Source organism: Limisphaera ngatamarikiensis, from assembly GCF_011044775.1.
Lineage (GTDB): Bacteria > Verrucomicrobiota > Verrucomicrobiia > Limisphaerales > Limisphaeraceae > Limisphaera > Limisphaera ngatamarikiensis.
In genome coordinates this window covers 1-48,743 of sequence record NZ_JAAKYA010000076.1, presented here as the reverse complement: position 1 = coordinate 48,743, position 48,743 = coordinate 1, and the positions used below count along the sequence as shown (strand labels likewise).

Here is a 48,743-nt window from a genome sequence, read left to right as displayed (position 1 = left end):
CGCGGGTCGTGCGCCACAAAGGCGTAACGCCAGAACATCTCGTCGTCCTTCTTCCACCGCGCCACGGCCAGCGGGAAAGTGAAGTCGCTGCCGGCCACGGTGTGCCGGATGCCGGCGTACTGCCCGGTCACTTCCACCCCGTCGCGCCAGCGCCTCTGCGTGGCCGGACTCCAGGCGCTCCGGGGCAGTGCGGCGGCGGTGCGCTCCGGCCCGGTGGTCCATTGGTTGTAGCTGACGCTCCAATGCGTGAAGCCGGCCTGCTCGATGGCTTGCAGAGGCTCGGCACTGCTGGAGCCGCTGTCGGCCAGGAAATCGCAGGCGCGATCCCGCCAGAGCGGCCGGAGCGTTTGCAGCATCGCCGGCAACGCGCGGCTCACGTCGCCCGGCGAACCCAGTTCACCGCCGACCAGGAACGGGCCGAACCAGAACGTCTGCCAGCAGAGCGCCAGTTGGCCCTCGTAGTTGATCTTCGCCCCCTCGAAGCTCGGGCCGAAGACTTCGATCTGTGTCTCGTCGAAAAACGCTTCCGCGCGTCCGGCGTAGGTCCAGCGGGCGGGGTCGGCCCGGTCGATGACCCACTGCACAAACTGCGCGTTGAGGTTCCAGAGCGCGGCGATCGAGGTGTCGGATTGTTGGCGCAGCCATTGCCCCAACTGGGTCTGGTCGGCGAACTTTTTGACGCGGGCCAACTGGCGCACCAGCGGCTCGTCGTTGAGCCGTTCGGCGTCGGCCAGGCTGGCCCCGCCCGAGCAGAAGGAGTAGATCAGTTGGGCCACGATCAGTTCGGGACTATAGCCGTGGGAGGTGCGGGTGCGCGGGTCCAGTCCGGGCAGGGCGCGGATTTTTTGCCAGAGGTCAAACTGCTGGGCCAGGGCTTCCAGGGCGGGCAGGCCGCCCGGGGTGGACTGCTTTTGAGCGGCAACAAACTCGAAGCGGATCCTGGGCGAGCGTTTGGTGACGGTCGGCATGCTTCATTGAGGCACGGCGCGCGAGGATATTCAACGCCGAACCCAAAAAATCTTCACCCGCCGGTGCAATGCTTCAGGCGATGGCTAAGGTTTGGGGTGAACAGCACGGGCCGACCAAGGGCCTCTGGATTCGGACTGCACCCCCGCCGGAAGATCCGGACAAGCCCGCGCCGACGAACAGGACCAGAAGTCTCGGCAGCAAACCTGCCCACCGACTGCCAGCAGGCGGCCCGCAAACCTTCGTAAAATCCCCTCAACCGCCAAACTGCAAGCGCGCGTCCTCGTTCAAGAGGCGCGTGAGGTTCTCCCAGTTGACCTCGTTCATTTCATTGAACGCGTGCAGGTAAACGGTCACCACCTCGGCCGGGTACTTGCTCAGCAGTGTTCCCACCGCCTTCTGCAGCTTTTCGTCCTCCACCTTTTCGGGCAGGGTTTCGACCACTCCGTCCTGATGGGGAATGCCAAGTGCGTCCAGGAAATCCGCCAGCATGGCCTTGTGCTTTTTGAGCAACCAGGAGCGGATCAAAGTGGCGGCCGCCGCGTCCAGGGACGGACGGGTCAGCGTGTTCAATATCAGCGGGTCCCGCCGCGCCCGGGGTTGCTGCAGCAAAAAGACGGGCCGAACCCGCCGGGCCTCGGCCACCGCGGCCAATGTGGCCTTGTACGTCGGTTTGTCCTCGGCAAAGGCAAAATTCAAAATGTCCGCCGCCAGCGACGGCGACATGAACCCGATTAATTCGTGCGACTTCAGCATGAACCTTCCACCCGCTTGACAATCGGGCCCGGACCTGTGCCGGAGCCTCAGGCCGGGCCAACCGTCAGGAAGCTAATCTTGTGCCGCCGGGCCAGTTCGCCGCAAGTCTGCTCTTCAAGCACCAGACTCCGACCCGCCTCAAATGCGAACACAGCCACCCCGGCCCGCGCGCAGCTTTCCAAGGTTCCCGGCCCCACGCAGGGTATGTCAAATCGCATGTCGTGGCCTTCCTTGGCCACCTTGACCGCCACCGCACCCCCGCCGGGCCCCGCCAGTTCACCCCCTCGCAACAAACACCGATCCGTCCCCTCGAACGCCTCCACCGCCAGCACGGTGCCCTGCTTGACCACCACCAACTGCCCAATCTCCAGCCGGGCAACCTCGCGGGCCACGCGATAACCAAACCGCACATCCTCCATCTGCTCCGGCGTCGGGTCCGGCCCCAACCGGTACCCGGGCCCCTTCATCAGCGGTCGCAGCCATGGCGTGGCCTCCAAAACCTCGATCCCCTCCCGGCGCAACTCCTCAATGACCGCACCGAAAATTGTGTGCGCATTTCTCTCCTTCAACCGCATCAAGAGGCCCAGGGCACGCAGATCCGGTCGAACCTCATAGAGCCGTTTGGGGGCGATCTGCCCCGCCATCACGCAGTACCGTACCCCGCGTTCCCGCAGAACCCGGATCAGCCGCTCCAACTGACCCACTCGCACCCAGGCCAGGTCGTCCACCCACCGGGCCAGGGACGGGTCGGTCTCCCCCTCAAACCCCACCGCCACCAGCCGACCCACCCCGGCCGACTTCACCTGCTGCGCCAAAAGAATCGGGAGCGACCGGTTCCCGGCAATCAACCCCAATACGTCCAGGCGGGGCGGTGCCCCGGACGCGGCAACCCCGGCCATGGCCGGTCCTGCTTTACAAGCACCCTCCGGTTGCCCGACCCCGGTCGCGCCTGTCTCCACCCGCCGATGCCGCCAAAACCACCCCATCCTGCAGACCGGTTTCAGGTTCCAAACAAGCGGTCGCCCGCATCCCCAAGGCCGGGCAAAATGAACCCACGCTCATTGAGCCCGCGATCAATCGCTGCCGTAAAGACGGGCACCCGCGGATACCGCGATCGGACGGCTCGTATCCCCTCCGGCGCGGCCACCAGGTGAATCATCCGCAACCGGCGCGCGCCGGCCTGCGTCAAACGATCCAGTGCTTTCAAGGCACTGCCACCCGTCGCCAGCATCGGGTCCATCACCAACACCTCAAACCGCTCCAATCCCGCCGGCAGGCTTTCATGGTAAAACGCCGCCTCCAGCGTGGATTCCTCGCGGCGCAACCCAAGAAACCCCACCCGCGCGTGTGGAATCAATCGCAGGATCCCGTCCAGCATTCCCAGGCCCGCCCGCAAAACCGGCACCAGCAGCACCTCCCTCTCCAGCTCGCATCCCACCGTCCGTTCCAATGGCGTTTCCACCTCGCAGCGCCGAACCCGCAACGACCGCGTGGCCTCGTACACCATCAGCCCGGCCACCTCGGCCAGCAACCGCCGGAACTCCTGCGGCGGCGTCCGGCGGTCGCGCAACCGCGTCAAATTGTGCCGGATCAACGGATGTCGGATGACGATTACCCCGGTCACAACACCTGCTCCTCAGGGTACCAGCGCGGGGGGTAGGAAATACAGGTGCCCGGCCCGCAGATGCGGCAGTTCCAGCCCGAAATCCACCTTCACCGTGTGCGCCCGGCCTTCACCGCCAAAGAACGGGAACAGATCGGCAAAGGTGAGCCGCCTCTGGTACCGCACCACGTTGGCCTCCTCGACTCCGGCCAGGGCCATGGCCCGCTCTTTGGCCGTCTCAAAGTTCCCCAACTCATCCACAAACCCCAGCCGGTACGCCTCCGCACCGGAAAACACGCGCCCATCGGCAAATTCCTCCCAGTTTTCCACCAACTGCCGGCCCTCCGACTGGTTCGCCTCCGCCGCAGCCTTGCGCCCCTCGGCCACCACTTGCTTGAACCGCGCAAACACCTCGTCTATCAGCGCCTGGAGCATCTCGCGTTCTTCCGGCGGAATCTCCGAGGGATCCCGCGATCCGCTCAACATGTCCTTGAACCGGCCGCTCTTGTACGTGTACGGCCGAATCCCCACCTTGTCCATCAAGCCGCGATAATTCCACGTCGAAAGGATGACGCCGATGCTGCCGGTGAGCGTCATTTCGTTGGCCACAATCCAGCGGCTCGCCACCGCCACGTAATAGCCCCCGGACGCCGCCACATTCTCCATCAGCGCCACCACCGGCTTTTCGTACTCCTGCTGAAATCGGCGCACCGCCCGATACAACTCATCCGACGCAAGCACCTCGCCCCCCGGCGAATTGATCCTCAGAATCACCGCTCGCACCCGCGAGTCCTGCCCCGCCCGCTTCAGCTGCGCCCGGATCACATCCACCAAGTCAAACCCCAGCGGATCGACCAGCTCGCTGGTGATGATCCCTTGCAAGTCCACCACCGCTACCTTCTCGCGGACACCGTGGTCCTCCAACACCACCTCTTCCAGCCGCGGCCCCCCTCCCCGGCCCGCCGCCACCGTCACACCTTCCAAACGCACAAGCCCCGACACCACCGTCCATGTGACCCACAAACCCAAACCCACAAAACCCAGCACAAGCAGCCACACCCAACCGCGAGGGCGCCGACGCCCCGCCGCCGCACCACCGGTGGGTCGGATCACTGGAGGTACCGAGGAGGGCGGGGGTGGCCCACCCGCACCCCACGAACCCGACGCACCAGGCCCGGATTGACTGGAAGGGTCGTATGTCATGCCTCCGACGCTAGTCAAACCTCACCCCGCCCGCAAGAGCTCCACGGCCCTGCCCCTCCCATCCCGTCTGTTGTCCCCAGAAATGGGGATACCGGGACAGATTCACCTGTGCCAAAATGCCCCTGGCTGAAGCGAGAAGAAGGCAGTTCGAACACCGTGTGCAATTGGAACTTCGGAACTGCCGCGCCGCATCAGGCGAGACAATTTGGTGCTTTGCGTCTCGGGTAGGGGGTCGAACAATGATTCGGCCCCTTTTCCTTCCCAGGCAACCGCCTGATCCGAGCGGGCCCAATATCCGCAACCCCTCCATGGTCCGCCCTTTTCCTCAACCACGGCCCGATGAACGCCCGCCCGGCCAACGAACCGGACCCTCGGGGCTGGCACGCGGTCTTCTGCCCGGCCCATACCACGCCCCTTCTGCACATCACCCCCAGCGTTCAACCCGGTCCCGGCTCATGCCCGTCCGCCGGGAGCCGCATCCCGGCCAGTCCCCCAGCCCCATCCACAGCCCCTGATCGGGGCCCCGGCTCAAGCCCCGGTCGAGGACACTCCCGGCAAGCCGCCTGAAAATGCGCAAAGCTTCACCGAAAACGGGCTCGGAACAGCCCCGTGCCGCCCATAGCGAAACCTCTCGCCCCAGCCACGCCCACCGAGCCACGTCGACCACAGTCACAGCGCGCTGCCGATCCATACCCCATCTGGCACCCGGCCCGCGTCTCCGGGCCCCCCTGCCGCTACGGCGGAGCCCCGGCTACGCGACTCCTCCACATCTTGTCGCATCCTCCCGATCCGGCTGAATTGGCTCCCCTCACCGTACACATCGCGTACATTCTGCGCCCGGCCTTGCTTACCCACACCCTGGCCATCGGTGCGCCCTTCAGTTTTGCACCTGTGCGCCAGTCCGCCCTTTCATCCCATGGACGGCGGCCGTTTGCGAAGCAGCCGCTGCAGCAAACCTCCACATCCGAACCTGAACCAATTCCACAGGGCCGGTTCTCGGTGTCGGACCCCGGCCCGGTAACCTCCGCTGGGCGGCGGTTCACAAGGCCGAATCCCAGCAACCAGGAAGTTGCCCGCAAAAGGTCCCACCCTACAATCGGCTTTTCCTGCGAACCGCTTTGCCGTAATCATTAGGTGTTTAACGCACGGCCATGATGAAACGGTCAGTCGAGATATACGACACCACACTGCGTGACGGCAGCCAGGGCGAAGGCATTAACTTTTCCGTGCACGACAAGCTGCGCATCGCCGAGCGCCTGGACGCCTTCGGTGTCCATTACATCGAGGGCGGTTGGCCCGGCAGCAACCCGAAAGACATCGAGTTCTTCGCCCAGGCACGGCGTCGCCGGTGGCGCAACGCGCGTCTGGCAGCCTTCGGCTCCACCCGCCGCAAGGGCATCCCCGTGGACCGGGACGAACAGGTGCGCCTGCTGCTGGAGGCCGAGACGCCCGTGGTGACCATTTATGGCAAAACCTCCCTCCTGCACGTCCGGGAAGTCCTCCGCTGCAAGCCGGAGGAAAACCTGGCCATGATCCGCGAGACTGTGCGGTACTTGAAAGATCACGGCCGGACGGTGATCTACGACGCGGAACATTGCATCGACGGGTACAAGCTGGACCCCGACTACGCCATGGCCACCTTGAAGGCCGCCGCCGAGGCGGGCGCAGACCTTGTGGTAATCTGCGATACCAACGGAGGCTCGCTCATGCGGGAGGTGGCCGAGGTCACCGCGCTCGCCGTCCGCACCCTCCCCTGCCCGGTTGGCATCCATACCCATGACGACATCGGCCTCGGGGTGGCCAACGCCCTCGCAGCGGTCGAAGCCGGCGCCGTCCACGTGCAGGGCACCATCAACGGCTATGGCGAGCGCACCGGCAACTGCAACCTCACCAGTGTCATCCCCTGCCTCACCTTCAAAATGGGCCTGAAAACCGTGCCGCGCCGGTCCCTGAGGAAACTCAAGGAACTCTCCCAGTTCGTTGACGAAATCGCCAACCTGCGGCCCAACCCGCGCCAGCCCTGGGTTGGCTCGGCCGCCTTCGCCCACAAGGGCGGGACCCATGTCAACGCCGTCCAAAAGATCACCGCCAGCTACGAACACATCGACCCCGCCCTGGTGGGCAATTCCCGCACCGTGCTGGTGAGCGACCTGGCCGGGCGCAGCAACATCCTCATGAAAGCCCGTGAACTCGGTTTCCGCCTCCACCCCGACATGCCGGAGGTCAAGGAGATCCTCCGCTTGGTGAAGGAACGTGAGCACCAGGGCTACGAGTACGAGGCCGCGCCCGCCTCGCTGGCCCTGCTCATCCGTGGCGTGCTGGAGCACAATCCCGAACTGCTCTTCACCGTCGAAACCTACCACGTCTCCATGCGACGGGACGCCCAGGAATCCATCTGCGAGGCAACCGTCAAGGTGCGGGTCGGAGACCAGGTCCATCATACCGTCGCCGAGGGTGACGGCCCGGTCAATGCCCTCGACGGTGCCCTGCGCGCCGCCCTGGTGCGCTCCTTCCCCGAACTGCGAAAGGTGCGCCTCACCGACTACAAGGTTCGCATCCTCGACAGCGCCGCGGGCACTGCTGCGAAAACGCGCGTGTTGATTGAATCCACCGACGGTCACGAGGAATGGGGCACCGTGGGCGTCAGCGAAAACATCGTCGAGGCCAGTCTCCAGGCCCTGGCGGACAGCCTCGAATACGCCCTGCTCCGCAAAAACCGGTTGCGCCGGCGGCACGCAAAAGGCTCATGAACCGACTCCTTCCGACGCTGTTGATCCTGGCAACCCTGCACGCCCCGGCCGCGCAACCATGGCTGACCTTTGAACCGGCTGACGGGTCCGCCTCGCCACACCCCTACATTCTCCTCCTCGCAGGAGACGAGGAGTACAGGTCCGAAGAGGGCCTGCCCATGCTCGCCCGACTGCTGGCCCATCGGCACGGATTCCGTTGCACCGTCCTCTTCTCCCAGAACCCCGACGACGGCACCATCGACCCCAACAACCAAACCAACGTGCCCGGCATGCACCTCCTCGGTCAGGCAGACCTTGTCATTCTCCAGTTCCGGTTTCGTGAACTGCCCGACCCCGAGATGCGCCATTTCGTCGACTACCTGCAGGCCGGCAAACCCCTCATCGCCCTCCGGACCGCCACACACGCCTTCCAGTACACCCGCAACCCCAACAGCCCCTACGCCCACTTCGACTGGCGCAGCCGCACCTGGCCCGGCGGATTCGGTCAACAGGTCCTGGGTGAAACCTGGATCGCCCATCACGGGGAACACGGCAGGGAAAGCACACGCGGGCTGGTGGACGGTCGATTCGCAGACCACCCGGTCCTGCGAGGCGTTCGCACCGTCTGGGGTCCAACCGATGTCTACGCCATCCGCAATCTTCGTCCCACCGACATCGTTCTCATGCACGGCCTGGTCCTGCACGGCATGCAGCCCGACGCCCCGCCCAACTATGACAAGCCGCTCATGCCCCTGGTCTGGATCCGCGACCACACCTGGCCCAACGGCGCCACCACCCGGGCACTCACCTCCACCATCGGCGCCGCAGTGGATTTGCAGGACGAAGACCTTCGTCGCCTCCTCGTCAACGCCTGCTATTGGCTGACCGGCCGCCCGGTACCGCCCCGCGCCGACGTCACCCCCGTGGGCGACTATCGGCCCTCCATGTTTGGCTTCAACCAGTTCATCCGTGGCCGCAAGCCGGCCGATTACCTCAGCCCGTGACATCCACTCGTCAACCCCGCCCCCGATCACACCATCGAACCCTTCGCCCCGCCCCAGTTGGGAGGTTCCGACCGTCCTGCACCCATGGCACCCACCAAAACCGCGCCGCCCCGCCCCATGTCCGCCACGAAACCCTCCCGGCGAATCCCGGGCGCAACTTTCGGTCGCCTCGGGTGTTTGCCCTTAGCGAGCAGGTAAGCCAGCCATGGGCTATCTGGGTCTGAAAAACGTGCTCGGCACGGCGCTGGAGGTTCCACCGGAAACGGTGGATGACCTCATCCGCAGCTGGCGCATTGCCGTCGAAAACGGCTCCGGCGAGTCATTCCCGGCCTTCGTCGCCCGGGAACGGGGACTCAGCGAGGAGGCCCTGTTGCGCCGTCTGGCTCAAACCCTCGAATGGCCCTTCCTCGAACTCAGTCGCGCCAACATCCCGCCCGAAGCCCGCAAGGGCCTCTCCACCAAGGTGGCCTTCCAATACACGGTCATGCCCGTCCAGCTCAGTGACGGCCTCCTCCAGGTCGCGGTCAGCAACCCGTTCGACACCTCCATGCTCAACGCCGTTCAGTTCGACGCGCGCCAGCCCGTTCAGTTCGCCCTCGCCACCCGTAACGACATCGAAAAAACCCTCAAGAAATACTACGGCGTGGGCGCCGAAACCCTCGACGAAATGGCCGAAGACGAGCCCATCGAACTCCTCGTCAGCGAGGACAAGGAAATCACCGAGGGCGACCAGGAAGCCAGCGTCATCAAGTTCGTCAACCAGGTCATCTGGGAGGCCTACAAAAACCGGGCCACCGACATCCATTTCGAACCCGCCGAGGACGAACTGCGCATCCGCAACCGCATCGACGGCATCCTCCACCAAATCCCCATGCCGCCCCAGCTCAAGCGGTTCCAGTCCGCCATCATCTCCCGCATCAAGGTCATGAGCGGCATGAACATCGCCGAAAAACGCCTCCCCCAGGACGGCCGCATCAACGTCCGCATCCAGGGCGAAGAAATCGACATCCGCGTCTCCACCGTACCCACCGTCTACGGCGAAAGCGTCAGCCTCCGACTCCTCACCCGCGGCAAGATCTTCCTGAGCCTGGACAAACTCGGATTCTCACCCCGCGACGAAGCGCTCATCCGCGAGCTCATCGTCAAACCCCACGGAATCTTTCTGGTCACCGGGCCCACCGGCTCGGGTAAATCCACCTCCCTCTATGCCTTCCTCAGCACCATCAACTCGGTCCACAAACGCATCATCACCATCGAGGAACCGGTCGAGTACGAACTCAAGGGCATCAACCAGATCGCTGTGCGACCCGAAATCGGCCTGACCTTCGCCGTCGGACTCCGCCACATCCTCCGCCAGGACCCCAACGTCATCATGGTCGGCGAAATCCGTGACCTGGAGACCGCCGAGATCGCCATTCGCGCCGCCCTCACCGGCCACCTGGTCTTTTCCACCCTGCACACCAACGACGCGCCCAGCGCGTTCACCCGGCTCATCGACATGGGCATCGAGCCGTTCCTCGTCGCCTCCTCGGTCGAAGCTGTCATGGCCCAACGACTCGTCCGAACCATCTGCCCCCTGTGCAAGACCGAACAAAAGGTGGACAAGGAATACCTCAAACGAATCGGTTTCCCGGCTGCAGACATCGAAACCGCCAAGTTTTACCACGGCACCGGTTGCGAGGAATGCCGCCAACTCGGATACCAGGGCCGGACCGGAATCTACGAATTGCTCGTGGTTAGTGAACCCATCCGCTCCCTCGTCATGAGCCGTGCCCCGGCATCCACCATCGCCCAAAAAGCCATCGAGCTGGGCATGCGCACCCTCCGGGCTGACGGTTGGAACAAGGTCAAGGAAGGCATCACCACCATCGAAGAGGTCCTCCGGGTCACCCAGATCGAACAACACCTGGATACCCTGGCCGAGAACCCGAAACACGCCGCATGGGCGCACGCCTGACCCAGCCCCGTCACCACGCATGTCATGTCCTGGCCGCCCGCCAGACCGGACGCCGCGTCTGGCGGTTCGAGGTCAAGGGCAGCACCCTCCAACTGGATCGGGCCGAGCAGTTCAACACCGACCAACCCCTGCCCCGCCACTGGGGAACCAAAGACTGGCGCACCCTCGGCCGCCCCCGTCTGCACATCGCCTGGTTGCATCCCGACCGGGTCTTCCTCCGCGTGGTACATCTGCCGGCCGCCACACCGGACGAAACCCGGGCCATGATCGAGCTCCAGCTCGAACGACTCTCCCCTCTGCCGGTGGCGCAGGCCATCTGGAGTTACCATCCCATGCCGGGTGCACCCCAGGGGCAGCAAACCTTGGTGGTGGTCATCGTCGCCCGTGAAACCGTGGAATCCTTCCTGGGCCAGCTCGAATCAGCCGGTTATCAGCCGGACCGACTCGAACTCGGTGCCCTCGACCAATTGGCCGCCGTGCCCGTCACCGGCGACGGCGCATGGATCCATGCCGGTGTCCTCGGACGACCCGACCTGGCCTTGGTGGCATGGTGGTACAGCGGAATCCTCCAAAACCTCAGCTTCCTCCAACTCCCACCCCCGGAGAACCGCCCCGCCCTCATCCGCAGTCAGCTCCACCAGGCTGCATGGGCCGGTGAACTCGATGGTTGGTTGACCCGGCCGCCCGAATGGCACTTGGTCGCCGATCCGGTCACGGCCGCCGAGTGGGAACCCGCACTCAGCGAAGGCCTCCAAACGACCGTGCACGTCCAGCCCCCGCCCGCACCGGACGAACTGGCCCGCCGCACCGCTGAACGAGCCCTCCAGGCCAACGGCCTGCCCTCTCTTTTGCCCGCCGATCACGCCACACGCTACCGCCAATCCTTCGTAGACCGACTCTGGATGACCGGTCTGGGCGCAGTGGTCGGACTCTACCTCCTGGGCGTGATCGGTTACTTCGCCGCACTCGGCGTGCTCCAATTCCAACTGCGTCGGGTCGAGGCCCGCATCGAAGAGATCACACCCGAATACAACCGGGCCTCGCAGCTCAAGGCCCGCGCCCAGGTCCTCCAGGACCGTCAGGATCTCCGGTTCGCCGCACTGGACTGCTACAAACTGGTGGCCGAACTCCTCCCCGAAGGCGCCACCCTGCAGTCCTTTGACTTTGCCGACGGCCGCCGCCTCACGCTCAACGGTACCTGCCCGGAGGACCGTGTCATGGCCGTCATCGAATTCAGCAGCGCCCTCCGCAAGGCACAGGTCCGCGGCCAGCCCATGTTCGACCCGCAAAAGGGCGAGCCCTTTACGCAGCGCCGTACCCCCAACGCCAACGTGGTCTCCTGGAACTTCAGCCTGGAACTCAGCCGACCCGAGGAATGACCATGCGCAAGTCCCTTGGCCAACTGAACCTCCGCCCCGGCGAACGCCGCCTGGTCATCGGCGTCGGCCTGCTCGTCTTCCTGGTCCTCAACATGTTCCTGGTCTGGCCCCACTTCAGCGACTGGCAGGACGTGCGCCAGGAACTCCACGACGCCCGCCTCAAACTCCGGCGTTACGAGGCCGCCATCGCCGAAACCCCCAAATGGGAGGCGCGCATCCGCGTGCTCGAATCCGCCCAGGAACCAATCCCCGAGGAAGATCAGGGCACCGAGTTCCTCAGCGCCATCCAACGCCAGGCCTCCCTCAGCGGCGTCACCATCACCGGCAGCTCCCGCATGACCACCCGCACCAACAACCCCTTCTTCATCGAACGTTCGCAAACCATCAGTGTCCTTGCCGAAGAACGCGCCCTGCTGGATTTCCTCTACCGGATCGGCTCCGCCGGCTCCATGACGCGCATCCGCGGGCTGTCCCTCCGGCCCGATCCGCCGCGCAACCGGCTCGTCGGCAATATCACCCTCGTCGCCAGTTACCAGAAAAAATCCGGTCCCGCCCCAACCCACGCCACCAACCAGCCCGTCGCAACCGTCCAAACCGGAGCGCCACCCGCCGTACCAGCCCGAGCCGCGCGGACCGCGAGTCCCCCGGCATCTCCACGAAACCCGGGAACAGGCGTCGTCGCACCTGCGAACCAACCTCCCAACCGATGAACCGAGCTATGGCTGTGAACCGATTCCTTCAAACGTGGCTGGTTGCCCTGGCAGCATCAACTGCCCTGGCTCAACCAACGCCGCCACCAGCAACACCACCGGTGCTGCCCTCGCCTTCACCCATCGGCACCAACCGACCCGCAACGGTCCGCGCCGGTTCCGCGCCCGTTCAGCCCGCAGGCGTTCCGACCCTGCCCACGCCAACCCCTGCGCCAACCCCGTCAGCGCCCGGGACCCCACCCCAACCGGGCCCAAACCTGCCGCCCCCGGCCGCCACCACCGTCACCGCCAATCCAGCCACCAACCCTCAAGACCCCACCATACCCGCCGGTACCATCGACTGGGTCGGAGCCGGCGGCGCCGATCTCGAACAGGTCTTTGAGTATTACTCCAAACTCACCGGCCGCACCATCCTTCGACCCGCCAACCTGGCCGCACCACCCATCAAACTCCGGACCGAGTCCGACCTGACCCGCAGCGAGTTCATCCAAGCCCTGGACAGCGTCCTGGCCATGAACGGAATCGCCATGATCCCCGTCGGCGAAAAATTCGTCAAAGCCGTGCCCATCGCCCAGGCCAACCAGGAAGGGGCACCCATCCAGCGATTGCAACCCGAGCAACTGCCCGAGCTCGGGTCCTACGTCACCCACATCGTCCAACTGAAGTACGCCAAACCCAGCGAACTGGTCCAGGTCCTCACCCCCTTTGCCAAGGTCCCCAACGGCATCCTGCCCATCGACAGCAACCAGATCCTGGTCCTGCGCGACAACGCCGAAAACGTCAAACGCATGCTCGAACTCATCCAGGAAATCGACGTGGCCGTCCCCTCGGAGTACGTCTCCGAAGTCATCCCGATCAAGTACGCCATGGCCTCCGACATCGCTGCAGCCCTCAACAGCCTCAGCTCCGGCGGCGGCACCACCAGCGTCGGCACCCGCACCTCAGGCACCCGAACCACCGGAGCCACCGGCCTCCCACGGCCGGGAACCACCGGCCTCCCCGGCCAGCCGCTCGGCACCGTGGGCGCCCAGCCGGGTCAGCCCGCCAATCCCCAGGCCAGTTTCAGCGAGCGCCTGCAGCAAATCGTCCGTCGGGCCTCCGCCCTGGCCAGCGGCGAAATCCAGATCCTCGGCCAGACCAAAATCATCGCCGATGAACGCGCCAACGCCCTGCTGGTCTACGCCACCAGGGAGGACATGGCCACCATCAAGGACATCATCGCCAAACTCGACGTCATCCTCCCACAGGTCCTCATCGAAACCACCATCCTCGACGTCTCCCTCAACAACAAATGGAACCTCGGCCTCTCCGGTGTCCAAACCACCCGCCAGCTCGGCGGTAATAACATCCTCGGCGCCGGCGGCATCAACGCCAACCAGATCTTCAACTTCTCCGGCACGGGCACCAACCTCACCGCCGATCTCCTCGGCACCGGCCTGCGCTACTTCACCCGCATCGACGACAGCTTTTACCTGACCCTCCAGGCCGCCGCCAGCGACGGCACCGCCCGCGTGATCCAAAAACCGCGCATCCTCACCTCCCACGCCAAACCGGCCTCCTTCTTCGTGGGCGAAACCGTCCCGTACATCACCAGCACCTACTACGGCGGCTTCGGCACCGGCCCGGCCGCCAGCTACCAGCAACTCCGCGTCGGCATCCAGCTCTCGGTCACTCCGTTCATCAACGCCGACGGCCTCGTCCTCATGCAAATCGACCAGGCCATCGACGAACTGGGCGACGAAGTCGAAATCGCCGGCGGCGGCAAGGTCCCCAAAACCCGGAGCCGTACCCTCTCGGCCGAGGTCGCCGTCCGGAACGGCGAAAGCATCCTCCTGGGCGGTTACATCCGTTCCTCCGGCACCGAATCCCACGCCGGCGTCCCCATCCTCAAGGATATCCCGCTGCTCGGATACCTCTTCCGCAGCAACGACCGATCCCGCGACCGCAGCGAACTGATGGTCCTGATGCGACCTATCGTACTCATGGACCCCGAAGAAGCCGCCCGACTCTCCGCCGAGGAACGCCAGCGCCTCCCCGGCGTGCACCGCGCCGAACGCGAGTTCAACGAAGAGGAACGCATCTATCGCGACAAACAGGAACGTCGCACCCGCGCCCCACGCACCGAGCCGGCGGCAGGCCCAACACCCGCCGCCACCACTACAACCCAGCCCACCCAACCGTGAGCCGCCCCACCCAGGCACTTCCATCCCCGGCCACAACCCCGGCACCACCGCCACCCCGGCCCAAAACCACCGCAAGCCCCCACCGGGATTGCAACCCAACCTGACCCCATGCCCGACACCCCAGAGCCAACTCTCACCCCGGGCACCCTCTACCTCGTCGCCACCCCCATCGGCAACCTCGAGGACATCACCCTCCGCGCCCTGCGCGTCCTCCGCCAGTGCGACCTCATCGCCGCTGAAGACACCCGGCGAACCCTCCAACTCCTGCGCCATCACCAGATCCAGAAACCACTCCTGAGCTGCCACGCCCACAACGAGGCCGCTCGCGCCCAACAACTGGTCCAACGCCTCCGCCAGGGGGCAACCGTCGCCCTCGTAACCGACGCCGGTTCACCTGGGATCAGCGACCCCGGCGAACGTGTCGTCCGAGCCGTCCTGGATGCCGGATTGCGAGTCGAACCGGTGCCCGGCCCCTGCGCCCTCATCGCCGCCCTCACCGCCAGCGGCCTGCCCACCGCCGAGTTTCATTTCCTCGGCTTCCTCCCCCACAAACCCGGCGCACGACGACGCGAGCTCGAACGCCTCCGGTCCATCCCCGGCACATGGGTCCTCTACGAATCCCCGCACCGAATCCAACGGTTGCTCGAGGAATTGGCAGAGCTCTATCCCGACCGTTCGGTGGTCGTGGCCCGCGAACTCACCAAAAAATTCGAGCAGTTCCTGCACGGCACAGCCGCCGAGATCCTTGCCCGCACCCGTAACGCACCCCTGCGCGGCGAATGCGTCGTGCTTGTCGGCCCCCAAACAGCGTCTCCACCCCGGGTGCCGGAAGCCGCCTCATAAGCAGCGCGGCAAGTGCCCGACAGCGCCCGGATCCCGCCCCCTGCAGCAAAAAGTCTGCTGTCACAAGCCCACCACGCCCCACCCCACCCACTGCCGACACCGCCCCGGAGTCCATTCCATTCACCGGCTCCACCCGCACAATGACGTTGCACCCGGCCCCCCGGGTTCCATCCTTTCTTCCATGAACGCAACGCCCCACACCGCCCGTCCCACGAGCCGGCTCTCACCCGTCCCCACCCTCCTCGTTGCCATTCTTCTTCCATTGTCCGACCCCGCTGCGGGGTCCGAAGGGGTTTGGACGCTGACCGATCCTTCTCAAACCGTCAGGTTCCACCTCAGCACGAATTCACAGGGATGGTTGACCTGGTCGGTCGAGGCTCATCAACGGCAGGTCTTGCTCCCCGCAACCCTGGGACTTCAAATCGACGGCACAAATCTGGCCTGCGGGATCGTCACAGGGCCGGTCCACCAAAGCCGTCACTACGAGGAATTCGATTGGTTGGGCGCCAGAAACCGGGTCACCAATGACTGTTACGGGTACGAAATCCCCATTCGGTCCGGCCCCGCATTGACCTGGACCCTCGAGGTCCGTGTCTTCCGCGACGCCATCGCCTTTCGATACCTCGTGCCCGCAGGAGCCGGCACGCGCCATGTTCAGGGCGAATTCACCACGTTCCAACTGCCACCCGACGCCCGGCTCTGGTTGCAAACCAACCTGGCCAACCACGAGGGCATCTTCCACAGCCTATCCGCCTCCGGGTTGCCATCCCAACCCGGGCTCCGCATGGGTCTGCCCGTCACCGCCGAGTTGACGCAAAACACCACACTCCTCATCTCCGAAGCGCGCCTCCTCGACTACAGTGGCATGGCCCTGGAAAGCGCAGGGCCCGGCCGGCTCCGCGCCGTGTTCCCTCACGACCCTGAAGGCTGGCGGTGGCAGGGAGCCATCGTCTCGCCCTGGCGCGTCGTCATCATCGCCACCAACCTCGATCAACTCGTCAACTCCGACGTCCTCCCCGCCCTGTGCGACCCGCCCGACCCCGAACTCTTCCCCCAGGGCGCCCGCACCCCATGGCTCCGACCGGGTCGCGCCCCCTGCACCTGGATGGTCTTCGGCAACGGCGGCGCGCGCTGGGACCGACAAAAATGGTTCGTCGATACCGCAGCCGCCCTCGGATGCGAGTACCTCCTCGTAGACGCAGGCTGGCAAACCGACCGTTGGGGCTGGATCGAACCCGGCACTGACCTCTGGACCCGCGTGGCCGAGCTCTGCCGATACGCCGCCGAACGTAACGTCGGTATCCTCCTCTGGCACGCGTACCCCGAAGGCCGCGACGACGGTCCCGGACTCACCCGGCCCGAAAACCGCGAAACCTTCTTCCGCCGCTGCGCCGAAGCCGGGGTCAAAGGTGTCAAAATCGATTTCTTCGATTCCGAAAGCCTGGACACCGTCACCGCCGTGGAGGACCTCCGACGGCGCGCCGCTCAACACCGGCTCCTGATCAATTTCCACGGCATCCCCAAACCCACCGGATTGAACCGCACCTGGCCCAACGAGCTCACCCGCGAAGCCGTCCGCGAACAGGAATACCAGCTCTGGTCCAGCCTGCCCCTCACCCACTACGGCGCCCTCCCTTTCACACGCCTCGTCGTGGGCCCCGCCGACTTCCTTCCCGGGTACGTGCAACCCCACCTCCGCAAGGAAACCACCCTCGGATTCCAAATTGCCGCCACCGTGGTCTTCAGCTCCCCACTCCTCTGCTGGCCAGACCATCCCGAGGCCTACCTGAACAGCCCCGCCCTGCCCTTCTTCCGCCAGGTGCCCACCACCTGGGATGAAACCCGCGTACTGCCCGAGTCGCGGATCGGCCAGCTGGTATCCATGGCCCGACGCCGCGGCTCGGAATGGTTCGTCGCCATGCTGAACTGCTCACACCATCCCATAACCCTGTCTCTCGACCCCCGCCGCTGGAGCTCTCCCAACATGCAGTGCACCGTCTACCGCGATACGCCCGACCGATCCCGCATCCAGATCGAATCCGGACCCGCCCCGGCGCAACCTTTCCAGGTGGACCTTGTTGAGGGCGGCGGCGCCCTGTTTCATTTTCATCCGCCCCGGCATTGGCCCGGCTGGATGTGAACCGCCGTAAAAACACAGGCACCGGCCCAATCCCGCCAATGACCTCCCTCCCGGTTCCTCCCGCCCGCCCATCGCAGAGCCCCGGAAACCGCAGGGAATCCCACTTTCCGTCCCTCAACGCCCGGACTATTGTTCTTCCAGCCCGTCCGCATGCCGGTGTGGCGGAATGGCAGACGCACAGGACTTAAAATCCTGGGACTGTAAAAGGTCGTGTGGGTTCGAGTCCCACCACCGGCACCAGCTTTTGTCCCGGCGGCGCGACACTCCTCAGGACCGGGGCCAAAACCGAAACCAAAACCGCTGGGGCGACTCGATCAGAATCTCCCGCAGCAGGGCCTCCATGCTCACCGCTCGCGGCTCAATCAACCGGCGCGTCAACAACACCAACACCACAAAAGCCACACCCACCGCCGCATAAAACAGACTGAACCGGTTCCATTCCACACCCAGCCACCGCCAGGTCCGCCCACCGACCGCATCAATCCACAACCCCCAACCAATCGGTGCCAGGCCCAATGTCACGTTGTTGGCCACCGAATACAGCGCAAAGAAATGGTTCCGGCCCATCACCGGAATCACCGCCATCGCCAGCCGCGTGTGCGCCATCTGCACCAGCGCCGCCAACAGGCCCATCAGAAACTGCAGCCCCAATACCACACCCATCGACGGATTCTTCACACCGCCGGCCAACAACAGCCACCCGGCCACCACACCGAGCCAACCCAGCCCGCAAAATTGAATCACGGGACGACTCCCCAAATGGTCCAGCCGCGACCCCAAAAACCACAAACTGCTCAGCCCCCCCACAAACGATAGCGACGTCACCCACAACACGTCCCCCTCGGTAAATCCAAGGCTCGACTTGAGAAACGCCACCGTAAACGCCGTCATCCCGCCGTAGGCCACCGACCATGCCACCACCACCTGCAGCAGCCGCCCAAAGGGCGGATGCCGCAACATCGCCATCCAGGGAACCGGCCCCGCTCCGCCGCGAGGCTCCACCCCCACGGGCACGTCGGGGATCCGCTTCAAAAACACCAGGCTCAACCCACCCATCACCGCACTAAAGGCAAACAACAACCCAAACCGCCACGCCTGCCCCGCTCCCCCCAGAAGCAACGCCGCAATCCAAAACGTCAACATCCCGGCCAGATTCTGAATCGCCGCGTCCCGGGCCAGGTATCGCCCTCGCAAACCCGCCGGAACCAGCGCCGTGATCCATGGCAACCACGCACAACTCGAAATCCCGCGCGACAAGTTGAACCCGAACAACAAAAACAACAGCAGCGCCAGCTGATTGCGCGCGTCCAGCACACCCCCCAGCAGCGGCAACCACGCCATCCCCAGGATGAACATCACCCGAATGCTCCACCCGCTCAGTACAAAACGCCGGTAGCCAATCCGCGGGATGTGCGCCGCCGCCGGAATCTGCAGAATCACCAGCAACGGCATCATTCCGGCAATCACACCCAAGACCGTCGCACTCGCCCCCAACGACTTCGCATACAAAATCATCGGGCTGCCCAGCACCACCTGATAGGAAAGGGCATTGAACCAGGCAAACAGGTACGCGTAACGCAGCCCGGCCGGGAACGCCTCGACACCCGCTCCTCCTTCCGAGGGTTTGTCCCCGGCGGCGCTCACCCCTTCAGCCCTGCCAACCGCGTCGCCGGCCACAGCCACCCCCTGCACCGGCCCCGCCTGTCCCTTCCGAACAGAGTCTGAATCCCGAGCGCTTGCCATCCCCCAATCCAGTTCCCCTACACGGAATCGGCCGACGGCACGTCGCCCCACCGACCCGTCTCCATCAGCAATCGACGCAGCCGCGCCCCATGCGCCACCGCGACCGGATCCCGCCCCAGCGCCTCCACCGTCCAGGGTAACCGCGCCGTCCAGTTCTCCTCCGATCGTGTTCCCGGACGGTTGTACCGGGTCGTCAATGCCAGCACGTCATCCAATAACACCACCGCCAAATACGACCCGGCCCGAAACACCGCGCGCAACAGACCCTCCTGAACCGCCGGCGTATACGCCCGGGGCGGCGGAACTCCCGGCATGCCGGCAAATTCCATCAAATGATGCAGCTCCTTCAGAGCACCGCCGTCCCCCGCATCCGCCGCCCGCCAAAGCTCAATCCATCGCGCCGCCAGGGGCGGGTGATCGTGGGTCGCCGGCTGCACCAACGACAACCGGGGATAGCCCCGCGGATCCGCGTACCGCCCATCCGCTTCCCGGCAAAACATCGGAATCCGAAACCCCGGAATGCCCAGCCGCTGCAGTGTCTCCGGCACGTACTCCGGCACCCAACCCAGGTCCTCCGCCACTATCGCGGCCTCGCCCGAGGCCTCCTGCAGCATCCGCAGCAGCCGTTCCCCGTGCGCCTGATTTGCCGCCCGATGCTCCGGCGTGTCATCCGCATGGGGCAGAAACCCCGGTAGCCGCCCGCCGGTCCGACGCGCCACCTCCTCCGGCGAAAGGTCCACAAACTCATCGTTCCGGTCCGGCTTCCACGGAAACGAATAGATCCGAAAAAAACCCAGCACGTGATCAATCCGGTAGGCGTGAAAAAACCGCGTCAAATGCCGAACACGATCGCGCCACCAGGCAAAGCCTTCCCTCTGGTGCTCCTCCCAGCGGTAGTTCGGAATGCCCCAGTTCTGCCCCCACTTCTCCACAAACGGGTCCCCCCGAAACGTGTACTCCGGCGGTGCCCCGCCCGACCATTCCAGGTCAAACAAGTGTTGCCGGGCCCACACGTCCACACTGGCCCGCGATACCCCGTAGGGCATGTCCCCCATCAACGCCACGCCCCGAGCCTCCGCCGTCTCCCGTACCCGTCCCCATTGCTCATGCGCCAGCCATTGCACGTAAGCATGAAACTGCCGCCGCTCCTCCAACGCCTGCCGCCGCGGACCACCCAAACTCTCCCACCACCGCCGGGCCCGCTCCGGACTGCGGTGCTCCGCCGGCCAATCCTCCCACGCCGGTGAACCCCCATTCTCCTCCATCAACACGCGGAATAACGTGTAATCCTCCAGCCAATCCGACTCCCGCTCCACAAACGCCCGAAACGCAAGTGCCCGGTCCGTCTCCGCCCCAACCTCCCGCGCTTCGAAACTCCGAAAGGCTTCCTCCAGCAAACGAGCCTTCAACGCACGAACCCCCTCATAGTCCACGGAACCCGCACGCAACGAGTCCACGTCCTCCTCGGCCAGGACCGCCGCATACACGCCCGGGTCCAGGTCCGGCAGCGATTCCGGCCGTACATCCAACAGGCCAAACTCCAGTGCCCGCGCGCTGACGGCATTGTAGGGACTGTAATCCGGGCCCAGTTCCTGGATCGGCAAGGTCTGCAGGATCCGTACCCCGTGCGCCGCGCACCAGTCCAGAAGCGCACAAACCCCGGCCGTGTCACCAATGCCAAGGTCCGCCGAAGTTCGAATGGCAAACACAGGGATGAGAATCCCTCCGTAACGATGTTCCACAACCAACCTCATCCGCGCCCCAACATGGCAGATCCCGGCCCCCGTTCAATCCCGCGACGGCGACCTCCCACGACACAAACGCCGCTCCACCTCCCCCAGGGTGGCGGTGCCGGTCGTGCCCAGTTTCCGGATCACCACCGCGGCCGCAGCATTCGCCATCTGCAGCGCCTCCCACGGCAGCGCCCCCGCCGCCAGCGCGGCCACCAAATGCGCACTCACCGCGTCACCCGCCCCCACCACGTCAATCGGTCCGTCCACCGGAAGCGCAGGAACGGTCCAGGCCTCGCCCGTGGGCCACGCACCCAAAAGACCTTCTTCCCCCAGTGTCACCACCACCGGCTGACCATTCCGGCCGGCCAACCGCTGCGCCTCCACCAGAGCCCTGCCACCCGACAATCGCCGCTGCCTCCCCAGCGTCAGCCCCAGTTCGCGCAGGTTCATCTTCCACATCACCCGCGGAAAGCCGCGCATGCCGGTCCGACTATCCGCCAACACCAACAACTCCGGCTCCTGCAACACCGCCGCCTCCACCGCCCGCAACACCTCCGACCCCACCACACCCGTCCCGGGCCGGTCCACCTGATGCAGCACAATCACCGCGTCCATCTGCGGCGCCAACTCCCGCACCCGCCCCGCCAGCGCCTCCCGCACCCGCCGTGGCGTCGGCGTCCAATTCTTCATGTCCAACCGGTTCAACTCCCGCGGCGGCCGACCCGCCTCCACCACCAGGGGCTTCGTGTAGGTAAACGTCCTGCGGTCCGCCGTCTCCAAAAACCCGTCCAACCGAACGCCGGGCAGCGCCGCCAGGGCCCGCCGCAACTCATACCCTTCCCCATCTGCACCGCAAAACCCCACCGGAAACACCGACCCCACACCCGCAGCCACCAGATTGTTCACCACCGTGCCCGCCGCCCCGGGCTGCGCCCGCACACGAACCACATTGTAAACCGGCAGACCGGTCTCCAACGAACGCTCCCGCAACCCTGGGTCAATCTCCAGGTACCGGTCCAGCGCAAAATCCCCCACCACCGCCACCCGCAGCTTCCCATACCGCCGACCCAGTTCGCGAATCCGATCCGGCGAAAGTGCCTCCCTCATGCACACGCCTCCTTTCCACCCACTCCAGCGGAACCCGAATGCCCGGCGCCATCCGACCATGCCCGCAGCCGCCGCCACAAGGACAACAAAAACACACGGTTGTCGCACTGCACATACCGCATCGTGCCCCCCATCCGGACGTAACTCTTGCAAAAACGCAGGTAATAGGCCGGATGCTCCTTCGGCGGCTCACCCTTCGACCAATCCCAGCCGCCGCCATCCTGCAGATCCACCACAAAAATCGTGTGCCCCTCCACCCGCGGACGCCCCGACTGCCGGCGCAAATTGTTCACACAACTCAGGCTCTTTTCAAACACCTGCGGACCCATGATCGCAGAACCCACCGACAGCACCACCCCGCCGTCCAACCGGTCCACCGAAGCCCCGAACGCCGCAAAATCCCACCCCCCGGCCCGACCCAGCACCGCCCCGTTGAACCACGGATGCGTCGCAATAATGTCATACCCGATCCCCGGATGCACCGTAAACGGTACCCCCGACAAAAACGCACGCGCCAACAACGAATGCTCCTTGTACTGATGCCGCACCTCCACACGGCCCCCGCCCAAACCATGCCGCACCATCGCCTGCAACAACTCCGCCCGCGCACCCGCCAAGGGATGCCGCGGCTCCCGCCGAATCGCCGCCTCCAACTCCCCCACCGGCGGAAGCTCCACACCATCCTCCACGATAAACCGGCCCAGGCTCCGACCCCACCCCTCGCCCCGCACCGCCCCCGCCATCAACGCAAGATGCAAATAGCGGCCCGTCTCATCCCACGTCCCAAAACACCCCTCCACCACGTGCGCCCGCACACTCTCCTCCGTCCGGCCCAGGTACGCCAGTTCCCAGTCATGAATCGTCCCCGCCCCGTTCGTCGCCAGATGCGTCACCCACCCGCCCTCCAACAGCCGAATCACCACGTCCATCAGGCCGTTCTTGATCAGGTGCGCCCCGTAAATCAACATCACCGAAGCCCCGCGAGATCGTGCCGCCCGGATCTTCTCCGCCGCCTCGTCCAACGCCGACTCCAACACCGGTGCCACAGGTCCCACGTCCGCATCCGGCGAAATCAAAATGTCGGTCAACCGGCTCAAACTGCGGCGCTCCGCCAACGGCCACACCCGCACGCTCTCCAACGGCAGGCGACGCTCCGCCGCCAGCACGCCCCCACAACTGGACGCTTCCGTGTTCATGCCTTCTTCCCGGGTCCCCAAACCAGTCTGCCGGTTTCTCACCTCCCCCTCAAGCCATCGCACAGCAAACCCGGCACCTCGCATGCACTCAAGGCTCCCACTCAAAGTCGCCCTGCCCGGCCGCCCGCGCAGGGTAACACGCAAAACCCGCGATCTCCCGCCAGCACGGGAAGCGTACGGGGCCCGGGCGCACGCTCAATCCTTCGAACAAGAGAGGGGATAAACCACAAGGCCGCACAGGGCCCGGGGAGGGCTCGCAAGAGCAGCCGCCTCCGCCCCTGCGCCTGATCGTCTGCTGCGTTCGCCGATGCCGAAATCGCAGGACCCAAGCTCCATGGACCCATCTCCGCCACGCGCAACTCATCCAACCGCCACACAAAAAGTCGAGGCGGCGTCCGAATCACCCGCCCGAGCAACTGCAGACCAACTCCCTCGACACCACCAACCTCTTCCAGTCCGGGCAGGTACCCCCGGTCGCGGATCAAGCCGGTTCACCGGAGCCATCACCGTAAACTCCAGCCCGGCAAATCCCCGCCTGTGCCCCTACGGCCGTTCTCACGCGCCGACGGTCCGCAGGTCCAAGCCGGGCACAAAAAAACCGGGCCAAGCGGCCAGGGGGTGGCCGAGAGGCCCGGGGAGTAACGAACAGTACACAGAGGGATCAGGGAGAACTCGGCCGGAGCCTGTACCAAGCGCCGGCCGAAATCCGTTTTCCACACACATCCCGATCACCGATCGCTCAAAGAACATCCGCACTGGTGTGGCGGTGACGCGCAACAGATAACCACGTCGGCAATGCTTTGTCAAACACCCGGCGCAAAGTATTAGGCGGACTGTGACCGCCGATAAGACGACAAACCGCGAGCACAAAAGCCGGCGTGGGGCCAACCCGGCTGTGCGCCCCAAAAAACTGAAAGGGCATGAGCCGGCAGTGCAGCCTGTGCCCGTCCGGGCGAGACTCCCCTTGGAGCCGCAAAGGGATCACGCATCTAAAGGCCGCGCTCACGAAGCCGGGCCAGGGCCCATCGCGCATGTTCGGCCACCAGCGGATCCGCATCTTGCGCCGCCCTTTCCAATGCCGGACGGCATTCGGGTCCGCCCACGTTGCCCAGCGCCACACAAACGTTCCTCCGGAATCCTGAATACCTCGCGCGTGCGATGGGCGTCTGCCCAAAAAGCCTCCGAAACCCCGGTTCATCCAGTTCCAGCAACGAGGTCAAGTCCATGCTCCCGAGCTCCGGTCGCCCGTACTGCCGCATCAGCCGACCCTCACGGGCGAACCGGTTCCACGGACAAACCGCAAGGCAATCGTCACATCCGAAAATCCGGTTCCCAATCGCAGGCCGCAACTCCACGGGGATCGGTCCCCGCAGTTCGATCGTCAGATAGGAAATGCAAAGACGCGCATCGAGTTGAAAGGGAGCCACAATGGCGCCCGTGGGACAGGCCTCCATACAGCGCGTGCATCGGCCACAACGGTTGTGCTCGGGCTGGTCCGGCGGCAGGGCCCAGGTGGTCAACACCTCGCCCAGCAGCAACCAGTTGCCCCACCGACGACTGATCAGGTTCGTGTGCTTGCCCACAAACCCCACACCCGCCCGCTCGGCCAGTTCACGTTCCAAAATCGGACCGGTGTCCACGTACCACAGGGTGCGCGTGCCGGCGGGTCCGATTTCTTCCACAAACGCCGCCAGCGCACGCAGCCGTTCGCCCATCCAATCGTGATAATCCAGCGCACGGGCGTATCGGGCCACCACTCCTACGGAGCCCTGCGCGCCGTGCTCGAAACCTTCCGGCTGACCGTAGCTGACCGCGACCATAACGAGCGTTGACGCCCCCGGCAGCACCTTGCGCGGGTCGGTGCGGCGTTCCACCCGACGGGCCAGCCACTGCATCCGGCCGTGCCGCCCCTCGGCCAGCCAGCGCTCCAAAAACGGGCCCCGGGCCGGCGGATCCGCCGTGGTAAACCGGCATTCGTCAAAACCCAGCTCGAGCGCACGGGACCGAATCCGCTCCCGCGCCGCGTGCCCTTCCGGGTCCACCGGGAGGACCGCCGCTCCCGACTGCACCTCCGTCCGGAGCCGCTGCGCCAACGGCTCAGGCCCGGGCCCGGGTATGGAGTCGAAAGGCATGTATCACCTGCGCGGCAACCTCGCGAATGGACCGTTGCTCCGTCCCGATCATCACATCCGCCCGGCGGTACCACGGCTCTCGCCGCGCCAACAGCTCGCGGATCCTCTGCAGCGGATCCTCCGTCTGCAGCAACGGCCGGTGCGTGTGATGCCGAACCCGCTCAAACAACACTTCGGGCGACGCCCATAAACACACCACCAACGAATGCTCCTTCAGCCGCTCCAAATGATCGTCATAGGTCGGCAAACCCCCGCCGGTCGCAATCACCGTGTTCCGCAGCCCCGCCAGGGACCGCACGATCCGGCGTTCCCATTCGCGAAACCCGGCCTCGCCCAGGGACCGGAAAATCTCGGGGATGCTCATCCCGGCCGCCTGCTCGATTTTCTCGTCCGTGTCGAGGAAGTCGAATCCGAGCTCGGCCGCCACCAGTTTACCGACGGCACTTTTCCCGGATCCCATGAACCCGATCAACGCCACATTTCGAATGTCCCGTTCCACCGCCACACCCCATCCATAGCCGGCCCGGGCGCATCCCGCACGCATAAACCGCCCTTGCCACCAGCATCAGCGGGTGGACCGGCTGCGTCCTGTCACCGCCCCCGAAGCCCCCGGCAATCCTGAATGCCCCATCAATCCATCAGACCTGGTTCCTCCGCAGAAAACCCTACGCATGCACAGGCACTACCCCCTTCCAACGCTCCACCGTGTCACGGCGCCCATCGCCCGGATGCCTCGCACACCGGCCCCGGGCTCGCGCCAATCGACGGGATGTCCTATGCTTGATCGAAAGGGCCAACGGACCGGCTCCGAAGGCCCGAAGGCCGAACCGGAAGGCACAGCAAACCGGCGGGTTGGAGCCAATACGACACATCTGCAAATGAACACGGCACCGGTGAGTCGATCGCGTCGGGTTCTCAAGGCGCTGCTGATCGCCGCGGGAGGTCTCATCGTCCTGTTGGGCCTTGCGTGGTGGATCGGCACCAGCAATTTCTTCTTCCAACGCTTCATTCTGCCGCGCCTGTCGCGGCAGCTCGGGGTCCACATCGAGGTGGCGCGCGCGGAAATTCACCCCCTGAGCCGCGTCGTCCTGCACGAGATTCGCATCCAAACCGCCACCGGACAGCCCATCCTGCAAGCCGCACAGCTCCGGGTCCGCCATCACCTGATGCGACTTCTGGGCGGGCAGCTCGACCTCGAAGAGCTCCTGCTGGATAACCCCAGCCTCCAGGTGCTCCTCGATGCCCGGGGCCACAGTAACCTCGATCCCCTGCTCCAGGCACTCCAACCTCCGGACTCACGACCAACTTCCGCCGCCAAACCGGCTTCACCACCCCCCGCCCTCCGAATCGGACGTCTGGAAATCCGCAACGGCGCGGTCCTCCTCCGGGTCACCAACAACGCCTCAGAGGTCCTGCAAATTTCGGCAGGCTCGATCCGCCTGCAGATCGAGAACGTTGCCAACGATCAAAAGGCCACGCTTTCCGCAGGATGCGCGATTCAGGCCGATCACGGGCCGGCTTCTGCCCCGCCCACGCGACATCTCGAGGCAACTTTTGAAACCCGGGCCGGGTTCGCCCTGGACCCCGCACTTCAACCAAGAGAGCTCACACTCGAAAGCACCGCCAGCGTTACCAGGGCCGGCGGCTCATGGCAGCCATGGGCCAACCTCAGGGCCACCCTGACGGCCCAACTCGATCCCGCCCGGCTCCGCGAGCTCGCGCTCCGATTCTTCCAAGGCGATCAACCCCTGGCCTCACTTGAGATCCAGGGCCCACTCAACTGGCAGATTGGACAAGCCGAGCTTCACCTCGCACTGACCGACCTCGACGCGCGTCTCCTCAACCTCATCGGCTCCATCTACGGGTTCGATTTCGGCCCAACCAGGGGAGCCCTTCACGCCGATTTGGTCGCCTCCCCGCAACGCCAACAAATCACCCTGGCAGCGAAAGCCGACCTCACCCCGCTCCAAATCCGGAAAACCGACATCGTCACACCCGCCACGGACCTGCAGGTTCGTTTCCGAGCCACTTGGGATCGCACCGCAGAAGCTGTCACCCTCCAGGAACTCCGGTGCGACGGCCGCCACGGCCCGAGTCCATGGCTGGAAGCCGCGCTCTCCGCCCCGATCACCTGGCATCCAACCCGGGGCCTCTCCGCCGCCACCAACGCCGCGCTCCACATCCAAATCCGCGACCTCGACCTCGCAGACTGGAAAGCCGTCATCGGCGATACCGTCCGTTCCGGACGGGTCAACCTGAGCCTTCACATGGACGCCGATCCCAACGCCACGGAAGCCCGCATCCTGGCCCGCGCCGACCTTCAAAACCTCGCTGCTGTCGTGGCCGACCGGCCCTGGGAAAACCTCGCCATCGCCTGTGAGCTACCCATCCTCATCACCCGGCACGGTGCGTGGTCGCTGACCAACGGCCTCCTGCGCGTGGCTCACGGGCCGAGTCCCCTATTGCACGCCGCCCTGGCCGGCACCGGCCGATTCCCCGAACCCGACGACGAAATCAACCTCGACCTCACCGCCTACCCGGCCACCGGCCTCGCCCTCCTCCAACCCGCCGCCAAAGCCGGTCTCCAAGCCGGCGAACTCCACACCCGGCTCCGCGTCCGGCGCCAATCGGGGCGGGTCGAAACCCGGGGCAGCCTGCAACTCCGACAACTCGCAGGCGCATGGATCCCAACCAACCAACCCGCCCCGGAGCTCAACGCCACCCTTGAAATCCGCACAGGACCGGACGGCTGGGAATTGGCACCCTTCGACGCGCTCTTGACCGCTCAGGGGCGGCCGGCCGGCCGCATCTGGCTTTCCGCCATCTACCACCCAACCAATGGCGCCTGCACCTTCACCGCCCGGGTGGACCGGCTCCTCCATGCCGCAGTGGCACCCTGGTTGGCAACCTTCCTCACCAACGGGCCGTGGATCGAATCGCTGGAATGCAACGCCTCCGCGGCAGGCTCATGGAACCCCACCGCGCCCTCCCGCATTCAGGCCAGCATGAGCCTCACCAACCTCGTGCTCCGACCGCGGCCCACCGCCACACCGGCAGCACCGCTCGCCCTGGACCTCCAAACCGACCTGGGCCTCTCCCCGCGAGAAATCCGGATCCACGACTTTCGTACACGCCTGGACCCGCAGCCCGGCCTCCCCAACGAACTCAAACTGCTCGGCACCCTCCAACGGGAGACAGACGCATCACCCTGGAGCGGCGCAATCGAGCTCCTGGCCGATTCGCTCGATCTGACCCGGCTCTGGTCGGTCTGGCAGTCCCTGGCCCCGACCGAAACGACCGGACCCGCTCCCGCTCCGGTACCACCCTCCGAACCAACACCCGTCCTCCTTCCCATTGAGAACGGCCGCCTGGACGTGAAGCTGGGACGAGTCCGACTTCTCGAACTCGAACTCACCCAAACCTCCGTGCGGGCACTCCTGCACACCAACCATATCCGGATCCAATCCCTCGACGCCCTCGTCAACGGCGCGCCGCTCCGGGGCTCGGCCGAGGTGGACCTCTCCGTCCCCGGCTACAGGTACCGCGTCGCTCTTTCGGCCAGTACAGTCCCCCTGCCACCCCTGATCTCCGTCTTCGCCCCCGAGCGCCGCGACCAGCTGGCGGGGACAGCTTCCCTCGAACTGGACCTGATCGGTCAGGGCTTCACAGGAACCAACCTGCAGCAGCACCTGCAGGGTCGTGCAGGGCTCCTGGCCACCAACCTCAACCTCTCCATCGCACAGGTGCGCAGCCCCCTCCTCCAAACCGTCCTGAACGTCGTCCTGGGCCTGCCCGACCTGATCCGAAATCCCGCTGCCGGGGTCGGCCGGCTGCTCGGCCAACTCCTGGGCGCGCCCGGTGCCCGCAGCGGTTGGACAGATCGCCTCCTGAACGCGCCCGTGGACGTCTTGGCCGTCCAGGCCGAAGCCGGCCAGGGCCAAATCCGCCTCACCTCGGCACAGCTCCGCAGCGCCGCCTTCGATGCCCGTGCCAGCGGGACCATCCGGGTGGCACCGGACCTGACCCGATCCGAACTCCACCTGCCCATCCACCTCGCCCTCGAGCGCTCCCTCGCCGCCCAGATCGGCAGAACCGGACAGCCCGACCAGGCCTACGTGCCCCTGCCTGATTTCGTGACCCTGCGCGGGACGCTGAATGAACCGAAAGCAGAATTCGACAAGCTGGCCCTCCTGGGATTGGCAACCTCCGGCAGCGCCTCCGTTCTCCGCAACGTCGGCGGCGCAGCCGCCCAGCAGGCCGGAAACGTGCTCGGCACCCTCGGGCAACTCCTGACCCCAACCACCGTCCCCACCCAAACCAACACCCCCGCCGCAACCAACACCCCGCCCGCCACCAACAGCCCGGTGGTACCGCCGAACCCCGTGCAAGGTCTCCTCGACCTCTTGAAACCGCACTCCCGCTAACGAGCCACCACCCCACCGCCAACCCCGGCCGCCCAACCCGTCACCAATCCTTGCGCGAACGCGATCGAGCGCCGCGTGTTGTCGTCTTCTCCGGTGGTAACCTCCGCTCGTCCCCACGCAGTGTGTCCAACAATCGTTCCGCTTCCTCGGGTGTCATCCGATCGGGTCTGCCGGACCGCTCCTCCGCGCCACGATTCCCCTCCGATTCCTCCCTTCCTGAAGGTCCGCGCTCCCTCGCCTCCGGCGGCTGCATCGCCTGCTGCTCCGATCCCTGCGGTTCCCCGGAACGCGCCGCTTCCTCACGCTCCTCGTGCTGACCCGAATTCGCGTTCGCCGACGGCTCCGACCGGGATTGCGCACCTTGTTCCTGTTGCCCGGAAGGCCGGTCCCGGCGCTGCGATTGCTGATTCTGCTGGTCGCCCGAAGACGATTGCTGCTGTTGGGACGGGGGCGGCAATTCCTCCAGCCGTTTCCGAACAAATTCGAGATTGTACTGCGCGTCGGCGTTGTTCGTGTTCAAACGCAAGGCGTTCATGTACTGACGCAGCGCCTCCTCCCACAAGGCCCTGCGCCGGTTCAGATCCGTCTCCGCCTCCCCCAGCCGGTAGAGACTGTTGCCACGGTTGTAATACGACCACTCCTGCAGACGCAGATCCTGACTCCGGCTCGCCTCCTCAAAGTAGGTGGCCGCTTCATCGAACCGTCCCTGACGATAGGCGCTGGCACCCGCGTTGAAGCGCAAACGCTCATCCGCCGGCCGTTTCTCGAGCAGTGCCTCAAACTCGCGCCGCGCTGCGTCATAATGGCCCTTCTCGTACTCCCGCAAACCCCGAGCCGCCGAGGCCGCCCACGCCGGTGTCAACCCCGAGATCCCCAACAACCAGAACACCATCACGCTCGCCAGAACGCCTCGCCGCCCGCCACGACGATGACGCTCCGGCCACAACCACTCCACAGCCGTCAGCACCAGCGCCATCGCAAGCGGCCAGTGGTACCGGTCCCGTAGCCGCCGCACAAACCTCTCCGTCCCCTCCCTGCGCGGTAAATCGGCCAATCCCCGCTCATACAGCGTCTCCATCACCCGGGGGCCCTGCAGGGGCAGATAAAATCCACCGGGCGTTGCCTCGGCCATCTGCCGCAACAACCCCTCCACCAGGCGCGACTTGACCACCTGCCCGGCCTCGTCCCGCACGTAATCCTCGCGACCCCGCGCATCCCGGACGCGGATCAAATCCCCCTCCGGCGTGCCCACGCCCACCGTAATGAGTCGGATCCCCTGACCACCCAGCCGCCGCGCCGCCTCCAACGCGCCACCCTCGTGATCCTCACCATCCGTCAGCAGCACCACCACCCGATAATTGTCTTCACGGGCCGAAAAAGCCCTCTCCGCCGCCTGCAAGGCTGCTGCCAGGCTCGTGCCCGTGTCGGACACCGTGCCCACCTCCAGCGCATCCAGACTCTGCAAAAACGCCGCATCGTCCCACGTCAGCGGACACAACAGCACCGCCGAGCCGGCAAACGCCACCAACGCAAACCGATCCGTCCTGGCCACCCGTAACAGGTCCTGGACCGCCAGCTTGGCCCGCGTCAGCCGGTTGGGCGGCACGTCCGCCGCCAGCATGCTCCGCGAAACGTCCACCGCCACCACAATGTCCAACCCGCGCTGCCGCACCTCCTCCACTGTGTAGCCCCACTGCGGCCGGGCCAGCGCCAGCAACAAACACGCGCAGGCAGCCGTCAAAAGCAGCAGCCGACCCCGCTCCCGGGCCGCCGACCACCCCACCAGCAAGACCTCCAGCAGCCGCGGGGGCACAAATTGCGCGCGCAATCGACGTCGCACCCGCGCGCCCCACCACAGCAGCGCCGCCAGCAGGACCGGCACAACCACCGCCAAACTCAGAAATTGTGGTTCCGCAAAATGCATCCCAGCCTCTCGGTCCCATGCGGAGAGCGCCAAGCCGCCCCGATCCGGCTCCACCCCGTTCAGGGCAACCTGCGCCAAACCGTCTCCGCCAGCACCACCTCGATCACCAGCAAAACCAGGGCCATCGCAACCCACCAACCAAACAATTCCCTGTGCCGCGCATAGCTCTTCACCTCAACCTCCGTCTTTTCCAAACGGTCAATCTCCCGGTAAATCTCCTCGAACCGCCCGGCATCGTCCGCCCGATAGTACCGGCCCCCCGTGCGATCCGCGATCGATCGTAACGTCTCCTCGTCAATGTCCACGTCCACCCAACGGTAAAATTTCCGGCCAAACACATCCTGTACCGGCGTGGGGGCCCGCCCGCGCGTCCCCACGCCAATGGTGTAGACCCGAACCCCCATCGCTTGCGCAGCCTCCGCCGCCGTGAGCGGATCAATCTTGCCGGCGTTGTTCTGGCCGTCGGTCATGAGAATCACCACGCGGCTTTTTCCCGGCACCTCCCGCAACCGGTTCAGTGCGCTGGCCAGCCCCATTCCGATCGCCGTCTGGTCCCCCGGAATGTCGCCCAGCTCCAACCGTTCCAGCGTCCGCAGCAGGTAATCATGATCCAGCGTCGGCGGCACCGCCACATAAGCATCCGTGGCAAACACCACCAGTCCGATCCGGTCGTTCGGCCTCCGCTCAATAAACCCCCGCAACACCCGCCGCGACATCTCCATCCGGTTGATTCGGCGCCCCTCCACGATGAAATCCTCCGCCGCCATGCTGCCCGACATGTCAAACACCACCACAATGTCCACCCCGCTCGCAGTGATCCGTGTCTCACTGTGGCTCCAACGCGGCTGTGCCAACGCCACAATGCCACACGCCAGGCCCAGACCCCGCAGCATCTGCAACCACCACGACGGCCCGCGCCGACGCAACGGGACCAAACCCCGCATCAATCGCGCCGACGAATACAAAAACGCCGCCGGCACCGCCCGGCGTCGCCGCACCCATGCCAGCCACGCCAGACACGGAAGCAACAGCAACACCCACGGATGGGCAAACGTGATCATCCCATCCCCTCCCGCACCCCCACGGGCCGGGCACCGCCACGGCCGGGCACCGCTTCCGAAACAGGCGCCTCCGGTTCCGTCTCCTCCACCAGCCGCACCGCCATCCCGTGCAGCTCCAGCAACTCCGACCGATCCGGCTCGTACCGGGCAAACTTCACCAGATCACAGCGCCGGAGAAAATCACCCAGCACCTCCTTTTGATCCGGCAACAGCCGATCCGTCTGCCGCAATTCTTCCAGGAACTCCTCCGTCGTCCGCTCCGGAGCCCGGAATTCGAACCGCTCCTCCAAATACCAGCGCAGAGCATCAGAAACCGCCACACAAAAGGCCCGCGGATCCGCCAGCAGCCCCAGCGCCGCCTCAAGTCGGCGCCGCGCCCGCACATGCGGCGGCTCCGGCGGAGGGGCCGCCGGCGCAGGTCGCGGTCGCCGCCACCACCATGTCAACAGCGCCACCCCGGCAGCTACAACCAGCACCAGCAAAACCCAGCCCAGCCAGTCCCAAACCGACGGGATCCGAACCGGGGGCACAATGTCACGCAGGTCCTCCCCGGACACGGATCCGGGGGACACAACCCTGGCCACCGTTTGTGTCGCCCGCATCATCGGTCATCCATCGCCACACGCGGAACCCCACACCGCCGGTCGCTCCGGCACGCACACGACCCCCTCAGCCGCCATGGCGCCTCCGATGTTCCCGCATCTCAAAAAACCGCGCCAGTTCACCCTCATACGGCCGGTCCGTCCGCAGCAAAATGGCATCCACACCCGCCATTCGAAACGTGCGCGCCAGCTCCGCCTGACGCCGGGCCTGTTGCTCGGAAAACTGTTCCCGCCGGCGCGCGTCCCCGGTGTCAATCTCCAACAGCTCGCCCGTTTCCACGTCCTCCAACATCAATCGCCCCAACGCCGGCAGCTCCGCCTCGTAGCGATCCAGCACCTGCACCGCCACAAGATCATGACGCCGGTTCACCTGCCGCAACAAACTCACCGTGTCCGGACCCAGGGGCGCCAGTTGAAACATCGGACCCATCGTCCGCGGCTGCAGCACTGCAGCCGGACCCGCCCCCGACGGCTCGGTCGCCAAAAAGTCCGAAATCAACACCACAATCGCCCGACGCCGCATCACCCGTAACACAAACTCCAACGCCGCCGGCAGATCCGTCCCCCGCCGGCGCGGTTCGTAAAACAGGATCTCCCGGATCACCCGCAGCACATGCCGTCGCCCCTTTCGCGGCGGCACAAAAGCCTCCACCCCCTCCGAAAACAACACCAGCCCCACCTTGTCATTGTTCCGCAGCGCCGAAAACGCCAGCACACTCGCCACCTCCGCCGCCAGCTCCCGCTTCGAAGGCTCCACCGAACCGAACCATCCCGACCCGCTCACATCCACCACCAACAACACCGTCAACTCCCGCTCCTCCACAAACCGCTTGACGAACGGATGGTTCATCCGCGCCGTCACATTCCAGTCAATCGCCCGAACCTCGTCCCCCGGCTGGTACTCCCGCACCTCCTCAAAGTTCATCCCCTGACCCCGAAACACGCTGTGGTACTGCCCCGCCAGCGTCTCGGTCACCAGCCGGTTCGTGCGAATCTCGATCTGCCGGATCTTTTTGAGAATCTCGCGCGGAATCATCTCCCCTACCCCATGGGCCGGCCGTGCCCCGCCTCACGGCACCGGCAACTCGTCAAAAATCTTCTGGATGATCGTCTCCGGAGTCTTTTCCTCCGCCTCGGCCTCGTAGGTGATCATGACCCGGTGCCGCAGCACGTCCATCCCCACCGTCTTCACGTCCTGCGGCGTCACATACCCGCGACCCCGCAAAAACGCATGCGCCTTGGCGGCCAGCGTCAAACTGATCGTCGCCCGCGGCGACGCCCCCAACTGAATGTACTCGCGCACCGGAATCTTGTACTCCTCCGGATTCCGCGTCGCGCACACCACATCCACAATGTAGTCCTTCACCTTGTCGTCCACGTAGATGTCGTTCAGCACCTCCCGCGCCCGCAAAATCTGCTCCGGTTCCACCACGGGTCGGACCTGCGGCAGACCCGACGTCCGCGCCATCAAATCCAAAATCTGCCGCTCCTCCGCCCGCGAGGGGTACCCGATCCGCAGCTTCATCATGAACCGATCCACCTGCGCCTCCGGTAACGGATAGGTCCCCTCCTGCTCGATCGGATTCTGCGTCGCCAACACGAGAAACGGTTCCTCCAGCCGGAAACTCTGATCCCCGATGGTCACCTGCCGCTCCTGCATCGCCTCCAGTAGCGCGCTCTGCACCTTGGCGGGCGCCCGGTTGATCTCATCCGCCAGCACCAAATGCGCAAAAATCGGCCCCTTCCGCGTGCTGAACGTCCCCGTGTGCGGATTGTAAATCTGCGTGCCGATCACGTCCGCCGGCAACATATCCGGCGTGAACTGCAGTCGCGAAAACTTCACCTGCAGGCACTGCGCCAGCGTCTTCACCGCCAACGTCTTCGCCAGGCCCGGCACACCCTCCAGCAATACATGACCGTTGGCCAGGAGCCCCATCACCAGCCGTTCGGTCAGATAGGTCTGGCCCACGATCACTTTCCCCAACTCCTGAAACAAGGGCCGCACAAACGCGCCGGCCTCCTGCACCGCCGACTGAATCGCAGCAATATTCACACTCATCTCAGCTTCCTTTCACCCTGACGTTGACCAACCCGTTCCCGGATGCGTTCAAAACACCCGGCTGAAGCCCCCAACATGAAGTCCCACCACCCCGCCCTGCAAGACGGTCCTGCCTCAACCCGAACCCAAACCGCAACGCCGCCGAAGCCCCCGTCCCCGTACCACCCCAACCCCATTCACCGTCCCCAACGTCCCAAACCCTCATACACCTCCACCCAGGACGGAATCCGCCGCTGCCCCATCGGCAAATCCAAACCATGGTCCGCCACGTAACCCGCACCCCACACCACCGCCGCCCAAAAAACCGGTGCCAGATCCATCCGAGCCACACGCAGCGGCAGCCACCCCAGCCAGCCCATCCAGCGCCGCCCCACCCGCGCCAGAAAATCCCAAATCGAATGCCGCCCGAAATACACGTACAAATTCACCCAGTACAGCACCAGCAACCCCGTCACCAACGGGACCCATAAACGCCAACAACCCAGCCCCAGCACCAACGCCTGATACCCGCGCCAGGGCCACGCCGCCGGCCGCGGCAGCAGCCCCAACCCGGCCAGGACCGGCTCCAATACCAACCAAACCCCACCCACCCATACAACCGGGAAAACCAACCGAACCCCGCACGGCCACCGCGCCACCGGTCCCGCAAACCTTCGCACCAGCACGTACACCGGGTTACCCTCGCACACCCGCTGCCCCGCACAGCTCAGCAACACCATCCATGCCCAGAACACCGTCACCCACACCCCGAGACTCAGCACCGCGTACAGTTCCATCAACCCCAAACCCCTCCAACCCGGCAACACGGGAAATGAAACACTCAGCACCCCCAAATTCAGCCGCGGCGTCCAATCCGACCCACCCCCCACCAGCCAGCCCAGCAACCCGCGCACCAAACACACACCCAAAACTCCGACCCACAGCCACCCCACCCGGTCCGTTGCGGTCGCCGCCGGACGGAGCGTCCCCGCCAACGTCGCAGCCGGAAGACGCCGACCCCGGTCATTGTGCCCGGCCCACGCTGCCAGCGCCAGCAACAACCCCGCCAGGTTCAGCAGGTTGTCCACCCATGCCATGCCGTTCGTCCTCCGCCCCGCCTCCCGCCCGCTCGAGCCGCCCGCACGGCCCTCACAACAGCCGGATCAACGTGTCGGCAATCTCCGCCGGCGTCGGCGCCACCGCCACCCCCGCCGCACGCAGGGCCTCAATCTTCGCCGCTGCCGTTCCTTTGCCGCCGCTGATGATCGCCCCGGCATGACCCATCCGCCGACCCGGCGGGGCCGTGGCCCCCGCAATGAACGCCGCCACCGGTTTGCGACAGTGCTCCTTGATCCAGGCCGCGGCCTCTTCCTCCGCGCTCCCGCCAATCTCGCCAATCATGATGATCGCGTGCGTGTCCGGGTCCTCCACGAACATCTTCACCACATCCAAGTGCGACATCCCGGGCACCGGATCCCCGCCAATGCCCACGCACGTGCTCTGACCCACGCCCCGCTGCGTCAGTTGCCAAACCGCTTCATAAGTCAGGGTGCCGCTCCGTGATACCACCCCCACATGACCCTTCCGGTGAATGTACCCCGGCGCAATCCCCATCCGACAACCCCCGCGCGATTCCGGGCCGTCCCCCGGCGTCACTATCCCCGGACAGTTCGGACCAATCAGCCGGGTCCGACGCCCCGCCAACGCCCGTTTCACACGCAACATGTCCGCCACCGGAATCCCCTCCGTGATGCACACCACCACCTCCACACCCGCATCCGCAGCCTCCAAAATCGCGTCCGCCGCAAACGGCGCCGGCACAAAAATCACTGATGCCGTCGCACCCGTCTCCCGCACCGCCTCCGCGACCGTGTCAAACACCGGCACCTCGTGTTCCTTGTGGCGGAATACCTGCCCGCCCTTGCCCGGGGTCACACCCGCCACCACCCGCGTGCCGTAGTCCAACGACAACTGCGCGTGCCGGGCGCCAAAACTGCCCGTAATCCCCTGAATCAATACCTTCGTTTCCGGTCCGACTAGAATCGCCATGGTACAATCAACAGCCTCTCTCTGCCCAAACCCCCGCTCCACCCGGCCGGTTGCCCGGGTCCCTCGGCAGGGCAATGATCCACAACCCCTGCATCACGCCCCAACCCCCGTGCCCCGGGCCGCCGCCACCACCTTCCGCGCCGCATCCGCCATCGAATCGGCGCTGATCAACGACAGCCCGGCCTCCGCCAACGTGCGCCGGCCCGCCTCCACATTGTTCCCCTCCAACCGCACCACCAGCGGAATCCGCAACCCCGTCTCCCGCACCGCCGCCACAATCCCACGCGCAATCACGTCGCAATCCATGATCCCGCCAAAAATGTTCACCAGAATCGCCCTCACGTTCGGATCCTGCATGATGATCCGAAACGCAGCGGTCACCTGCTCCACGCTCGCGCCACCCCCCACGTCCAGAAAGTTGGCCGGTTCACCCCCGTAATGCTTGATGATGTCCATGGTGGCCATGGCCAGGCCGGCCCCGTTGACCAGGCACGCAATGTCCCCGTCCAACTTGATGTAATTCAAATGGTGTCGGCCGGCCTCCACCTCCAGGGGCGACTCCTCACCTTCATCCCGCAACGCCGCAAGGTCCGGATGCCGGAACAACGCATTGTCCTCCAGCGCCATCTTGGCGTCCACGGCCATCAGCCGCTCCCCCTGCGGACCCGCCACCACGCAAAACGGGTTGATCTCCACCAGGGACGCCTCACACTCCCACCAGGTCCGGTAAATCGCCTCGAAACAACGCACCGCCGCACCCAGAAACGCACCCGTCAACCCCAGCGCCACCGCCAGCTTTCGACCCTGATACGCCTGCCACCCCAGCAGCGGGTCCACCGGCTCGCTCACGATCTTCTCCGGAGCGCGCGCCGCCACCTCCTCGATCTCCACACCCCCTTCGGTGCTGGCCATGACCACCGGACATCCACGCGCCCGATCCAGCAGCACCGCCACGTACAATTCCCGCCGAATCTCCGGCGCTTCCGCCACCAGGACCTTGCGGACCCTGCGACCGGCCGGGCCGGTCTGCCGCGTGATCAGCACGTTGCCCAGCATCGCCCGCGCAGCCGCCTCCGCTTCCCCGGGTGTTGAGACCAGCTTCACCCCACCCCGATACCCGTCCACAAAAACCCCTTTGCCCCGACCGCCGGCGTGAATCTGGGCCTTCACCACCAACTGCGTCGCGCCCGCAGCCCGCAACCGCTCCGCCTCGGCCCGCGCCTGCTCGGCCGTTTCACACACACCCCCCGCAGGCACCGGAACACCCCGGGCCGCCAACAATTGCTTTGCCTGGTACTCGTGAAGATTCATGCCTTGTGCAAAACGCCCCGCGATTCAACGAACCTCGCGGGCCAAACGCAATCCCAAAACCCCGCCGCTGCCCCAACCCGTCGGCTGTGGGGAAAGCCACCTATAAGTCGGACGCACCCCGCGACTCCGGCCCTCCGATCATCACCGCATGCGTGCGCCCGCCGAACCGTTCTCCATTCACTCAACCGCGCTGATCAATCGGCACGTAATGTTGCAGCGGCGGCCCCACATACACCTGACGCGGCCGGTAAATCCGCCGGGTCGGCGACTCCACCACCTCCCGGTAGTGCGCAATCCAACCGGGCATCCGACCAATCGCAAAAATCACCGGAAACATGTTCACCGGAATGTCCAGCGCCCGCATGATGATGCCACTGTAAAAGTCCACATTGGGATACAGCTTGCGTTCCACGAAGTATTCGTCCTGCAACGCCGCCTCTTCCAATCGCTTGGCTATGTCCAGCAGCGGATCGGTCCGATTCAGCCTGGCCAGCAACTCGTCGCAGTGCCGCTTGATGATGCGTGCCCGGGGGTCGTAGTTCTTGTACACCCGATGCCCGAACCCCATCAGTCGTCGACCGCTCTTCCGGCTCTTCACCTCCTCCAGAAACTTCCGACCGTCATCCCCGCTCCGGTGGATCTCCTCCAGCATCTCAATCACCGCCTGGTTCGCCCCGCCATGTAACGGCCCCCACAACGCGCAAACCCCCGCCGCCGCACACGCAAAAAGGTTCGCCCCGCTCGACGCCACCATCCGAACCGTCGAGGTCGAGCAATTCTGCTCGTGATCCGCATGCAGCAGAAACAGCAGGTCCAGCGCCCGGACGGCCTCCGGCTTCAGCTCCACGTCCTCCGTGGGATGCGAAAACATCATGTGCAGAAAATTGGCCGCATACTTGTACTGCGGCTTCGGATACACGAAGGGCAAACCGCGCGACTTGCGATAGGCAAACGCCGCAATGGTCCGCACCTGCGACAACAACCGCGCCGCCTGTTCCTCGAAGTGATTCGGCACCTCCGGCCGCAACAGCTCCGGGTAATAACAACCCGCCGCATTGATCATCGCCGAAAGAATCGCCATTGGATGCGCATGAGGCGGAAAACCCTCAAAGTGAAACTTCATGTCCTCATGCAGCATCTGGTTCCGCGTCAGGGCATTCGAGAACGCCTGCAACTCCGCCCGTGTCGGAAGTTTCCCCATGATCAGCAGGTACGCCACCTCCACAAACGACGACTGCTCCACCAGCTCCTCGATCGGAATCCCCCGGTAACGCAGAATCCCCTTCTCACCGTCAATGAACGTGATCGCGCTGCAACACGATCCCGTGTTCGCGTAACCCTCGTCCAACGTGATGTAACCGGTCTGGTTTCGCAGTTCCCGGATATCAATCGCCTTCTCCCGCTCCGTGCCCACCACGACCGGGAACGTGTAAACCTTACCCCCAACATTGATCTCGACTTGCTCGCTCATAACCCTTGAACCCCGGTACCACAAGCTGCCGTGAACCTACACATCACGCAGCCGCCAAGCCAAGCCCAAAGCCCGTAACCCGCAAAGCGTTCACCCCAATGCCCCCACTCTGGCCACCAAACCACCCGGTGCAGGGCGGGGCAACCAACCTTCCAGGACACGCCCTCCGGCCGGCCCGCCGCCCGGCTCCCGCCCGCGTCACCCACCATCCCCTCCGCACCTCAACCCCTCGGGCAGCCCGTCCAACCCCAGCGCTCAACCGTCCCCCACCCGACCCACACCCGCGCGCCAGGCCCGAAACACCGAGGGCGCCACCCCGAACACACGCTTGAACACGCGCGAAAAGTGGAAAGGGTCGCTGAAACCAGCCTCCAACGCCACCTCCTTGACCAGGGCACCCGGCTCGGACAACCGCGCCGCCGCAGCCTCCAGCTTCCGCCGCAGCAGGTACTCATACGGCGTTTGACCGGAAAACCTGCGGAACAACCGGCACAAATAAGCGGCGTCCACATGACACGCCCGGGCCACGTCAGCCACACTGCGCAGCCGGGCATGCTCCTCCTGGATCAGGGCACAACACCGCTGCCAGGTCAGAAACGCCCGTGGCGAGGAGGACGCAGGCACAGTGGACATCACCCCGAGCTTCCAGCTCAAACATTCCAGCAGAAGACGCGCCATCACCCCGCCAGCCCGCCCCGAGGTCAAACCCGCCTCAATCAGCTCCTCAAACAACCCCTGCAAAGCCGTCGGCGGATGCACGCGCACCAGCCGCGGCGGCCACAGGCCGCACCGCCGCAACAACCCTCGCGCGCCGCGCCCCGCAAAATCCACAAAATACTTCACCAGCGGCGTCTCCGCCGAGGTTTCGATCTCATGAGCCACGCCCGGTCCGTAGGAGAACACATCCCCCGGCTCCAACCCCGTCCGCACACCCTGCAATGCCAGCTGGCCCCGACCCGCCACCACGTACTCCAGCGAGTAGAAAGGAAAATCCGTCCGATGAATCCGATAGGTCGGCATGCACTCCTCCCGCCCACCACAAACCACCACCAGCCCCGCCCGCCGGTTGGGAGCCAAATCCCCGTAAAACCGCCGCGCCCCCCTCACCTGGGTCGAAAAGAATGCGGGCGGCCCCGCCACCCCATGCCTCGCCTGGGCCGGATCCTGCACCATCCGTCTCGTGGTCAAACATGGGCATGCACCGGTCAAAGATCAACATTCCCTTGCCCGGCCCTCTCACCTAGACTTGCACCCGACAACCGTGGCAGAAGCAACCAGGGCCGGCGCACCAAACCCGGGCCCGGCCGGAGACTGACCAAGAGCAAAAATGATCATCGATACCAAACGCGTCGTGGAACCGGATCCGCCCCTGCAACCGGATGACCTTCTCGTCATCACCGGTGCCGGCGGCTTCATCGGCGGCAACCTCGTCCGTTACTTCCGCAAAAAGGGATTTCGCCGAATCCGTGCGGTGGACAAGAAGCCCCTGCCCCAGTGGTATATCCGGGAGCCGGGTGTCGAAAACCTCTGCCTCGACCTCAGCATCGAGGAAAATTGCCGTCGCGCCGTCGAAGGGGCCGTTGAGGTGTACAACCTGGCCGCCGACATGGGCGGCATGGGCTTCATCGAACGCTACCGCGTCGAGTGTCTCCGCTCCATCCTCATCAACACCCACCTCATCGAGTCGGCCTGGCGCGCCGGCGTCCGCCGCTACTTCTTCTCCAGCTCCGCCTGCGCCTATAACATCCAGCTCCAGCAGGATCCCAACGCCCGCGCCCTCAAGGAGTCCGATGCCTACCCCGCCTGGCCCGAACGCGGCTACGGATGGGAAAAGCTCATGAGCGAAATCTTCTGCCAGGAATACTGGGCCGAACGGGGCCTCAAAACCTTCATCGCCCGGTTCCACAACGTCTACGGCCCCTACGGCACCTGGGACGGCGGCCGCGAAAAGGCCCCCGCCGCCATCTGCCGGAAGGTCATCGAAGCCATCGACCGCGGCGACCTGCGCATCACCATCTGGGGCGACGGCCGGCAAACCCGCAGTTTCATGTACATCGACGACTGCGTTTACGGCATCGACCGCATCATGCACTGCGACGAGCTCATCGCCACGCCCATCAACCTCGGCTCCAGTGAACTCGTCTCCATCAACGATCTGGTCTCCCTCGTCGAAAAAATCGCCGGCGTCACCCTCAAACGCGAATACGACCTGAACGCTCCCCGCGGCGTCGCCGGCCGCAACTCCGACAACACCTTCATCAAGAAGGTCCTCGGCTGGGAACCCAGCACGCCACTCGAACAGGGCCTGCGCGTTACCTACCACTGGATCAAGGAACAATACGAGGCCCGGAAACAGGGACGCCACGTCGTCGAATAACCCTCACCGTCACCCACCCGGCAACCGGACTCATGACCGATCCCGTCCAGAAGTTCCTGGGTCGGATCCCGCTCCGCATCGCCCTGGCCGGCGGTTGGATTGACCAGCCGTTCGTCTCCCGCCACAACCCCGATCCCCCGGGCTCCATGGTGGTCGTCTCCCTCGTCCCCAACTTCCGGCCCATGGACCGCGCCGGATTCGCCACCGGCACCCGCGCCGTTGCCCACCGCATCTGGAAAGGGCGCCTGCCCCGCCGACCACCCCACCAGCTGGTCCGCGAACTCTACAAGGCCGAAAACGAAGGCCGCGCCGACCCCAGCGGTTCCCAGGACATGATCGGCATCGTCTACCCCGGAATCAGCCGGCTCGACTATGACGCACGCATCGAGGGCGGGATCTTCCCCGCCCACATCGAAACGCTCACCGACCCGCAAATCGTCGCCTGGCTCGAACGAGTCCTTCACATCCTCCCGGTCGAGCCCAGACCGGAGGGTTACTACCCCTTGGGCCGTCAAAACCTCGACCCGCGCTGGATCGCGCGGCTCGGCCGGTCCGGCCGCGCCTGCTTCGAAGCCATCCGTACACGCGACCTGACCGCCCTCGGCCGCTCCTTCAACGAATGCATGGCCTGCTGGGAGGCCATCCTGCCGGACACCGTCCAGCACCCCACCCTGCGCGTCGACCTCAAAGCCATGCTCCGCGCCTACCAGCGCCGGTACCCGGGAGCCATGTTCTCCGGCTGCGGCGGCGGCTACCTGTTCGTCGCTGCCGACGAGCCCGTGCCCGGGTCCTTCCCAATCCAGATCCGAACCTCATGAACGCCCCCGCACCATCCCGCCAACCACCACCAACCCGCACCGCCTCAACCCACGCGGCAGCCGTCCTCGTCTCGGGGCCCTTCGATGACCTCCGCTCCCATCACGTCCGCTTCCTCCAGGAAGCCGCCCGACGCGGCCCCGTAACCGTCCTGCTCTGGACTGACGACGCCATCGTCCGATTCCACGGACAACCACCCAGGTTCCCCTTCCCCGAACGACTCTACCTCCTGAAAGCCCTGCGATTCGTGCACAACGTCGTCCCCGTCGCCAACCCTGACCACCCGGATCCTTCCCTGCTCCCAACAGGTCCGCTCCTCTGGATCGAGCCCCCCTTCCCCGAACACCAGCCTCCGCCACCCAAACACCCGAACCTTGAGACCTTCCGCCTCGCGGAAGCCGACCTGGCCGGGTTCCCCCTCCCCGAACCGCTGCCCGCCGACCCCCGGCGCAAAAAGGTCGTCGTCACCGGTTGTTACGACTGGCTCCACTCGGGGCACGTCCGGTTTTTCGAAGAGGTCAGTGCCCTGGGCAACCTCTACGTCGTTGTCGGCAACGACGCCAACGTCCGCGCCCTCAAAGGCCCGGGCCACCCGCTCCAATCCCAGGACGAACGTCGCTACATGGTCGCTGCCATCCGATACGTCACCGAGACCTTCATCTCGTCAGGCCAGGGCTGGCTGGATGCCGACCCCGAGATCCGCCGCCTCCGTCCCGAGATCTACGCCGTCAATGAGGACGGCGACAAGGGAGGCAAACGCGAGTACTGCGCTCAAATGGGCATCCAATACGTCGTCCTCAAACGGACCCCCGCCCCCGGGTTGCCAGCCCGATCCAGCACCCAGCTCCGCGGATTCTGACAACCTCACCCAAACCATGGTCAACCAAACCATCGAGAACCCAAAAACCAACATGAAAACCCCGATCACCTGCACAACCCGCTCACAGCCACGAACACCCCAGGTTCTCACCTGGATCCCCTTGTTGGGCATGGCCCTCCTCACAAAGCTCACCGCCGAAGAACCCGTTCAACTCCAGATCGCCGGCGGCCCGTTCCTCCCCACAGCCGAGTCACTCAGCCAGTACACATGCCCGGACTGGTTCCGTGACGCCAAATTCGGCATCTGGGCCCATTGGGGCCCGCAATCAGTCCCCATGGCCGGTGACTGGTACGCACGAAACCTCTACGTCCAGGGCCATCGGCAATACCAGCATCACTTGGAAAACTACGGCCACCCCTCCACCAACGGCTGGAAGGACATCATCCCCCTCTGGCGTGCCGAGAAATTCGATCCCGATCGCCTCATGGCCCTCTACCGCCGCGCCGGCGCTCGTTACTTCGTCTCCATGGGCGTCCATCACGACAACTTCGACCTCTGGAACTCCAAACACCATCGCTGGAACGCCGTCCAAATGGGACCCCACCGCGACATCGTCGGCGCCTGGCAACAGGCCGCACGCAAATACGGCCTCCGATTCGGCGTATCCGAACACCTCGGCGCCAGCTTCACCTGGTTCCAAACCGCCAAGGGCAGCGACAAAACCGGTCCCCTCGCAGGCATCCCCTACGACGGCAACCTCAGGGAATTCTGGGACCTCTACCATCCGCCCGCCGACCCCCACGACCGCGGCTGGTATTCCACCAACCGACAATGGCACCTGACCTGGTTCCGACGCATCAAAGACCTCGTGGACACCTACCAACCCGATCTCCTCTACACCGATGGCGGTATCCCCTTCGACGGCGTCGGCCGCAGCCTCGTCGCCCATTTCTACAACACCAGCATTCGGCAGCGCGGCCGCCTCGACGTCGTTTACACCTGCAAGAACATGGGCTCCGGTGAGTTCATCCCCGGCGCCGCCATCGAGGACCTCGAACGCGGCGTGCAGCCGGACATCAGACCCCACCCGTGGCAAACCGACACCTCCATCGGCGACTGGTTCTACAACCGCAACTGGAAATACCGGCCCGCGCGCTGGATCATCCACATGCTGGTGGACATCGTCAGCAAAAACGGCAACCTCCTGCTCAACATCGTCCAGCGCCCCGACGGTTCCCTCGACCCCGAGGTCGAACAAACCCTCGAAGAACTGGCCGCCTGGTTTGCCATTCACGGCCCCGCCATCTACGGCACCCGCCCCTGGCAGGTTTACGGCGAAGGCCCCACCCGCGTCCGTGGCGGCCACTTCCGCGAAGATTACAACTTCACCTCCCGCGACATCCGGTTCACCACCAAGGGATCCACCCTCTACGCCATCGCGCTCGGCTGGCCGGAAGACGGCCGCATCGTGATCCGCGCCCTCGCCAGCGTCCCCGGTTCCCCCACCAACCGCATCCGATCCGTTTACCTGCTCGGACATGAGCGCCCCCTCCGTTGGACCCAGGACACCAACGGCCTCACCGTGTTCCTACCGGCCCGCGCCCCCTCACTCCACACGGCCGCCCTCCGCATCAGCGGCTCCACCCTGGCACCCGCGCCAAACTTCGCCACCACACCACCCATCACGCCCCGCCCCGACGGCTCCTTCCCACTCGACGCCGACACCGCCGACCTCCACGGCTCCCACATCCGCATCGAACAACGGGCCGGCAAATCCAACATCGGATTCTGGGACCGACCCGACGAATCCGTCTCATGGACCCTCCAGATCCCCGGCCCCGCCCGCTACCACGCCCGCCTCGAATGCGCAGCCGCCGCAGGCTCAAGCCGAATCTCCCTCCAAACCGAAACCCAAACCCTCACCGCCGACATCCCCGCCACCCGTTCGTGGGACGAATTCCAAACCGTGGAGCTCGGCACCCTCACGTTCGACCGCCCCGGCACCCACAAGGTCGAGCTGAAACCTGCCAACGCAGCTGCATGGCGCGCCGTCAACGTCCGAATCCTCCAACTCATCCCGGCGCCCTGACCCTACCCCAGCCGGCCGTCCCGCGGCCGCCGCTTGACGTCACACCAACCCGGGTGTAACCAAAGGTCACGATGGGGAGCTAACCGGTCCCGGCCCAAACAGCGGCCGGGCAAAGGCTGAGAGGGTACGGCGGGGGCCGTACCGACCCGTGGAACCTGATCCGGGTAATGCCGGCGAAGGGATCCTCGATGACCTCCTTCTCCGCCCGTTCCCGGTCAACCTCCCCATCAAACCGGAAGGACACACAACATGATCGCGGACCCAAAAACCATCGAAGCCCAAACCGACCCGGCGCACACCAGCCAACCCATGCCCAAGTCCCGCCGCGTCTACGTGTCGGGCCAGCTCTACCCCGACATCCGCGTGCCCATGCGCGAAATTGAGCTCTCCCCCACCCGCCGCGCCGACGGCTCCCTCGAGGTCAATGAACCGGTCCGCGTCTACGACACCAGCGGCCCATGGGGCGACCCGAATTTCCACGGGGACGTCACCCGCGGCCTGCCCCCCATCCGCCGACCCTGGATCCTCGCCCGCGGCGACGTCGAAGAATATGAGGGCCGACCCCTCCGTCCGGAGGACGATGGCTACCTTTCCGAGCAACACCGTCAATGGGCCCGCGCCAAACGGCAGGACGACCCCGGCTACCGCCTCGAAGGCCTCACCGCCCCCCGCCGCAAACCCCTCCGCGCCTCCAAAGGCCACCCCGTCACCCAGCTCTGGTACGCCCGCCAGGGCATCATCACCCCGGAAATGGAGTTCGTCGCCATCCGCGAAAACATGCGGCTCTACAACCTCAAAACCCTCATGGCCGAACTCTCCAAAGACCGCGTCCGGGACGACCTCCGCAAACAACACCTCGGTTCCGCACAGCAGCCCAACTCGCCCTTCACCCCATCCGTCTTCCGCCGTTTCCCCCAGCGCATCCCCGACGAAATCACACCCGAATTCGTCCGCCAGGAAGTTGCCGCCGGCCGCGCCATCATCCCCGCCAACATCAACCACCCCGAACTCGAACCGATGATCATCGGCCGCAACTTCCTCGTGAAGGTCAACGCCAACATCGGCAACTCCGCCATCGCCTCCTCCATTGAAGAAGAGGTCGAGAAAATGCGCTGGGCCATCCAATGGGGCGCCGACACCGTCATGGACCTCTCCACCGGCAAAAACATCCACGCCACCCGCGAGTGGATTCTTCGCAACTCGCCCGTGCCCATCGGCACCGTCCCCATCTACCAGGCCCTCGAAAAAGTCGGCGGCAAACCCGAGGAGCTCTCCTGGGAGATCTTCCGCGACACCCTCATCGAACAGGCCGAACAGGGCGTGGACTACATCACCGTCCACGCCGGCGTCCTCCTGCGCTTCATCCCGTTGACCGCCCGCCGCATGACCGGCATCGTCTCGCGCGGCGGCTCCATCATGGCCAAGTGGTGCCTCGCCCATCACCAGGAAAACTTCCTCTACACCCACTGGGACGAACTCTGCGAAATCTGCGCCGCCTACGACATCGCCTTCTCCATCGGCGACGGCCTCCGACCCGGCTCCATCGCCGACGCCAACGACGAAGCCCAGTTCGCTGAACTCCAGGTCCAGGGCGAACTCACCCGCCGCGCCTGGGAACACGGCGTACAGGTCATGAACGAAGGCCCCGGCCACATCCCCATGCACCTCATCGAGGAAAACATGCACAAACAACTCGAATGGTGCGGTGAGGCGCCCTTCTACACCCTCGGCCCGCTCACCACCGACATCGCCCCCGGCTACGACCACATCACCAGCGCCATCGGCGCGGCCCTGATCGCCTGGTACGGCACGGCCATGATCTGCTACGTCACCCCCAAGGAACACCTCGGCCTGCCCAACAAGAAGGACGTCAAAGACGGCGTCATCGCCTACAAGATCGCCGCCCACGCCGCCGACCTCGCCAAGGGTCATCCCGGCGCGCAATACCGCGACAACGCGCTCTCCAAGGCGCGCTTCGAGTTCCGCTGGGAAGATCAGTTCAACCTCAGCCTCGATCCGGTCACCGCGCGCGAGTTTCACGACGCGACCCTGCCGCAGGAAGCCGCCAAATCGGCCCACTTCTGCAGCATGTGCGGCCCGCAGTTCTGCTCGATGAAGATCACCGAGGACGTGCGCCGCTACGCCGCCGAACACGGCCTCTCCGAACAGGAGGCCCTCCGGAAGGGCATGGAGGAAAAATCTCGCCAGTTCGTCGAGAAAGGCAGCGAGCTTTACACGAAAGCATAGGCACACTGTTCCTTTTGGGAAAAGTTCATCCCCCCCCAAACCTTGGCCATCGCCTGAGGTATTGCACCGGCGGGTGAAGATTTTTTGGGTTCGGCGTTGAATATCGTCGCGCGCCGTGCCTCAATGAAGC

At 65.2% G+C, this 48,743-nt stretch carries 35 protein-coding genes, 1 tRNA gene and 1 riboswitch; of the genes, 15 read left to right on the top strand and 21 right to left on the bottom strand.

What is annotated here, in order from left to right; translation table 11 throughout:
• The 5 genes from G4L39_RS11040 to sppA all read right to left on the bottom strand — a co-directional run.
• On the bottom strand, nt 1-968 hold a 968-nt coding region (locus tag G4L39_RS11040), incomplete at its 3' end, for a transposase (RefSeq protein WP_165108229.1).
• 253 nt (nt 969-1,221) lie between these two features.
• On the bottom strand, nt 1,222-1,722 hold the full coding sequence (locus tag G4L39_RS11035) for a hypothetical protein (protein WP_165108227.1): 501 nt from the start codon (nt 1,720-1,722) through the stop codon (nt 1,222-1,224).
• Between the two features lie 47 nt (nt 1,723-1,769).
• Nucleotides 1,770-2,621: an LpxI family protein gene (locus G4L39_RS11030; protein ID WP_165108225.1), complete on the bottom strand. Its 852-nt coding sequence runs from the start codon at nt 2,619-2,621 to the stop codon at nt 1,770-1,772.
• A gap of 101 nt (nt 2,622-2,722) precedes the next feature.
• Nucleotides 2,723-3,346: a uracil phosphoribosyltransferase gene (gene upp / locus G4L39_RS11025; RefSeq protein WP_165108223.1), complete on the bottom strand. Its 624-nt coding sequence runs from the start codon at nt 3,344-3,346 to the stop codon at nt 2,723-2,725.
• Between the two features lie 12 nt (nt 3,347-3,358).
• Entirely contained in the window at nt 3,359-4,438 is a 1,080-nt protein-coding gene (gene sppA / locus G4L39_RS11020; RefSeq protein WP_165108221.1) for a signal peptide peptidase SppA, read from the bottom strand.
• Between the two features lie 1,244 nt (nt 4,439-5,682).
• On the opposite strand from sppA, the gene cimA reads away from it, so the two are divergent.
• The 9 genes from cimA (at nt 5,683) to G4L39_RS10975 (ending at nt 17,713) form a co-directional block, all read left to right on the top strand.
• Nucleotides 5,683-7,278 carry a citramalate synthase gene (gene cimA / locus G4L39_RS11015; protein WP_165108232.1) on the top strand — a complete coding sequence of 532 codons (1,596 nt, stop codon included), beginning with the start codon at nt 5,683-5,685 and terminating at the stop codon, nt 7,276-7,278.
• A complete protein-coding gene (locus G4L39_RS11010; protein ID WP_165108220.1) occupies nt 7,275-8,261 on the top strand; it encodes a ThuA domain-containing protein in 987 nt (328 codons plus the stop codon). The genes cimA and G4L39_RS11010 overlap by 4 nt, the downstream gene beginning before the upstream one ends.
• 205 nt (nt 8,262-8,466) lie before the next feature.
• A complete protein-coding gene (locus G4L39_RS11005; RefSeq protein WP_165108218.1) occupies nt 8,467-10,218 on the top strand; it encodes a GspE/PulE family protein in 1,752 nt (583 codons plus the stop codon).
• Nucleotides 10,203-11,597, top strand: coding sequence for a type IV pilus biogenesis protein PilM (locus tag G4L39_RS11000; protein ID WP_165108216.1), 1,395 nt, complete (start codon nt 10,203-10,205; stop codon nt 11,595-11,597). The genes G4L39_RS11005 and G4L39_RS11000 overlap by 16 nt, the downstream gene beginning before the upstream one ends.
• Before the next feature lie 2 nt (nt 11,598-11,599).
• Complete coding sequence (locus tag G4L39_RS10995) at nt 11,600-12,307, top strand: hypothetical protein (protein WP_165108214.1); 708 nt, start codon at nt 11,600-11,602, stop codon at nt 12,305-12,307.
• Between the two features lie 101 nt (nt 12,308-12,408).
• Nucleotides 12,409-14,490 (top strand): secretin N-terminal domain-containing protein, encoded by a 2,082-nt coding sequence (locus tag G4L39_RS10990; protein ID WP_205880961.1) that lies wholly within the window; start codon nt 12,409-12,411, stop codon nt 14,488-14,490.
• Nucleotides 14,491-14,598: 108 nt separating this feature from the next.
• Nucleotides 14,599-15,333: a 16S rRNA (cytidine(1402)-2'-O)-methyltransferase gene (gene rsmI / locus G4L39_RS10985; RefSeq protein ID WP_165108211.1), complete on the top strand. Its 735-nt coding sequence runs from the start codon at nt 14,599-14,601 to the stop codon at nt 15,331-15,333.
• A gap of 181 nt (nt 15,334-15,514) precedes the next feature.
• Complete coding sequence (locus G4L39_RS10980) at nt 15,515-17,473, top strand: glycoside hydrolase family 97 protein (protein ID WP_165108209.1); 1,959 nt, start codon at nt 15,515-15,517, stop codon at nt 17,471-17,473.
• A gap of 152 nt (nt 17,474-17,625) precedes the next feature.
• Nucleotides 17,626-17,713: transfer RNA gene (locus tag G4L39_RS10975), tRNA-Leu, on the top strand.
• Nucleotides 17,714-17,740: 27 nt separating this feature from the next.
• Here the strand turns inward: G4L39_RS10975 and G4L39_RS10970 are convergent.
• The 6 genes from G4L39_RS10970 to G4L39_RS10945 form a co-directional block, all read right to left on the bottom strand.
• A complete protein-coding gene (locus tag G4L39_RS10970) occupies nt 17,741-19,216 on the bottom strand; it encodes an MFS transporter (protein ID WP_165108207.1) in 1,476 nt (491 codons plus the stop codon).
• A 17-nt stretch (nt 19,217-19,233) separates the two neighbouring features.
• On the bottom strand, nt 19,234-20,970 hold the full coding sequence (locus G4L39_RS10965) for a 4-alpha-glucanotransferase (protein WP_165108206.1): 1,737 nt from the start codon (nt 20,968-20,970) through the stop codon (nt 19,234-19,236).
• Between the two features lie 33 nt (nt 20,971-21,003).
• Nucleotides 21,004-22,056, bottom strand: a complete 1,053-nt coding sequence (locus G4L39_RS15470; RefSeq protein WP_165108205.1) for a bifunctional heptose 7-phosphate kinase/heptose 1-phosphate adenyltransferase — start codon at nt 22,054-22,056, stop codon at nt 21,004-21,006.
• Complete coding sequence (locus G4L39_RS10955) at nt 22,053-23,252, bottom strand: GSU2086 family protein (protein ID WP_205880960.1); 1,200 nt, start codon at nt 23,250-23,252, stop codon at nt 22,053-22,055. Before G4L39_RS10955 ends, G4L39_RS15470 begins: the two co-directional genes overlap by 4 nt.
• A 989-nt stretch (nt 23,253-24,241) precedes the next feature.
• Entirely contained in the window at nt 24,242-25,384 is a 1,143-nt protein-coding gene (gene queG, locus G4L39_RS10950) for a tRNA epoxyqueuosine(34) reductase QueG (protein WP_165108203.1), read from the bottom strand.
• On the bottom strand, nt 25,350-25,928 hold the full coding sequence (locus G4L39_RS10945; protein WP_205880959.1) for a shikimate kinase: 579 nt from the start codon (nt 25,926-25,928) through the stop codon (nt 25,350-25,352). The genes queG and G4L39_RS10945 overlap by 35 nt, the downstream gene beginning before the upstream one ends.
• Nucleotides 25,929-26,262: 334 nt before the next feature.
• On the opposite strand from G4L39_RS10945, the gene G4L39_RS10940 reads away from it, so the two are divergent.
• On the top strand, nt 26,263-29,808 hold the full coding sequence (locus tag G4L39_RS10940; RefSeq protein ID WP_165108201.1) for a DUF748 domain-containing protein: 3,546 nt from the start codon (nt 26,263-26,265) through the stop codon (nt 29,806-29,808).
• Between the two features lie 40 nt (nt 29,809-29,848).
• Here the strand turns inward: G4L39_RS10940 and G4L39_RS10935 are convergent, their stop codons facing one another.
• The 10 genes from G4L39_RS10935 to G4L39_RS10890 form a co-directional block, all read right to left on the bottom strand.
• Nucleotides 29,849-31,732 (bottom strand): vWA domain-containing protein, encoded by a 1,884-nt coding sequence (locus tag G4L39_RS10935; protein ID WP_165108200.1) that lies wholly within the window; start codon nt 31,730-31,732, stop codon nt 29,849-29,851.
• Nucleotides 31,733-31,791: 59 nt separating this feature from the next.
• Entirely contained in the window at nt 31,792-32,793 is a 1,002-nt protein-coding gene (locus G4L39_RS10930) for a vWA domain-containing protein (protein ID WP_165108198.1), read from the bottom strand.
• Nucleotides 32,790-33,395, bottom strand: coding sequence for a hypothetical protein (locus tag G4L39_RS10925; protein WP_165108196.1), 606 nt, complete (start codon nt 33,393-33,395; stop codon nt 32,790-32,792). The genes G4L39_RS10930 and G4L39_RS10925 overlap by 4 nt, the downstream gene beginning before the upstream one ends.
• A 67-nt stretch (nt 33,396-33,462) precedes the next feature.
• Nucleotides 33,463-34,431, bottom strand: a complete 969-nt coding sequence (locus G4L39_RS10920) for a DUF58 domain-containing protein (RefSeq protein WP_165108195.1) — start codon at nt 34,429-34,431, stop codon at nt 33,463-33,465.
• A 33-nt stretch (nt 34,432-34,464) separates the two neighbouring features.
• The gene (locus G4L39_RS10915) at nt 34,465-35,454 is read right to left on the bottom strand and encodes an AAA family ATPase (RefSeq protein ID WP_165108193.1); all 990 of its coding nucleotides are present in this window, start codon (nt 35,452-35,454) and stop codon (nt 34,465-34,467) included.
• A 176-nt stretch (nt 35,455-35,630) separates the two neighbouring features.
• Nucleotides 35,631-36,530, bottom strand: coding sequence for a hypothetical protein (locus tag G4L39_RS10910; RefSeq protein ID WP_165108192.1), 900 nt, complete (start codon nt 36,528-36,530; stop codon nt 35,631-35,633).
• Nucleotides 36,531-36,582: 52 nt separating this feature from the next.
• Complete coding sequence (sucD, locus tag G4L39_RS10905) at nt 36,583-37,482, bottom strand: succinate--CoA ligase subunit alpha (protein WP_165108190.1); 900 nt, start codon at nt 37,480-37,482, stop codon at nt 36,583-36,585.
• A gap of 93 nt (nt 37,483-37,575) precedes the next feature.
• Nucleotides 37,576-38,793 (bottom strand): ADP-forming succinate--CoA ligase subunit beta, encoded by a 1,218-nt coding sequence (gene sucC / locus G4L39_RS10900; RefSeq protein WP_165108189.1) that lies wholly within the window; start codon nt 38,791-38,793, stop codon nt 37,576-37,578.
• Between the two features lie 181 nt (nt 38,794-38,974).
• Nucleotides 38,975-40,264 (bottom strand): citrate synthase, encoded by a 1,290-nt coding sequence (locus G4L39_RS10895; RefSeq protein ID WP_165108188.1) that lies wholly within the window; start codon nt 40,262-40,264, stop codon nt 38,975-38,977.
• A 255-nt stretch (nt 40,265-40,519) separates the two neighbouring features.
• Entirely contained in the window at nt 40,520-41,452 is a 933-nt protein-coding gene (locus tag G4L39_RS10890; protein ID WP_165108183.1) for an AraC family transcriptional regulator, read from the bottom strand.
• Nucleotides 41,453-41,591: 139 nt separating this feature from the next.
• On the opposite strand from G4L39_RS10890, the gene G4L39_RS10885 reads away from it, so the two are divergent.
• The 5 genes from G4L39_RS10885 (at nt 41,592) to thiC (ending at nt 48,613) form a co-directional block, all read left to right on the top strand.
• Nucleotides 41,592-42,641, top strand: a complete 1,050-nt coding sequence (locus tag G4L39_RS10885) for an NAD-dependent epimerase/dehydratase family protein (protein ID WP_165108182.1) — start codon at nt 41,592-41,594, stop codon at nt 42,639-42,641.
• Nucleotides 42,642-42,673: 32 nt separating this feature from the next.
• Nucleotides 42,674-43,459, top strand: a complete 786-nt coding sequence (locus tag G4L39_RS10880) for a hypothetical protein (RefSeq protein WP_165108181.1) — start codon at nt 42,674-42,676, stop codon at nt 43,457-43,459.
• The gene (locus G4L39_RS10875) at nt 43,456-44,316 is read left to right on the top strand and encodes an adenylyltransferase/cytidyltransferase family protein (protein WP_165108179.1); all 861 of its coding nucleotides are present in this window, start codon (nt 43,456-43,458) and stop codon (nt 44,314-44,316) included. The genes G4L39_RS10880 and G4L39_RS10875 overlap by 4 nt, the downstream gene beginning before the upstream one ends.
• Nucleotides 44,317-44,368: 52 nt before the next feature.
• On the top strand, nt 44,369-46,366 hold the full coding sequence (locus G4L39_RS10870) for an alpha-L-fucosidase (protein ID WP_165108178.1): 1,998 nt from the start codon (nt 44,369-44,371) through the stop codon (nt 46,364-46,366).
• Nucleotides 46,367-46,428: 62 nt separating this feature from the next.
• Nucleotides 46,429-46,565, top strand: a riboswitch (TPP riboswitch).
• A gap of 50 nt (nt 46,566-46,615) precedes the next feature.
• On the top strand, nt 46,616-48,613 hold the full coding sequence (gene thiC / locus G4L39_RS10865; protein ID WP_165108176.1) for a phosphomethylpyrimidine synthase ThiC: 1,998 nt from the start codon (nt 46,616-46,618) through the stop codon (nt 48,611-48,613).
• The last annotated feature ends 130 nt before the right edge of the window (nt 48,614-48,743 follow it).

What these genes read in the sequence shown, in the direction of transcription:
- G4L39_RS11035 (WP_165108227.1), bottom strand. Translation starts at nt 1,722, where the DNA reads ATGCTGAAGTCGCACGAATTAATCGGGTTCATGTCGCCGTCGCTGGCG.
- G4L39_RS11030 (WP_165108225.1), bottom strand. Translation starts at nt 2,621, where the DNA reads ATGGCCGGGGTTGCCGCGTCCGGGGCACCGCCCCGCCTGGACGTATTG.
- cimA (WP_165108232.1), top strand. Translation starts at nt 5,683, where the DNA reads ATGAAACGGTCAGTCGAGATATACGACACCACACTGCGTGACGGCAGC.
- G4L39_RS11010 (WP_165108220.1), top strand. Translation starts at nt 7,275, where the DNA reads ATGAACCGACTCCTTCCGACGCTGTTGATCCTGGCAACCCTGCACGCC.
- G4L39_RS11005 (WP_165108218.1), top strand. Translation starts at nt 8,467, where the DNA reads ATGGGCTATCTGGGTCTGAAAAACGTGCTCGGCACGGCGCTGGAGGTT.
- G4L39_RS11000 (WP_165108216.1), top strand. Translation starts at nt 10,203, where the DNA reads ATGGGCGCACGCCTGACCCAGCCCCGTCACCACGCATGTCATGTCCTG.
- G4L39_RS10995 (WP_165108214.1), top strand. Translation starts at nt 11,600, where the DNA reads ATGCGCAAGTCCCTTGGCCAACTGAACCTCCGCCCCGGCGAACGCCGC.
- rsmI (WP_165108211.1), top strand. Translation starts at nt 14,599, where the DNA reads ATGCCCGACACCCCAGAGCCAACTCTCACCCCGGGCACCCTCTACCTC.
- G4L39_RS10980 (WP_165108209.1), top strand. Translation starts at nt 15,515, where the DNA reads ATGAACGCAACGCCCCACACCGCCCGTCCCACGAGCCGGCTCTCACCC.
- G4L39_RS10970 (WP_165108207.1), bottom strand. Translation starts at nt 19,216, where the DNA reads ATGGCAAGCGCTCGGGATTCAGACTCTGTTCGGAAGGGACAGGCGGGG.
- G4L39_RS10965 (WP_165108206.1), bottom strand. Translation starts at nt 20,970, where the DNA reads ATGAGGTTGGTTGTGGAACATCGTTACGGAGGGATTCTCATCCCTGTG.
- G4L39_RS15470 (WP_165108205.1), bottom strand. Translation starts at nt 22,056, where the DNA reads ATGAGGGAGGCACTTTCGCCGGATCGGATTCGCGAACTGGGTCGGCGG.
- G4L39_RS10955 (WP_205880960.1), bottom strand. Translation starts at nt 23,252, where the DNA reads ATGAACACGGAAGCGTCCAGTTGTGGGGGCGTGCTGGCGGCGGAGCGT.
- queG (WP_165108203.1), bottom strand. Translation starts at nt 25,384, where the DNA reads ATGCCTTTCGACTCCATACCCGGGCCCGGGCCTGAGCCGTTGGCGCAG.
- G4L39_RS10945 (WP_205880959.1), bottom strand. Translation starts at nt 25,928, where the DNA reads ATGCGTGCGGGATGCGCCCGGGCCGGCTATGGATGGGGTGTGGCGGTG.
- G4L39_RS10940 (WP_165108201.1), top strand. Translation starts at nt 26,263, where the DNA reads ATGAACACGGCACCGGTGAGTCGATCGCGTCGGGTTCTCAAGGCGCTG.
- G4L39_RS10935 (WP_165108200.1), bottom strand. Translation starts at nt 31,732, where the DNA reads ATGCATTTTGCGGAACCACAATTTCTGAGTTTGGCGGTGGTTGTGCCG.
- G4L39_RS10930 (WP_165108198.1), bottom strand. Translation starts at nt 32,793, where the DNA reads ATGATCACGTTTGCCCATCCGTGGGTGTTGCTGTTGCTTCCGTGTCTG.
- G4L39_RS10925 (WP_165108196.1), bottom strand. Translation starts at nt 33,395, where the DNA reads ATGCGGGCGACACAAACGGTGGCCAGGGTTGTGTCCCCCGGATCCGTG.
- G4L39_RS10920 (WP_165108195.1), bottom strand. Translation starts at nt 34,431, where the DNA reads ATGATTCCGCGCGAGATTCTCAAAAAGATCCGGCAGATCGAGATTCGC.
- G4L39_RS10915 (WP_165108193.1), bottom strand. Translation starts at nt 35,454, where the DNA reads ATGAGTGTGAATATTGCTGCGATTCAGTCGGCGGTGCAGGAGGCCGGC.
- G4L39_RS10910 (WP_165108192.1), bottom strand. Translation starts at nt 36,530, where the DNA reads ATGGCATGGGTGGACAACCTGCTGAACCTGGCGGGGTTGTTGCTGGCG.
- sucD (WP_165108190.1), bottom strand. Translation starts at nt 37,482, where the DNA reads ATGGCGATTCTAGTCGGACCGGAAACGAAGGTATTGATTCAGGGGATT.
- sucC (WP_165108189.1), bottom strand. Translation starts at nt 38,793, where the DNA reads ATGAATCTTCACGAGTACCAGGCAAAGCAATTGTTGGCGGCCCGGGGT.
- G4L39_RS10895 (WP_165108188.1), bottom strand. Translation starts at nt 40,264, where the DNA reads ATGAGCGAGCAAGTCGAGATCAATGTTGGGGGTAAGGTTTACACGTTC.
- G4L39_RS10885 (WP_165108182.1), top strand. Translation starts at nt 41,592, where the DNA reads ATGATCATCGATACCAAACGCGTCGTGGAACCGGATCCGCCCCTGCAA.
- G4L39_RS10880 (WP_165108181.1), top strand. Translation starts at nt 42,674, where the DNA reads ATGACCGATCCCGTCCAGAAGTTCCTGGGTCGGATCCCGCTCCGCATC.
- G4L39_RS10875 (WP_165108179.1), top strand. Translation starts at nt 43,456, where the DNA reads ATGAACGCCCCCGCACCATCCCGCCAACCACCACCAACCCGCACCGCC.
- G4L39_RS10870 (WP_165108178.1), top strand. Translation starts at nt 44,369, where the DNA reads ATGAAAACCCCGATCACCTGCACAACCCGCTCACAGCCACGAACACCC.
- thiC (WP_165108176.1), top strand. Translation starts at nt 46,616, where the DNA reads ATGATCGCGGACCCAAAAACCATCGAAGCCCAAACCGACCCGGCGCAC.